The organism is Allobacillus salarius (assembly GCF_007559425.1).
GTDB lineage: Bacteria > Bacillota > Bacilli > Bacillales > Alkalibacillaceae > Allobacillus > Allobacillus salarius.
This window is the reverse complement of record NZ_VMHE01000002.1, coordinates 173,015-230,685: the sequence shown is the minus strand read 5'-3', so window position 1 is coordinate 230,685 and position 57,671 is coordinate 173,015. Positions and strand designations below refer to the sequence as shown.

At 38.3% G+C, this 57,671-nt stretch carries 56 protein-coding genes (2 of these 56 running past the window's edge); 8 read left to right on the top strand and 48 right to left on the bottom strand.

The features are described from left to right. From FPQ13_RS03100 to FPQ13_RS03085, 4 genes are all read right to left on the bottom strand, one after another. On the bottom strand, positions 1-1,976 hold the 5' portion of the coding sequence (locus FPQ13_RS03100; RefSeq protein ID WP_144087850.1) for a YhgE/Pip domain-containing protein. It extends 280 nt beyond the left edge of the window; the window shows 1,976 of its 2,256 coding nt (coding positions 1-1,976); its start codon is at positions 1,974-1,976; its stop codon lies beyond the left edge, outside the window. 170 nt (positions 1,977-2,146) lie between these two features. Then, on the bottom strand, positions 2,147-4,594 hold the full coding sequence (gene parC / locus FPQ13_RS03095) for a DNA topoisomerase IV subunit A (protein ID WP_377863220.1): 2,448 nt from the start codon (positions 4,592-4,594) through the stop codon (positions 2,147-2,149). An 11-nt stretch (positions 4,595-4,605) separates the two neighbouring features. Then, positions 4,606-6,558, bottom strand: a complete 1,953-nt coding sequence (gene parE / locus FPQ13_RS03090; RefSeq protein WP_144087849.1) for a DNA topoisomerase IV subunit B — start codon at positions 6,556-6,558, stop codon at positions 4,606-4,608. Positions 6,559-6,675: 117 nt separating this feature from the next. Then, positions 6,676-7,092 carry a CoA-binding protein gene (locus tag FPQ13_RS03085; protein ID WP_144087848.1) on the bottom strand — a complete coding sequence of 139 codons (417 nt, stop codon included), beginning with the start codon at positions 7,090-7,092 and terminating at the stop codon, positions 6,676-6,678. Positions 7,093-7,300: 208 nt separating this feature from the next. Here FPQ13_RS03085 and plsY point away from each other — a divergent pair, with 208 nt between their 5' ends. The 4 genes from plsY (at position 7,301) to yidD (ending at position 10,388) form a co-directional block, all read left to right on the top strand. After that, positions 7,301-7,882, top strand: a complete 582-nt coding sequence (plsY, locus tag FPQ13_RS03080) for a glycerol-3-phosphate 1-O-acyltransferase PlsY (protein ID WP_144087847.1) — start codon at positions 7,301-7,303, stop codon at positions 7,880-7,882. A gap of 46 nt (positions 7,883-7,928) precedes the next feature. Next, positions 7,929-9,122, top strand: a complete 1,194-nt coding sequence (locus FPQ13_RS03075; RefSeq protein WP_186279529.1) for a CapA family protein — start codon at positions 7,929-7,931, stop codon at positions 9,120-9,122. 81 nt (positions 9,123-9,203) lie between these two features. Next, the gene (folE2, locus tag FPQ13_RS03070; protein WP_144087845.1) at positions 9,204-10,124 is read left to right on the top strand and encodes a GTP cyclohydrolase FolE2; all 921 of its coding nucleotides are present in this window, start codon (positions 9,204-9,206) and stop codon (positions 10,122-10,124) included. A gap of 21 nt (positions 10,125-10,145) precedes the next feature. Beyond that, positions 10,146-10,388, top strand: a complete 243-nt coding sequence (gene yidD / locus FPQ13_RS03065) for a membrane protein insertion efficiency factor YidD (RefSeq protein WP_144087844.1) — start codon at positions 10,146-10,148, stop codon at positions 10,386-10,388. A gap of 45 nt (positions 10,389-10,433) precedes the next feature. Here yidD and FPQ13_RS03060 read toward each other — a convergent pair whose 3' ends face one another. The 7 genes from FPQ13_RS03060 to FPQ13_RS03030 form a co-directional block, all read right to left on the bottom strand. Further along, complete coding sequence (locus tag FPQ13_RS03060) at positions 10,434-10,766, bottom strand: hypothetical protein (RefSeq protein ID WP_144087843.1); 333 nt, start codon at positions 10,764-10,766, stop codon at positions 10,434-10,436. A 3-nt stretch (positions 10,767-10,769) separates the two neighbouring features. Further along, on the bottom strand, positions 10,770-11,189 hold the full coding sequence (locus FPQ13_RS03055; RefSeq protein WP_144087842.1) for an acyl-CoA thioesterase: 420 nt from the start codon (positions 11,187-11,189) through the stop codon (positions 10,770-10,772). Positions 11,190-11,400: 211 nt separating this feature from the next. After that, the gene (gene tlp, locus FPQ13_RS03050; protein WP_144087841.1) at positions 11,401-11,634 is read right to left on the bottom strand and encodes a small acid-soluble spore protein Tlp; all 234 of its coding nucleotides are present in this window, start codon (positions 11,632-11,634) and stop codon (positions 11,401-11,403) included. Between the two features lie 56 nt (positions 11,635-11,690). Continuing rightward, the gene (locus FPQ13_RS03045) at positions 11,691-11,837 is read right to left on the bottom strand and encodes an FbpB family small basic protein (protein WP_144087840.1); all 147 of its coding nucleotides are present in this window, start codon (positions 11,835-11,837) and stop codon (positions 11,691-11,693) included. 78 nt (positions 11,838-11,915) lie between these two features. Then, positions 11,916-12,494 carry a TlpA family protein disulfide reductase gene (locus FPQ13_RS03040; protein WP_144087839.1) on the bottom strand — a complete coding sequence of 193 codons (579 nt, stop codon included), beginning with the start codon at positions 12,492-12,494 and terminating at the stop codon, positions 11,916-11,918. Between the two features lie 189 nt (positions 12,495-12,683). Beyond that, the gene (gene acnA / locus FPQ13_RS03035; RefSeq protein WP_144087838.1) at positions 12,684-15,392 is read right to left on the bottom strand and encodes an aconitate hydratase AcnA; all 2,709 of its coding nucleotides are present in this window, start codon (positions 15,390-15,392) and stop codon (positions 12,684-12,686) included. A 172-nt stretch (positions 15,393-15,564) separates the two neighbouring features. Next, positions 15,565-16,617, bottom strand: coding sequence for an ATP-binding protein (locus tag FPQ13_RS03030; RefSeq protein ID WP_144087837.1), 1,053 nt, complete (start codon positions 16,615-16,617; stop codon positions 15,565-15,567). Positions 16,618-16,843: 226 nt separating this feature from the next. On the opposite strand from FPQ13_RS03030, the gene FPQ13_RS03025 reads away from it, so the two are divergent. Next, positions 16,844-17,275: a DUF2621 family protein gene (locus FPQ13_RS03025; RefSeq protein WP_377863221.1), complete on the top strand. Its 432-nt coding sequence runs from the start codon at positions 16,844-16,846 to the stop codon at positions 17,273-17,275. Positions 17,276-17,314: 39 nt separating this feature from the next. On the opposite strand, the gene FPQ13_RS03020 is transcribed toward FPQ13_RS03025, so the two are convergent. From FPQ13_RS03020 to FPQ13_RS02995, 6 genes are all read right to left on the bottom strand, one after another. Continuing rightward, positions 17,315-17,791 (bottom strand): CcdC family protein, encoded by a 477-nt coding sequence (locus tag FPQ13_RS03020; protein WP_144087835.1) that lies wholly within the window; start codon positions 17,789-17,791, stop codon positions 17,315-17,317. A gap of 4 nt (positions 17,792-17,795) precedes the next feature. Next, entirely contained in the window at positions 17,796-18,251 is a 456-nt protein-coding gene (locus FPQ13_RS03015) for a Na(+)/H(+) antiporter subunit B (RefSeq protein WP_144087834.1), read from the bottom strand. Positions 18,252-18,326: 75 nt separating this feature from the next. Continuing rightward, positions 18,327-19,034: a cytochrome c biogenesis CcdA family protein gene (locus FPQ13_RS03010; RefSeq protein ID WP_144087833.1), complete on the bottom strand. Its 708-nt coding sequence runs from the start codon at positions 19,032-19,034 to the stop codon at positions 18,327-18,329. A 152-nt stretch (positions 19,035-19,186) separates the two neighbouring features. After that, the gene (locus FPQ13_RS03005; RefSeq protein WP_144087832.1) at positions 19,187-19,429 is read right to left on the bottom strand and encodes a YneF family protein; all 243 of its coding nucleotides are present in this window, start codon (positions 19,427-19,429) and stop codon (positions 19,187-19,189) included. Positions 19,430-19,578: 149 nt separating this feature from the next. Continuing rightward, positions 19,579-21,588 (bottom strand): transketolase, encoded by a 2,010-nt coding sequence (gene tkt / locus FPQ13_RS03000; RefSeq protein WP_144087831.1) that lies wholly within the window; start codon positions 21,586-21,588, stop codon positions 19,579-19,581. Between the two features lie 158 nt (positions 21,589-21,746). Further along, a complete protein-coding gene (locus tag FPQ13_RS02995; RefSeq protein WP_144087830.1) occupies positions 21,747-21,977 on the bottom strand; it encodes a DUF896 domain-containing protein in 231 nt (76 codons plus the stop codon). 155 nt (positions 21,978-22,132) lie between these two features. Here FPQ13_RS02995 and lexA point away from each other — a divergent pair, with 155 nt between their 5' ends. Together lexA and FPQ13_RS02985 are read left to right on the top strand one after the other, a co-directional pair. Then, entirely contained in the window at positions 22,133-22,753 is a 621-nt protein-coding gene (gene lexA, locus FPQ13_RS02990) for a transcriptional repressor LexA (protein WP_144087829.1), read from the top strand. 182 nt (positions 22,754-22,935) lie between these two features. Continuing rightward, positions 22,936-23,568 (top strand): class I SAM-dependent DNA methyltransferase, encoded by a 633-nt coding sequence (locus FPQ13_RS02985; protein ID WP_144087828.1) that lies wholly within the window; start codon positions 22,936-22,938, stop codon positions 23,566-23,568. A gap of 481 nt (positions 23,569-24,049) precedes the next feature. Here FPQ13_RS02985 and FPQ13_RS02980 read toward each other — a convergent pair whose 3' ends face one another. From FPQ13_RS02980 to FPQ13_RS02950, 7 genes are all read right to left on the bottom strand, one after another. Continuing rightward, a complete protein-coding gene (locus FPQ13_RS02980) occupies positions 24,050-24,865 on the bottom strand; it encodes a DUF2268 domain-containing putative Zn-dependent protease (protein ID WP_144087827.1) in 816 nt (271 codons plus the stop codon). A gap of 337 nt (positions 24,866-25,202) precedes the next feature. Beyond that, positions 25,203-25,898 carry a class I SAM-dependent methyltransferase gene (locus FPQ13_RS02975; protein ID WP_144087826.1) on the bottom strand — a complete coding sequence of 232 codons (696 nt, stop codon included), beginning with the start codon at positions 25,896-25,898 and terminating at the stop codon, positions 25,203-25,205. Positions 25,899-25,991: 93 nt separating this feature from the next. Continuing rightward, a complete protein-coding gene (locus FPQ13_RS02970; RefSeq protein WP_246065317.1) occupies positions 25,992-27,260 on the bottom strand; it encodes a DNA polymerase IV in 1,269 nt (422 codons plus the stop codon). Between the two features lie 24 nt (positions 27,261-27,284). Beyond that, a complete protein-coding gene (locus tag FPQ13_RS02965; protein ID WP_144087825.1) occupies positions 27,285-27,608 on the bottom strand; it encodes a YolD-like family protein in 324 nt (107 codons plus the stop codon). A 3-nt stretch (positions 27,609-27,611) separates the two neighbouring features. Beyond that, on the bottom strand, positions 27,612-27,836 hold the full coding sequence (locus FPQ13_RS02960) for a hypothetical protein (protein ID WP_144087824.1): 225 nt from the start codon (positions 27,834-27,836) through the stop codon (positions 27,612-27,614). A 238-nt stretch (positions 27,837-28,074) separates the two neighbouring features. After that, positions 28,075-29,409, bottom strand: a complete 1,335-nt coding sequence (glnA, locus tag FPQ13_RS02955) for a type I glutamate--ammonia ligase (protein WP_144087823.1) — start codon at positions 29,407-29,409, stop codon at positions 28,075-28,077. An 85-nt stretch (positions 29,410-29,494) separates the two neighbouring features. Beyond that, positions 29,495-29,890 carry a MerR family transcriptional regulator gene (locus FPQ13_RS02950; RefSeq protein ID WP_144087822.1) on the bottom strand — a complete coding sequence of 132 codons (396 nt, stop codon included), beginning with the start codon at positions 29,888-29,890 and terminating at the stop codon, positions 29,495-29,497. Positions 29,891-30,101: 211 nt separating this feature from the next. On the opposite strand from FPQ13_RS02950, the gene FPQ13_RS02945 reads away from it, so the two are divergent. Next, entirely contained in the window at positions 30,102-30,419 is a 318-nt protein-coding gene (locus FPQ13_RS02945; RefSeq protein ID WP_144087821.1) for a hypothetical protein, read from the top strand. A 74-nt stretch (positions 30,420-30,493) separates the two neighbouring features. Here the strand turns inward: FPQ13_RS02945 and FPQ13_RS02940 are convergent, their stop codons facing one another. The 24 genes from FPQ13_RS02940 to FPQ13_RS02825 all read right to left on the bottom strand — a co-directional run. Beyond that, entirely contained in the window at positions 30,494-31,726 is a 1,233-nt protein-coding gene (locus FPQ13_RS02940; protein ID WP_144087820.1) for a methionine gamma-lyase family protein, read from the bottom strand. After that, positions 31,719-32,975 (bottom strand): GTPase HflX, encoded by a 1,257-nt coding sequence (gene hflX, locus FPQ13_RS02935; protein WP_144087819.1) that lies wholly within the window; start codon positions 32,973-32,975, stop codon positions 31,719-31,721. Before hflX ends, FPQ13_RS02940 begins: the two co-directional genes overlap by 8 nt. A 232-nt stretch (positions 32,976-33,207) precedes the next feature. After that, positions 33,208-33,429 (bottom strand): RNA chaperone Hfq, encoded by a 222-nt coding sequence (hfq, locus tag FPQ13_RS02930; RefSeq protein ID WP_144087818.1) that lies wholly within the window; start codon positions 33,427-33,429, stop codon positions 33,208-33,210. Between the two features lie 32 nt (positions 33,430-33,461). Next, positions 33,462-34,409, bottom strand: coding sequence for a tRNA (adenosine(37)-N6)-dimethylallyltransferase MiaA (gene miaA, locus FPQ13_RS02925; protein ID WP_144087817.1), 948 nt, complete (start codon positions 34,407-34,409; stop codon positions 33,462-33,464). A 21-nt stretch (positions 34,410-34,430) separates the two neighbouring features. Then, entirely contained in the window at positions 34,431-36,275 is a 1,845-nt protein-coding gene (gene mutL, locus FPQ13_RS02920; RefSeq protein WP_144087816.1) for a DNA mismatch repair endonuclease MutL, read from the bottom strand. Between the two features lie 13 nt (positions 36,276-36,288). After that, complete coding sequence (gene mutS / locus FPQ13_RS02915; protein WP_144087815.1) at positions 36,289-38,838, bottom strand: DNA mismatch repair protein MutS; 2,550 nt, start codon at positions 38,836-38,838, stop codon at positions 36,289-36,291. A gap of 131 nt (positions 38,839-38,969) precedes the next feature. After that, on the bottom strand, positions 38,970-39,497 hold the full coding sequence (cotE, locus tag FPQ13_RS02910; RefSeq protein ID WP_144087814.1) for an outer spore coat protein CotE: 528 nt from the start codon (positions 39,495-39,497) through the stop codon (positions 38,970-38,972). Positions 39,498-39,708: 211 nt separating this feature from the next. Continuing rightward, positions 39,709-40,551: a hypothetical protein gene (locus FPQ13_RS02905; RefSeq protein ID WP_144087813.1), complete on the bottom strand. Its 843-nt coding sequence runs from the start codon at positions 40,549-40,551 to the stop codon at positions 39,709-39,711. Positions 40,552-40,718: 167 nt separating this feature from the next. Then, the gene (locus tag FPQ13_RS02900; protein ID WP_144087812.1) at positions 40,719-41,120 is read right to left on the bottom strand and encodes a YlbF/YmcA family competence regulator; all 402 of its coding nucleotides are present in this window, start codon (positions 41,118-41,120) and stop codon (positions 40,719-40,721) included. Beyond that, positions 41,121-42,701 (bottom strand): tRNA (N6-isopentenyl adenosine(37)-C2)-methylthiotransferase MiaB, encoded by a 1,581-nt coding sequence (miaB, locus tag FPQ13_RS02895; protein ID WP_144087811.1) that lies wholly within the window; start codon positions 42,699-42,701, stop codon positions 41,121-41,123. Between the two features lie 221 nt (positions 42,702-42,922). Further along, the gene (gene spoVS / locus FPQ13_RS02890) at positions 42,923-43,183 is read right to left on the bottom strand and encodes a stage V sporulation protein SpoVS (RefSeq protein WP_101330434.1); all 261 of its coding nucleotides are present in this window, start codon (positions 43,181-43,183) and stop codon (positions 42,923-42,925) included. 107 nt (positions 43,184-43,290) lie between these two features. Continuing rightward, on the bottom strand, positions 43,291-44,088 hold the full coding sequence (locus FPQ13_RS02885; RefSeq protein ID WP_144087810.1) for a TIGR00282 family metallophosphoesterase: 798 nt from the start codon (positions 44,086-44,088) through the stop codon (positions 43,291-43,293). A gap of 172 nt (positions 44,089-44,260) precedes the next feature. Further along, positions 44,261-45,826, bottom strand: coding sequence for a ribonuclease Y (rny, locus tag FPQ13_RS02880; RefSeq protein WP_144087809.1), 1,566 nt, complete (start codon positions 45,824-45,826; stop codon positions 44,261-44,263). Positions 45,827-46,178: 352 nt separating this feature from the next. Continuing rightward, positions 46,179-47,216: a recombinase RecA gene (gene recA / locus FPQ13_RS02875; protein ID WP_144087808.1), complete on the bottom strand. Its 1,038-nt coding sequence runs from the start codon at positions 47,214-47,216 to the stop codon at positions 46,179-46,181. Positions 47,217-47,348: 132 nt separating this feature from the next. Next, entirely contained in the window at positions 47,349-48,611 is a 1,263-nt protein-coding gene (locus FPQ13_RS02870; protein WP_144087807.1) for a competence/damage-inducible protein A, read from the bottom strand. Beyond that, positions 48,608-49,186, bottom strand: a complete 579-nt coding sequence (pgsA, locus tag FPQ13_RS02865; RefSeq protein WP_144087806.1) for a CDP-diacylglycerol--glycerol-3-phosphate 3-phosphatidyltransferase — start codon at positions 49,184-49,186, stop codon at positions 48,608-48,610. The genes FPQ13_RS02870 and pgsA overlap by 4 nt, the downstream gene beginning before the upstream one ends. A gap of 97 nt (positions 49,187-49,283) precedes the next feature. Further along, positions 49,284-50,204 carry a helix-turn-helix domain-containing protein gene (locus tag FPQ13_RS02860; protein WP_144087805.1) on the bottom strand — a complete coding sequence of 307 codons (921 nt, stop codon included), beginning with the start codon at positions 50,202-50,204 and terminating at the stop codon, positions 49,284-49,286. Between the two features lie 18 nt (positions 50,205-50,222). Beyond that, positions 50,223-51,011, bottom strand: a complete 789-nt coding sequence (locus tag FPQ13_RS02855) for a YmfK family protein (RefSeq protein WP_144087804.1) — start codon at positions 51,009-51,011, stop codon at positions 50,223-50,225. Positions 51,012-51,230: 219 nt separating this feature from the next. Next, positions 51,231-51,479 carry a DUF3243 domain-containing protein gene (locus tag FPQ13_RS02850; protein ID WP_144087803.1) on the bottom strand — a complete coding sequence of 83 codons (249 nt, stop codon included), beginning with the start codon at positions 51,477-51,479 and terminating at the stop codon, positions 51,231-51,233. A 67-nt stretch (positions 51,480-51,546) separates the two neighbouring features. Beyond that, entirely contained in the window at positions 51,547-52,263 is a 717-nt protein-coding gene (gene ymfI, locus FPQ13_RS02845; protein WP_186279528.1) for an elongation factor P 5-aminopentanone reductase, read from the bottom strand. Positions 52,264-52,265: 2 nt separating this feature from the next. Continuing rightward, on the bottom strand, positions 52,266-53,555 hold the full coding sequence (gene yfmH / locus FPQ13_RS02840; RefSeq protein ID WP_144087801.1) for an EF-P 5-aminopentanol modification-associated protein YfmH: 1,290 nt from the start codon (positions 53,553-53,555) through the stop codon (positions 52,266-52,268). Next, complete coding sequence (yfmF, locus tag FPQ13_RS02835; RefSeq protein ID WP_144087800.1) at positions 53,552-54,838, bottom strand: EF-P 5-aminopentanol modification-associated protein YfmF; 1,287 nt, start codon at positions 54,836-54,838, stop codon at positions 53,552-53,554. The genes yfmH and yfmF overlap by 4 nt, the downstream gene beginning before the upstream one ends. Before the next feature lie 348 nt (positions 54,839-55,186). Beyond that, complete coding sequence (locus FPQ13_RS02830) at positions 55,187-55,915, bottom strand: MerR family transcriptional regulator (protein WP_144087799.1); 729 nt, start codon at positions 55,913-55,915, stop codon at positions 55,187-55,189. 509 nt (positions 55,916-56,424) lie between these two features. Then, positions 56,425-57,671: the 3' portion of an FtsK/SpoIIIE family DNA translocase gene (locus tag FPQ13_RS02825; RefSeq protein ID WP_144087798.1), read on the bottom strand. The gene runs 1,021 nt beyond the window's last position; only the last 1,247 of its 2,268 coding nucleotides appear in the window; its start codon lies beyond the right edge, outside the window — the gene reads right to left on this strand; it ends in the stop codon at positions 56,425-56,427.

Sequence of the window (57,671 nt, the reverse complement as noted above, 5' to 3'; positions counted from 1 at the left end):
AGAACAATAACCATTGCCTTTCCAACATCGCCAAATACCGATACTAGTGTATAGATCATTGTCATAAATACTATACTAATTAACAACCCGAATAGGACAAACCAAACCGGATGTGCCATGTACGAACCAATAAACAACCAATCACCTAAGGTTACAACAAGTGTTTGCAATAATCCGATTGTAAGGAAAGTAAACATCTTACCAAAATAACGTTCCCGGCCAGTTAGATCTTCTCTATCATGTACTTCAACGGCCAGTAATGAAATCAACAGTAAGCCACCGACCCATATCGCCAAAACAGTATAAAATGGTGTCATTCCTGAACCGTAGTTTGGTATCGGAAAAAGCTCATTTTTGACCAACTTGACCGGTTCTTCAAAGAAATTTCTTTCGGCTTCAGGGTCATTTCGTAACAATTCGATAATTTCATTAATGTCTGTTTCGCCCTGAATTTCTCTAATTCGATCCGCCAGTTCGTTAATTTTACTATTTATATATGGATATTCACCGAGAAATGCATTCAATACACCTTGCCCTTCGCCAATGTGGGTTTCAGTATTATTCAATACATTTTTCACTTCTGGAATGGTCGATTTTATATCTGCTAAAATTTGATTCGCACTTGCTAATGTTTGTTGAGAATCGCTAATTTTTTGTTTCACGACTGGTTCAATGTTCTCTTTATAATCTTCTAAAAAATTTCCTATATTATTTGCTGTGTTAGCGGATAATTGTTCTAAATCAGTGAAAATAGAGTCGACTTTTTGTCTTCGATCTTCAATAAACACAGTAATATTTTGTCCATTTTCCTGCATTTCCACAAGCGCTTCACGTAATGTGCTTATTTGTTCCAATGCTTCATCGATGACCTGATTTGTATCATTACTATTATTTTGATTATTGTTCCGCTCATTATTTTCTTGGTCTGTTGAGCCGTCCTCGTTCTGATTATTTTCTTCTTCGCTGGTATTATTCTGTTGCTCTTGATTCATCTCTTTTAGCTGCTCTAATTTAGCTTCGATTTCATTCAAACGACTCGTAGCATCCTCCAATGAATGATTAATATTTTGTTGCAGCTCTTTACCCTCACTGAAATCAATGTTTACATCTTGAGCATCTTGAAGAAGTTGATTAATATCTTGCGCTGTGTTCTGTGCTTTTTTTAAATCTTCTTCAATCTGTGGTGCCATTTCATTTAAGCGGTCTTCAGCTTTTGACATCAAACTAGCGGTTTCGTTTACTATTTGCATACCATCATTCGTTGTCCGTTCAGCCTCTGGAAGTTTATTTTTCGCTTTATTAATAATCGACTGGGCATTCTTCGTGTCTTCAAGTCCACTCGAAACTAACTCATGAATTTCCGGTAACTGTTTTTCCATCTCAAAAATATACTTTTCAAATTGTTCGATATCAGGTAACTTATCGTTCAGTTCTATGCCAATTTCATCAAATATTTCAAAAATAACACCATTTACTTCAGAAATAAAATTGCTGCTAACCTGTTGTACAATCGTACTGGCACCTTTATCCGTAATTTTCGGTGAAATGGCGTTAACCTTTTCATTCACGTAATATTCCATTTGACTCTTTATCGGTTCATCAGATATAACCGACGATAAATTATTAGAGAAGTTTTCTGGTATAACGATAACCGCGAAATAGTCACCGTATTTCAGATCTTCCATTGCCTTTTCTCTGTCCGTGAAATGCCAATCCATCGACTTACTGTTTTCCAGTGTATTGACAAGATCTTCCCCGACATTAATCTTGTTACCCCTAACTTCGCCGCCTGCATCCTCATTAACTATACCTATCGGAATCTGGTCCGTTTGGCCATACGGGTCCCAAGAAGCTTCTATATTAAACCACGCATATAATGAGGGCAATAATATAAGCCCTCCTATTAAAATAGCCGCAACCCAATTACGTGATATGTTTTTTAAATCTCGCGAGTAAATTTTCAAGCTGTTCTTCATTGATATACCTTCTTTATTGTTCTATATTTTGACTGATCTAGGGGTAATATCGTCGAGCTCTAAAATATGTGAGCAGATTCATTTTTAACCTCACTACAAATGCCCGTGATAATGAATATCACGGACACTGTATTATTTCTTCATTAAAACTTTCTCCAACATGATCAAGATTACTCATTTGTGGAAAAATACTTCCGGTATCGAGCCTCAACTTGTGAATCAATAACAGCGCCTGTTTGGTCTGTATCTACAACGAATGATCCATTACTATACCGATCTGCTGTTTTAAGGTTTAATGGCATTACTGTTTCTATTGTACCATTTTCTGTTCGCAACTGTACGGTCGTATCCTCGCCAACTAAATGAAAACCGACTAGTCGATGTGCATTGCGCTTCAGTTCTCTCAACATCGCCAACCCTCGTTTTGCTCGGGTTCCTTGCTCGAATTGAGACAAATTCATTCGCTTACATGAACCGCGATGTGTGACGACGAATAAGGAAGGATTACTTAAGTCATCAAATGTTTCACCATTAATAATGTATTCATCTTTCTTGAGTTGCATCGATTTTACACCAGCAGCTTTAATGCCGATAGAATTTACTTCAGATTCATGGAACCAAAGCCCATAGCCTTTATTATTCGCAATGAATAGTTCTTGGTTTCCATCTGTCATGTGTACATTAATCACTTCATCATCTTTTTTTAAATTCATTCCATTAATCGGTCTTGAATATCGTTGAACTTTATATAAGTCTAAAGAAGTCTTCTTAATCATACCGTTTCTCGTGATCGATAAGATATAGTGCTTATCTGTAAACTCTCGAACCGGAATCGCTTTAATTACGCGTTCATCACTTGGAATCGAAATAATGTTCGCTACATGTTGCCCCATTTCCTTCCACCTGATTTCCGGAAGCTCATGAACAGGAATGTATAAGTAATTTCCTTTATTCGTAAAGACGAGTAACGTATCGGTTGTATTAATCTCCATTAATTGAATCAGTTCATCGCCTTCTTTTCGTTGCAGGTCTTTAACACTTGAAGCACCGAATGAACGAGGACTTGTCCGTTTGATATACCCATCTCGCGTTAATGAGACAACAACATCTTCTGAAGGAACCAACACCTCTAAATTGATCGTAATGTCTTCAATTTCATCTTCAATGCGTGTACGACGATCGTCATTATGATTTTTCTTTACTTGTCTAAGTTCATCTTTGATGACTTTTTTCAGCACTTCTTCATTGCCGAGAATTTCTTGTAAACGCGCGATTGTTTCACGTAATTTACTTGCTTCTTCTTCCAAGTCGGTCACATCGGTATTTGTCAATCGATAAAGTTGAAGCATGACAATCGCTTCAGCTTGTTTTTCTGTAAAGTTATAAGCTGCAATCAACCGTTCTTTTGCATCTTTCTTATTTTGTGATGCACGAATCGTCGCAATGACATCATCTAGAATCGATATCGCATATATTAACCCTTCGACAATATGAGCTCTTGCTTGAGCTTTATTCAAATCATACTCAGACTGTCGTAAAACAACATCTCTTTGATGACTGATATAAGCATCTATTAAGCCCGGTAAACTCATCAGCGTCGGTGTCCGATTAGATATAGCAATCATATTGAAATTGTAGTTCACTTGAAGGTCAGTGTTTTTATAAAGGTAATTTAAAACCCCTTGACTATCTGCATCTTTCCTTAGCTCAATAACAATTCGTAGCCCTGTTCGATCCGTTTCATCACGAATCTCGTTGATTCCTTCGACTTTTCGATCGATGCGAAGTTCATCCATTCGTTTAACTAAGTTCGCCTTGTTTACTTCATAAGGAATCTCTGTAATGACAATTTGTTCTCGGCCGCCTCTAAGCTGTTCAATTTCAGCCAATCCGCGTACGACAACTCTTCCTCTTCCGGTTTCATACGCCTTTTTAATTCCTTCTTTACCTTGAATAATTCCACCGGTAGGAAAATCAGGTGCAGGTAATTTTTCCATTAATTTATCCAATGAGGCGCCAGGATGGTCAATTTTATAAATAACGGCATCGATGACTTCGCCTAAATTATGTGGAGGTATATCAGTGGCATAACCTGAAGAAATTCCCGTAGATCCATTGACTAATAGATTTGGAAATTTTGCAGGCAATACAACTGGTTCATAAGATGTGTCATCAAAGTTTTCGATAAATTCTACGGTATCTTTTCCAATGTCCCTTAATAATTCGGATGCTATTCCAGATAGGCGTGCTTCCGTGTAACGCATCGCCGCCGGTGGGTCTCCATCGACACTTCCGTTATTCCCGTGCATTTCTACAAGTTCTTGACGCAATTTCCACTTCTGGCTCATCCGTACTAAAGCTTCATATACAGAGCTATCACCATGTGGGTGGTAGTTACCAATCACAGTACCTACTGTTTTAGCCGATTTTCGGAAAGCTTTATCATGTGTATTTCCTTCCTCATACATAGCATATAATATTCTTCGTTGTACAGGCTTTAGCCCATCCCGTACATCAGGAAGGGCACGCTCTTGAATAATATATTTACTATAGCGTCCAAACCGGTCGCCTATAACTTCTTCTAAAGGTAAATCCATTAAATTCGCTTCTTCGGCCACTTTGTTCACTCCTAGTTAAGCAATCTATCATTTTCCAATATTGTATCATTTTCTTCCATTCCGAATTCAACATTGCTTTCAATCCATTTTCTTCTTGGTTCAACTTTATCACCCATTAACGTTGCCACACGACGTTCTGCTTTTGCAACGTCTTCAATGGTAACTCTTATAAGCGTTCTAGTTTCTGGGTTCATCGTCGTTTCCCATAACTGGTCGTCGTTCATCTCACCAAGACCTTTGTATCGCTGAATCGTATAACCGGATTTATATTTCTTCAATAGTTCATTCATCGCACGCTCATCCCAAGCATAGTCTTCTTTGTACGTCTTCCCTTTACCTTTAGATATTTTAAATAGAGGTGGAAGTGCAATATAGATTTTTCCATGCTCGATGAGTGGTCTCATATATCGATAGAAAAAAGTCAGTAAAAGCACTTGGATGTGCGCGCCGTCTGTATCAGCATCTGTCATGATGATGATCTTCTCGTAATTTGAATCTTCTATTGAAAAATCAGCCCCGACGCCTGCATTGATTGTATGAATAATCGTTGAAATCTCTTCATTCTTGAAAATGTCATCGATTTTCGCTTTTTCCGTATTAATGACTTTTCCTCGAAGCGGCAAAATGGCTTGAAAACGTCGATCTCTTCCTTGCTTTGCGGAACCACCTGCGGAATCACCCTCTACAAGAAACAACTCATTTTTGTTTGGGTTTTTCGATTGAGCAGGCGTTAGCTTACCACTAAGCAACGCGTCTTTTCGTTTTCGCTTTTTTCCATTTCGAGCGTCTTCACGAGCTTTGCGGGCTGCTTCTCTTGCTTCTCTTGCTTTAATCGCTTTTTTAATCAATAACTGTGCAATTTCTGGATTTTCTTCAAAGAAAAAGGTCAACTTTTCACCTAATACATTTTCCATTGCACTTCTTGCTTCAGGAGTTCCAAGTTTACTTTTCGTCTGACCTTCAAATTGCAATAAGTCTTCTGGAATTCGAACTGAAATAACAGCTGTTAACCCTTCACGTATATCATTTCCATCTAGGTTTTTAGCTTTTTCTTTCAATAATTGTTTATTTCTTGCATATTCATTAACTGTACGAGTGATCGCCGTCTTCGCTCCAGACTCATGCGTTCCACCGTCGATTGTCCGTACATTATTCACGAAAGACAAAATGTTCTCTGAGTAGCCGTCATTGTATTGAAAGGAAAAATCAACTTCAATTTCATTATGAGTTCCTTCAAATGAAACAATCTCATGTAATCCGTCTTTTTCTTCATTCAGATAAGCGACAAAGGCCTCAAGACCTTCTTCATATAAAAATTCATCTTTTAGATCATTGCGCTCATCAATCAATTCAATTTTGACACCTTTTAATAGAAAAGCAGTTTCTCTCAGACGTTCGGCTAACAATTCATATTGAAAGCGTACAGTTGAGAAAATGGTCGGATCCGCTTTAAAGGTAATCTTTGTACCTGTTTTATTCGTATTTCCATGTTCTTCAAGCGTGGTAACTGGCTTACCTCCATTTTCAAACCGCTGGTGAAACTTTTTACCATTACGAAAAATGTCGACTTCAAGCCATTCAGACAATGCGTTAACAACAGAAGCTCCAACACCATGTAATCCACCACTAGTTTTGTAACCACCCTGGCCAAATTTTCCACCAGCATGCAATACCGTCAGAATAACTTCCGGTGTTGGCTTGCCTGTTTGATGCATACCTGTTGGCATTCCACGTCCTGCATCAATGACTGAAATGGATTCATCTTTATGTATCTTTACAGTAATTACTTGTCCATAACCCGCTAACACTTCATCAACGGCATTATCGACAATTTCATAAACTAAATGGTGCAAACCTCTATGGTCAGTGCTGCCAATGTACATACCAGGTCTTTTGCGGACTGCATCAAGACCTTCGAGCACCTGAATCGATTCATCGGTGTATTTCTGGTTATGATCACTCAATCAAATAACTCCCTTCCAAAACAACTCATCTGTTCTTATTTTCACTAATTGTTCTCTGTACATTTCACGATAGAAACAGAAAATCCCTGCAAGAGAGCAGAGATTTCAACCAAAAGGTTAAGAATTTCCAATTTGTACAGCATGTACAACTTTAATGCATAGGTCCATTATGACGGTAAAATCATGTTCTTTCAATATATCATAAGCTTCTTCATTTTCTACACCTAATTGAGCCCAGAAGATTTTGCAATCGGTTTTGATTGCGTCTTTAGCGATATCTGGAAGAAATTCAGATCGTCTGAATACATTGATGATATCAATTGACTCTGGTACTTCAGCTAGTGTCGGATAACTTTTTTCACCGAGCACTTCATCGACTGTAGGATTCACAGGAATGATTCGATATCCATTCTCCTGCATAATTTTTGCTATTTGATACGACGTTCTTTCTGGCTTGTCAGATAGACCGACGACAGCGATGGTTTTGGAATTCTGTAAAATATCTTTTAACGTTTCATTTGAAGGATTGCGCATATCCGTTCACTCCTTTGTACTTCTTACCTATTAGAATAGCTTTTTTCGAGATTATTCTCAACTAATCAGATAGTGACATCCTTAATTGCATCTTCTTTATTGTCGTTAATTCTGATAAAATAATACTAGGTCTTAAAGACAGATAGTAATGCTATTTACTACCTAACAAGATACATGTACCAAATTTATTGGTAAAGGGAGAGTTTCAATGGACTATGTTATATTTTCTATTATTGCATATTTTTTAGGGTCAATTCCGTTCAGTTTGGTAATCGGTAAAACCTTTTATCAAACGGACATTCGTGAACACGGCAGTGGTAATCTAGGGGGCACCAATACGTTTCGTGTACTCGGATGGAAAGCTGGTTTGGCTGTAACCATTTTGGATATATTAAAGGGAACAGCTGCTGTTGTGCTTGTCTATCTCTTCGCCGCACAGTTAGAACCATTAATTGTTGGTGCGTTTGCGGTAATCGGACATTCGTTCCCATTATTCGCGAAGTTTAAAGGCGGCAAGGCTGTAGCCACTTCTGGTGGCGTGCTTCTCGGAGTTAGCCCATTATTGTTTGCTATTATTTTTGTTTCATTTTTCGTCTTCTTGAAGCTATCCAAATACGTTTCCCTGTCATCCATGCTCACAGGGGTAGTCGCAGTTATTGTTGCACTATTTATGAAACATATCGGCTTGATTATCGTAACGATGTTATTAACGATTTTTGTCATCTATCGTCACACGGATAACATCAAACGAATCAAGAATAAAACGGAACCGAAAATTACATGGCTTTAATGTTCGTAAGGAATGGGAATAAAGGACGATAAGAGGTGAATATATAGTGAAGAAAAATCAAGCATATCAGGTGTTTGTTGGTATTCTTTTAGTAGTCATTCTTGTTTTATTGTTCTTGCCTGTGCCATCCGATCAGGATGCAGAATCATCCTTTGAACCTGAAGCACATGAAGAAGTTCGTTATTCGAAACTTTCATCAAAGAACAAACCAAACTATGAAACATCCATCACTTTAAACGCAATCGGTGATATACTCGTTCATCAACCGGTTTATGATGATGCTAAAACAGCAGATGGGTATAATTTCAAGCCGATGTTCGAACCGGTAAAATCTTTAATTGAAAATGCAGATATAACGATTGCTAATCAAGAAACGATTTTAGGTGGTACTGAACTCGGACTCTCGTCATATCCTTCATTTAATTCACCGTATGAAGTAGCGGATGCACTCCAATATGTCGGTGTAGATATCGTATCCATGGCAAATAATCATACGTTAGACCGTGGTGAGCAAGCGATCATGAATGCGACAAACTATTTGAACGAAATCGGTATAGAATATGTAGGCTCTTACCGCAATGAAGAAGACCGAAACACACCCCGCATCCTAACAAAAAAGGATATATCAGTCGGCTTCCTTTCTTATACGTATGGAACGAATGGGATTCCTGTTCCGGACGGTAAGGATTACTTAGTTAATTATATTGATCAAGAAAAAATACTAACAGATATAGAAAAATTACGAGATAAGACAGATTTCATCGTCGTCAGTATGCATTTTGGCGCACAATACGAACCACTGCCTAATGATGAACAAATTTATTTAACTGACCTACTCACAAGTAATGGTGCAGATGTTATTATCGGCCATCACCCCCACGTGTTGCAACCTGTAGATTGGATTTCTAGCCAAGATGGTCATGACCGATTCGTTATGTATTCGCTAGGTAACTTTTTATCCAATCAAAAAGGTCTTGAACGAAACATTGGTGTGATTTCACAAATTAAACTCACAAAGAAAAGGTTAAACAATGAAATGAACTATCAAGTGTCTGACGCTCAAATGATTCCTACGTATAATTACTCAGGAAATAATCGGGACTTCAAAATTGTCCCCCTGTCAGAGGCTGGTCAATATGGCTTACAAAATTCCGATCAAATTTACAAAGACACCATCAATCATTTACAATCATTCACTGATCAAGTTGACTTTCCGACAGGTTTTGAAACGGTTCAATAAATTGAAACAACCCTTTCAATTCATGTATACTAGAGGTTGTGGTTACAGCATGATTGCTTTGACCAGAAAGGGGATCTAGATATGGACAACTCATACAATCTAAAACAACTTCCTACTAAAGAAGAAAGACATAAATTATTTGGTTCTGTACCACCAGGACCTCGAACAAAACCTCATGAAAAAGAAAAAATGAAAGATTTACAAAATACAAAGCAAAATTTCTTATTCGAATTAGATGCAGTTGGTATTTCGAATGTGAAACATCCAATCAAAATTGCTAGTTCAATGACACCTGAGACACAAACGACCATTGGAACGTTTTACTTTGCCTCTTCTATTTCACAAGATTCAAAGGGCACAAACATGAGTCGGTTTACTGAACAATTGCATCATTATCACAGTGAAGGGTTCACCTTAAGCATTGAATCTTTAAAGCAATTCACACGTGACTTAAAAGATCGACTTGAGCAAAAAGATGCAGAAGTAAAAGTTGAATTTCCTTGGTTCTTTGAACGTAAAGCACCGTATACTGATATGGCAGGAATGAATCATGCAGATGCATGGATTCACGTACGCTATGATGAGCAAGATCATCATCAAGTAACTGTTGGGCTCTCTGGTAAAGTAACAACTCTATGTCCTTGCTCTAAGGAAATTAGTGAGTATAGTGCCCATAACCAACGAGGAAACATGAAAATGGAAGTAGAACTTGCCGAAGATTTTGATGAAAGTCAAACAGACTGGAAAGTTTTATTACTTGAAGCGGCAGAATCTAATGCCAGTGCTAGGATACATCCTGTTTTAAAACGACCAGACGAAAAAATGGTTACGGAGCAAGCTTATGAAAATCCACGTTTTGTAGAAGATATGGTTCGTCTTGTAGCTGCGGACCTTTATGAACTTGACATGATCGAAAAGTTCTACGTTCAATGTGTCAATGAAGAATCCATCCATTTACATGACGCGGTCGCTTCAATCACTTATGATAAACGTAAGAAATAAAGATGAGAAGGTTTGTTATGCATGAAGCATCTATTGATTGGTCTTGTCAAATTGTATCGGAAGTGGATTTCTCCACTTCTTGGACCATCTTGTAGGTTTCAACCTACATGTTCTGAATTTAGCTTAACGGCGATCCAGCGTTTTGGAGCATTTAAAGGCCTTTATTTAAGTATAAAGCGGATTTTAAAATGTCATCCTTTTCATCCTGGTGGTTTCGATCCTGTACCAGATTTGAAGAAACAGGAAAAATCGAATCATTCATAAATTGTCGTATTCCAGCGTAAATGCAAATGAAATAAGCTGTTCTTTTCACCTACCATTAAGATGAAAGGAACAGCTTTTTATTATTTTAAATCGATGTAATTGTTCAAGCATACCTTCTGCTTTCAAGATATCTTTTTGAAAACTTCCGATGAGATCAAAGTGAGGATATTTTTCATGAAAATCAATCCACTCTCGCTTCAACCCATGTTTCTTTCCCCATGCCACTAGCTTTTCTACATCACAGCAACCAACCTTCGTAACTGTTTTCATTGTAGGAAACCGTTCATCCACCCAATAATGTGTTAGAAATGCAATTTTGCCGTTTTCTACGTCTTTTTTCCACTGAACAAGCTCTTCTCTCTTAATTCCAAATGCCATCTGTTACGACTCCATCGCATTTAGATAAGTCTCATGTAACTCAGGGAAATGTTTTTTTATTGAAATTGGTCTAAAATTCGATTTTTTGACGCAAACATGGGTCGATGTACCAGTAACAGACAACTGATTATCTTCTGTAAATATTTTATAAGAATAAGTTACACGAAAACCATTGTATTCCGCTATTTTCGTCTCTACTCTAGCTGTTTGACCATATCTCACCGGTGTTTTATATGAGGCTTGTATGTCTATGACTGGTGCTAGAATACCTTCTTCTTCCATTGCTATATAATCAAACCCTAATTGTTCGATTAATCGTGTTCGTCCAATTTCAAACCAGACAAAATAATTCGAATGATAAACAACACCCATTTGATCAGTTTCTTGATAACGTACTGTAACGTCTGTTTCATTGATAACCATCGTTGTTTCTCCCTTCCATTTCTCTCTTATCTTATCGTATCATATTTTTTGGTAAATCGGCATCGATGAAAGATTAGTTCTCTGATTAAGAGACATAACACAAACTAGTTTACGTAATAAACGTTATGTAAATTAAGTAGATTTAATCTTTGTCTGTAGAAAATACCCCGGACACAGAAAGTAGTTTCTCTGCCCGGGGTAAAACATCAGTTTAATCTTCTAACCGTTGTTGATACGCATGTTCTTCTCGCACTTCTTCTCTCATAGCTTCAATGGACTCTTTTCTTCGTTCGTTCTTTAGCCTAATTTGTTCCTTCTCTTCGTCAGTAGCTGTTTCCATAGATGCTTCTGCTTCTCTAAAGTTTTGAATTGTATGCTGGATATTTTCCTGTAATCTCTCTACATTATCTGAACGATCATCTGGATTTGAATGTCTATCTGACACGAAACCACTCTCCTTAATTTTATTTCATTGAGTAGGTTTGTCAGAATAGGTAATTATTATGCATTAGGGCTTGGTTGTTTGATCACTTCAAATTTTTTATCCAACCTGTCATAAATTTTATCAATTTCTTTCGGATCTTTCATAATCCGATCCTTTTCTTGTTGGATCAGTGTTTGGAAAGATAATTGGTTATTTCTTCGCATCCATCATAACTTCCTTTCTACATAGATTTTCGATTTGCATCTACTATGTAGAATTGTCCAATTATTGATTATTTATACTTAATCTAGTTGTTTTATTTTTTCTTCCATCTCTTCATAAGTCATCGGACCAATTTTTTTAGGAAGTTGAATGACACCTTCAGAATTCACAAAATAAGTGACGGGCATACTCATCGCCTGATAACGCAACGTTACTTCTCCAGATTCGTCTAATAGAATTGGAAAGGTAAGTTCTCTTTCCTCAACGAATTCACGAACTTTTTCAACGGATGTCTCGGAGTGCAACGCATTCACCGCAACGATCTCTACATTTTCATACTTGTCTTGAATTTCTTGCATATGAGGCATTTCTTTACGGCAAGGTGGGCACCATGTTGCCCAGAAATTCACGAAAACCTTTTTACCTTTAAAATCCTGCAATTGTTTTGTTTGTCCATCCAACGTTTTTAACTGGAAATTCGGCGGTACATCACCGACTTCAATATCCGTTGTGTCCACTTCCATTCCTTCTGGCTGAATGTACATCATTCCATCTTCAGGATCATTTTGATTACTCTTGTTATCTTCGAGAATATTAAATATAATTACTCCGCTCAGTGTAATGATGACGCTAAGTGCGATTAGTCTTTTGACCAACATCTAGGGGCTTCCTCCTCTATTCATGTAAACGAATATCGATCATTTTATTCCATCATATCAAAAGAAATGGTTTATCAGTAACTTGGAAGACAACAAAACTGTGAAGTATGTAGTTTCTAACGATTATCTAACGCAAAATAAAACCCGAAAGTCATCAATGTGACTTTCGGGTTTGTTTTATAGTTATCTTTACACTGTTTCTAGTTTTTTACGTAACACGAGTTGTAGGATACCACCATGACGGTAATAATCTAACTCAACGTCACTATCGAAACGTGCAACGACTTCGAATTCAGTTTTCTTGCCGTCTTCATCAGTAGCAGTTACTTTAACGAGCCCTCCTGGTTTAATGTCTTCGCGGATGTCGACATCCATTGTTTCTTTACCAGTAAGACCAAGAGATTCTACTGTGTCACCTTTTTGGAACTGAAGTGGCAATACACCCATCATCACTAAGTTTGAACGGTGAATTCTCTCAAAGCTTTCAGCAATTACCGTTTTAATACCTAGTAGATCTGTACCTTTGGCAGCCCAGTCACGTGAACTTCCCATTCCGTAGTCACTACCCGCTATTACAACTAAGCCTGTACCATCTTCTTGGTAACGCATAGCTGCATCATAAATAGGCATAACTTCTCCGGTTGGCCAGTACGTTGTATACCCGCCTTCTTTTCCGTTAGCAATCTCGTTACGAATTCGGATATTTCCGAATGTACCTCTCATCATAATTTCATGGTTACCACGACGAGAACCGTAAGAGTTAAAGTTACGTGGTGAAACACCTTTTTCCATCAAATACTGACCCGCTGGCATATCTTTTGGAATAGCACCAGCTGGTGAGATGTGGTCTGTTGTTACAGAGTCACCAAACTTACCGATGACGCGTAGTCCATTAAGTGGTTTGATACTTTCTGGATCCTTCGCCATGTTTTCAAAGAATGGTGGATTTTGAATATACGTTGAATTCTCATCAAAATCATATAACGGCTGATCCGTTGTTTCAATTTGATTCCACTTTTCGTTGGAATTGAAAACTGATTCATATTCTTTACGGAAGATTTCCGGTGTGACAACTGCATCAATTTGTTTCTGAATTTCATCAGATGCTGGCCAGATATCTTTAAAGAATACATCGTTTCCTTCGCGATCTTGACCTAATGGTTCATTCATCAAATCAATATCAACTGTACCAGCAAGTGCATATGCAACAACTAATGGTGGTGAAGCCAAGTAGTTCGCACGCACAAGTGGGTGGATACGTCCTTCAAAGTTACGGTTACCAGAAAGAACAGAAGCAACAGTTAAGTCAGAATCAGCAATTGCTTTTTCAATTTCTGGCAATAATGGACCAGAGTTTCCGATACAAGTTGTACATCCGTAACCAACCAAGTTAAATCCTAACTGGTTTAAGTATTCCATCAAACCAGAATTTTCAAGGTAGTTTGTTACAACTTTTGAACCTGGCGCCAATGAAGTTTTTACATACGCAGGAACATTTAATCCTTTTTCAACAGCATTCTTCGCAAGTAAACCAGCACCTAACATAACATGTGGGTTAGACGTGTTTGTACAAGATGTAATTGCTGCGATCGCCAATGCACCAGTTTTCATTGTTGCTTCAGTACCATCGTTAAATTTAACGACAGCTTCTTTAGCAACCTCTTCATCACTCAATCCGAACCCTTGGTTACCTTGTGGAGCAGTTAGAGATTTGTTGAATGATTGTTTCATGTCTGAAAGTCTAATCAAATCTTGAGGACGTTTTGGTCCAGATAAATTTGGCTCAATTTCAGAAAGATCGATTTCAACTAAGTCTGTGAATTTAGGATCTTCTTGATTCGGTGTATAGAATAGATCGTTTTTCTGTAAATATTCTTTTACAAGAGCGATATGCTCTTCTGAACGACCTGTCAAACGTAAATATTTAAGTGCTTCTTCATCAACTGGGAAGAAACCACATGTCGCACCATATTCAGGTGCCATGTTGGAGATCGTTGCACGGTCAGCAAGTGGCATAGACGTTAAGCCATCTCCGAAGTATTCTACGAATTTACCAACAACGTTTTTCTCACGTAGCACTTGTGTAACTTTTAGTGCTAAGTCAGTTGCAGTTGCACCTTCTGGGAATTCACCTGTTAGTTTAACACCGATTACTTCAGGTGCTGGGAAATATGAAGGCTGACCTAACATTCCTGCTTCAGCTTCAATACCACCGACACCCCAGCCTAGTACACCTAGACCGTTGATCATCGTTGTATGTGAGTCAGTACCGAATAAAGTGTCAGGGAATGCGTCATACGTACCGTCATCTTTTTCGATTTCATGAACGACGTTTGCTAGGTACTCTAAGTTTACTTGGTGAACAATACCTGTTGCTGGTGGAACAGCGCGGTAGTTGTCAAAAGCTTTCTGAGCCCAATGCAAGAATTCATAACGCTCCATGTTACGGTCAAATTCCATTTCCATGTTAACGCGAAGTGCATCAGGTGTACCGTAAGCATCTACTTGTACGGAGTGGTCAATTACTAGATCTACAGGTACTTCTGGATTAATTTGGTCAGGACTTCCACCCATATCTACCATTGCTTTACGCAAAGAAGCCAAATCTACTACAGCTGGAACACCTGTAAAGTCTTGTAAAATGACACGTGAAGGTTTAAATGGAACATCCACTTTTTCACCTTTCACCCACTGAGCTAATTTTTCAACATGCTCATCCTTGATGACGTGTCCATCATACTGTCTCAATACAGATTCAAGTAGGACACGGATTGAAAAAGGTAATTCAGAGATCTTTCCTAGACCTTTTTCTTCCAATGCTTTCATGTGATAATAATTGTACGTTTTGCCATTCAATTCAAATTGTTTCTTGGCATTAAAAGCATTATTGTCTACCATCATTTTTACCCCCTTATTATGTAGTTTGATTGTTTAAAAGATTTCTTGAAAATATAGGTACAGAATTCTCTTTGACTCTGCCGTATTACATTTTATATGAAAATAGGCTATAAGTAAAATAATTAAGAGGATTTATGACAGAATGGTTAAAATCATTGATTTATACGACGTTTCAATCTAAATCTTTGAACGAAATTCTAAAGTTGCTGCCTTTTATTTCTCTGTCTTTCACTTCCAACTTTGCTCCATGATTTTTCAAAATTTGTTTTGTTACCATCAAACCAAGGCCTGTACCATTTTGTTTTGTAGTATAAAATGGTTCTCCTAACTTCTCTTTCATCTCTTCCGGCACGCCTGGACCTTCATCCATCACTTCGATGAGAAGTTGTTCCTTTGTATGTATGTGGATTTCAATCGTACCGTTTTCTTCCATCGCTTCAATTGCATTTTTAATTAAGTTGATAAGTACCTGCTTAAATTGTGACCGGTCACAATTTAACATAAATTCTTCACAATCAAATTTCTTTTTTAACCGGATATCATGCATGCGAGCTTGAGAATTCATTAATAGACATACTTCTCCGACTAGTTCGATCAAATTTTCTCGTTTTAATTCATTTGGCGACGGCTTTGCTATAAACAATAGTTCCTTTGAAATCGCTTCAATCTTTTCGATTTCTTCTTTCATGATTTTTAAGTAAGTACCGCTATTATCCATTCCTGCTTCCATCAACTGTAAAAAGCCTTTCAAAGAAGTGAGTGGATTACGAATCTCATGCGCTACACTTGCAGCTAGTTGGCCGGCACTTGATAGCTTTTCTGATTGAATTAATAAATTTTCAGTTTCCAAAATATTCGTAATGTCCTTTGCTAAAAAAATATAAAATATATCTCCAGTTTTATCGTAAATCATCTTCCCCATAGACACTTCATGACGTCTCAGCTCATTATTTACATTAATGACTCGAAAAACATTACGTTTAATCGCATTAACTTCCAGTTGATTGATCTCTTGCAGGAATTTCTCGGAATCAACGGAATCAACAAAGGTGATAGCGGACTCTCCAATCACCTGTTCTCTTGTAAATCCTGCTTTTTCTATTGAATGCGACGCATGTTGAATGATTAACTCTTCATCACAGAGAAAAAAATAATCACTGATCTGCTCATCAATCCATTCAAAAGCTTGCTGTAGCAATTCTTCATTGTGATTATTAATAAGCATTCATTCTCCACCAACCCTCTTGTTAAAACATTAATACAAATTATGAGGAGAGATAACAGATTATTACACCTGTTTATAATAATAGCCAAAAACAAGTAAATTGTCTAAATATTTTATATTGTTTTCATGTATTTCATGAATTTGTAACGGTTAATTGATTGAGAATCGTCAAACTCCGTCGTATAATAAAAAGAGAAATGCACTGATATATTGAAGAGAGTGAAAGATATTGGATACATTGATTGCATTGGTTATTATCGGTTGGACAACTTTGTTAGTCGTTTTAATGGGAATCGGCGGATTTTTCATGTTTCGTAAGTTTTTAAAAAAACTCCCTAAAGCAGATGGTAAATCAATCATCGACTGGGAAGAATTTTATATCGATGAATCTCTACATATGTGGGACGACGATGCAAAAAAACTTCTTAATGAATTGGTAGAACCTGTTCCACAATTATTTAGAGATGTCGCTAAACAAAAAATTGCTGCAAAGATTGCTGAGCTAGCGCTAAAAAGACGTAAAGAAAAGATCACTTTAGACGTTATGATCGAGGGATATATTAAAGCTACACCAAAAAGGGACCATAAGTTTTTGGTGAAAACGCTTAAAGAAAAAAATATCGATTTTAACCGATATGAACATTTAATAGAAATATAAAAGGTAAAGAGCTGCATGCAATTTGCAACTCTTTACCTTTTATTTTGGTACTATTCGTTTTTGAAAGCTTAAAAATTTGATGAGCATGACCATCCGCCATGTGAATAACATGCCGAATGCAAGCAAGTAAAACATCCCCGCTAACTCACCTATTTCAATGTATTGGCCCATATATTGTTTTGTAACAAGTCGAACGACCAATAGTACTACTAAAATAATCGGAAACATTTTAGAAGGCTTTAAATAAATATCTCCGTCTTTATATTCGAAATTCGATGTGAAAATAAGAAATAGCGAAAATATAATCCCAACACCTATTGCTTCAGCTACTTGAATCCATTCAACCCTGAAATATGGAAAAACAAACATTAATGCTCCTGTACTCATAAACAATGGAGGCAATACGATCCGTTTCACTGATGTCGGTCTATTTGCTGCCTTCATACGAACAAAAACCATTCCAATCGCCATGAAAAAAGCAACAATGGATGCAGCAATGACAAAAAACGTTTTCATAACCTTACATCCCTGCCTGTTCTTGTGAATCTTCCTTTTGATCCGTAGCGATTGTTAAAATAATTGTCATGGTGACACCTACAACAGTTAAGTAAACCCCTAAGTCAAAAATCATTGCAGTTGCTAATTCTGTTTTACCCATTATTGGCAAGTTAAAATAGCCAAACGTTTGTGTTAGAAACGGTTCGCCGAAAATGAAAGCTCCGATACCTGACAACGTCGCAACTAACAGGCCAATCGCCAACATTGCACGAAAATTAATCGGCAATACTTTTGACATGTTTTCATATCCATAAGTAATAAACATGAGAATGAATGCCGCTGCTGTCATTAATCCGCCAATAAATCCGCCACCCGGCGCATTATGACCAGCGAAGAACAAGTACACAGAAAATCCTAATAAAATGAAGGCAATTAACTGTGTCATTGTACGTAAAATTAGATCATTATAATTTTTCATCAGTATAATACTCCCTCAGATGATATGTTCTACATCTTATTTTAATATACTTGCTTAATAAGAATCAAATTCGACTTAAAAACCAGTGAAACCAAAGAAGTTTGCTAGGTAATTTGTCAAAATGCGTAACCAATCAAAAAACAATGCGATTCCGAGGAAAATCAAGATGTATCCACCGATTCTCATGATTTTCTGTGAGTTTCGTTTCAACCAACCCATCCGATCAATAAAGAATGACAGAATGAAAAACGGTATCGCAAAGCCTAATGAATAAGCGGACATTAAAAGCACACCAGAATCAGGATTCGTGTAAGCCAAAGAAATAACTGCTGCTAAAATTGGTCCTGTACACGGTGTCCAACTCATTGAAAAAGCTGCACCAATTAAAATGGAACCCAAATAGCCTGCTGGACGATTTTTGAAAGTCACTTTCCGTTCTTTCATTAAGAAATCAAAGTTAAACACACCTAACATAACAAATCCGAAAAAGATAATTAGTAATGCTCCAACTTGGCGAATTAAATCACGATATTGAATGAGAAAATCTCCGATTACATATCCTGAAAACCCGAGCATAATGAAAATGGATGAAAAACCGATTAAGAAAAAGAGTGTATGTAGCATACTTCGTTTTCTTAACATACCCTTTTCATTTTTTAATTCTTCAAGACTCATTCCAGTAATATAGGAAAGGAATACCGGATATAGCGGTAAAACACATGGTGAAATAAACGAAAGAAAACCTGCTCCAAATGCAAGGAACATATTCACGTCCGCAACCATACTCACACGCTCCAATCAAACTAAACTTTAACCCACTTTCAGATTAACAGATCGACCGCCAAATATAGAATAAAAGGATTGACAGTTTCATGACGATCGATTAAATAGACAAAAAAGGGTAAGCATTCGATTCAACTGCTCACCCTTCATCGTTATTTTTTCTTCTTTTTGTCTTGATTTTCCATTTGTTGTGTCATGCCACGCATCATTTGATTAATTTTCTTTTGAGATGGCTTCTGACCCATTTGCATCATCATTGTACGTAACATTTGCTCATTAATTGGCGGATTTTTCTTCAAGTAATTCATCATTGTCTTTCTAGCAATGAAGAAACCTAAAATTAGCCCGATTACCAACGTTGCAAGAGCAATTAATACAACCCAAATCGTGCCCATGCTTCAACTTCCTCCTTCTTGTTGACTCGTACACATTATATTAAAACGAATAACTAAAAACAATAGCAAGATTCATATGAATAATAACAAATTTTATGATCGTTCACATAATCAAGTGAGGTTCTATAAAAGAACCTCACTTGAAATCATTATTTAGATAGAAGCTCTTTTGCTTTTTGAATAACATTTTCTACTGTAAATCCGTATTTTTCAATGACGACATCTCCTGGTGCGGATGCGCCGAATTGATCGATGCCGAGCACAGTTCCATCTAAACCGACATAGCGCTCCCAACCGAATGGCGAGGCCATTTCGACAGCTATCCGCTTAGTGACTGTTTTTGGCATGACTTTATTTTTATACTCAGTAGATTGTTTTTCGAAACGATCCCAAGATGGCATACTAACGACTTGTGCATCAATACCATCTTCTTTTAATTTTTTGCTAGCCTCATAAACGAGTTGAACTTCTGATCCTGATGCCATCAATAGTAAATCTGGCGTTTCTTTTTCTGCTTCTTTTAGAACATAGGCGCCCTTTTCTACCCCTTCACTTGCACGTTCTTGAGTTTCAGGAAGTACAGGGAGTCCTTGTCGCGTCAATACTAAAGCCGTTGGATGATCTTCTGCTTGAATGGCTTGCTCCCATGCAGCTTTTGTTTCATTCGCATCCGCCGGGCGAATTAATGATAAGTTCGGCATCGCACGCAAGGATGGAAGCTGCTCAATTGGTTCGTGTGTTGGACCATCTTCACCAACAGCGATTGAATCATGCGTGAATACGTATGTCACTGGTACACCCATTAGTGCAGATAAACGAATTGCTGGTCGCATGTAATCACTGAATACGAAGAATGTTCCGCCGTATACTCTTAAACCGCCATGAAGTGCCATACCATTCATTGCACAAGCCATCGCAAACTCTCTGACACCAAACCAAATGTTACGACCGCTATATGTTGGATATTTAAAGTCATCTTCTTCTTTTACTGCTGTTTTATTCGAACCTGCGAGGTCGGCACTACCCCCGATAAAGTTTGTGATTTTTGATGAAATTTCATTAATGATTTCACCAGAAACAGCTCTCGTTGCAACGGGCTTCGTGTTTTCGTCATAGCTAGGTAGGTCAACGTTCCAACCTTCCGCTAAATTTCCTGCCAATGCATTTTCGAATTCTTGCGCTAATTCAGGATAAGCTTCTTTATACTTTTCCATCATTTCATTCCACTGATTTTCAGCTTGCTGGCCACGCTCAGCTACTGTTTTTTCAAAGTGCTCTTTCACTTCTTCTGGAATATAAAAATCTTCCTCGAATGTCCACTTGTAATATTCTTTCGTCATTTTCGCTTCGTCAGAGCCTAACGGTGCGCCGTGCGCATCTGATTTACCGGATTTCGATGGAGAACCATAACCAATAACTGTTTTAACTTCAATCATTGTCGGTTGCTCTTTATTAGCCTTCGCGTCTTTTAACGCTTGTTCAATTGCGGCTGTGTCATTTCCATCTTCCACGCGAATGACTTGCCATCCGTAAGCTTTATAACGATCTTCAACACTTTCGGAAAATGCCCGGTCTAAATCACCGTCTAATGAAATATCGTTTGAATCATACATCACAATTAATTTTCCTAGCTTTAAGTGACCTGCAAGAGAAGCTGCCTCTTGGGACACTCCTTCCATAAGGTCGCCATCGCCGCAAATTGCGTACGTATAATGATCAACGACTTCAAAATCATCACGGTTATACTGGGAAGCCATATATCGTTCAGCCATTGCCATACCTGTAGCCATCGCAACCCCTTGCCCTAATGGTCCTGTTGTCGCTTCTACACCGTCTGTATGTCCGAACTCTGGGTGTCCTGGTGTGTTCGAACCCCACTGACGGAAGTTTTTAATATCATCAAGGGTTACTTGATAACCGGATAAATGCAACAAGGAATATAACAACATAGATCCATGACCTGCAGAAAGAACAAACCGATCACGGTCAAACCAATTTGAATTCTTTGGGTTTTGATTCATTACCTTTGTCCATAACGTATAGGCCATCGGAGCAGCCCCCATAGGCATACCTGGGTGACCCGAATTTGCTTTTTCAACTGCGTCGATCGACAATGTTCGAATCGTATTTATTGCTAATGACTCAATATTCTCGCTCATCTTATAGAAGACTCCCTTCACTTCTTTATTCCATTTTCAATGCTATAATTAATTTGTCCATTTGACAAGTTATATCAAGAGTCAATCAAATAAATTCGGAAAACCGACAAATTTGCCATTCCATTAAAAAAAGTGCAAACCAAAATGATTTACACTTTCTAGTGTTCGTTCCGTCTTTTTTCTTCTTTTAATTTTTCCGGTGTAACATCCGTACCTTCCGGATCAACTACTTTAATGGATTTCAAATGATTTTTGAATGCCCCGCGAAATTCCTGTAAATACTCTTCTCTTAGCTCGCGCTGCTCTTCTTTTTCGCTTTTAGATAATCCTTTGTTTTTACTTTTTTTCGACAGTTCACTGATGCGGTTCAATTTATCTTTAGAAAGCATGAAATAAACTCCTTTTTCAACTATTTATCAGTATCTTAAATGGTTTTTCAATTTTAAACAAGAATTCCGAACTGAAAACGAACGAACGTTTGCGTTCCGGTCGCTTTATTGGTATACTACGAATAGTAAATAAAGACGTAGGGGTGAAAGAAAGTATGAAAAAACTATCCAAACGTCAGAAGGACATATTCGACTTTTTAGTAAGCGAAGTAAAAACAAAAGGATATCCACCTTCTGTTCGTGAAATAGGAAAAGCTGTCGGACTTGCATCCAGTTCAACCGTCCATGGACATCTATCCAGGCTGGAAGACAAAGGTTTTATCCGTCGCGACCCGACAAAGCCACGCGCCATTGAAATCATCTATGTAGACGAAAATGCGGTACATGAACGGGAAGCAATCTATGCACCCTTAGTCGGAAAAGTAACAGCCGGTGAGCCAATAACAGCCGTCGAAAACATTGAAGAGTATATTCCTCTACCAGCTGGGATTGCCGCTTCCGAAGAAAACATCTTCGTCCTTACCGTTCAAGGTGATAGTATGATTGAAGCGGGTATTTTCAATGAAGATCTTGTGATCGTTCGGAAACAAGCAACCGCTGATAACGGCGATATTGTTGTCGCTATGACTGAAGAAAATGAAGCAACCGTTAAACGGTTTTTCAAAGATAAAAACAATTATCGCTTGGAGCCGGAAAACCCAACGATGGAACCGATCATCTTAGATCAGGTCACCGTTTTGGGGAAAGTGATCGGGTTGTATAGAAATATTCATTAATAACAGAAACACTTGAATCGATTAACGGTTCAGGTGTTTTTTTGTGATATAGTAAAAGGAATCATTTAGGAAAGGTTGTGTTAGAAATGAACATGTTTATTCTTTTAATGAAGGGGATTAGCGAGTAATTCTGTAATCTTTTAATGCTCGCGGTTAAAATTGAATACATTGGAGGAGCATTCATGTTAAATAAACAAGGCTTTAATTTGTGGGCTGATTACTATGATCGAACCGTACAACTAAGTGAAGAAAATGATTCCTATCCATTTGCCGGCTATAAAGAGATTTTGAATACTATCTTTAATGAGGCAATGCAAACGGAGCAATCCTCAGTTCTAGACATCGGCATTGGTACAGGAACATTAACGAGCAAGCTTTATGAATATGGTCACCAGATTGATGGGATAGATTTTTCATCGGAAATGATTGCGATAGCACAAGAGAAAATGCCTTATGCCCAACTCTATGAATGGGATATTACCGATGGTTTACCTAGACAAATTCAAGGAAAAACCTATCAAACAATCATTAGCACGTACACACTACACCACTTAACAGACGAGAAGAAGGTTCAATTTATCGCCAGCCTCCTTCCTCTTTTAAGAGATGATGGTAAACTATTGATTGGTGATGTAGCGTTTTGGTCTCGGGTAAAGCTTGAGAAGTGTCATCAACATTACCTTGATGAATGGGATCATGATGAATTTTATTTTGTTTATGAGGAATTGAAGGAAGTACTAGAGGATCTTTGTACGATTCATTTTCATCCTGTTTCTCATTGTGGTGGCATATTCGTAATTTCAAACATGAGTTAAAGCATTTTTGGTATTTGTATTAAGTTAGGACTAGATTTGTGAGGTTGGGACAAAATCTTTAAAGTTTATTCAGATATGAACATTCTAATTCAGTGCAGTGAAAAAACTCGCTTCGGAAATATACTTCGCTTTTACCCACAGGGCATAAGGCGACATCTGCGATAAATCGCAGTGTCTTCTATATCGCGGGCAGCTGTTGAGCCTCCTCGTGCTTCGCACTGTGGGGTCTCACCTAGGCTTTTGCTCCCGACGCCCAGGACGGGCTAGTGTCAACGTTGGCCACAGGACGTACTTCCACAGGATGTGGTGGTTTCCGCGTTGCACACAGGACGTGTGCGGTTTTAGCGGAAGTTCTTTTATTTTCTGACCGCAGAAGTCTCCGTATATTTCCTACGCTAAGTTAGATTGTTATTCGTGTTTCTGAGTTTATAACTTTGATTTGTCCCAGCCTCATTAATGACTTTTACCAATCCTAAATAATTTAACTAGAATTCCTCATATAGCAATCAATAAAACTAGATGCTTCTACATTAAATAAATCCCTCATATCATCAATTTTGTTTGTTGATACATATTTCGATACAAGTTTCAATGCGAATGAATAACCACTAAAAACAGGAATTTGTTTTTTCTGACTACCAAAGCATAATGGAGTTTTTATTTGATCGTCCGTTGACTTTAAGTGGTCTTTACACTCATTCCAATATCTACTCTCTATTTCAATTGGAAAGTTGTTTTTCCACCACCTTTTATCTGGATACAAAGAGAGACTAAAATACTCCGCTGTACCCTCCATCTTATACCACTCTTCTAATGTAAATGTATCTAATGATAATTGGTAGATAGGATTTTCTGGGGTTGCGTGATGAAATTCATGTGCCAATAAATATTGAAAAAATTCTATGTCTGGCTCAGGAGGTATCGCGATGATAATGTTTCCAGGACCATTCGTAAAAGCATTGGTCCAAAGAGATTGAGGCTGGTCTTTGAAAAAAGGAAAAGGTAAAGCTGGCACAACCGTAACACGAACTTTATTGAACGTAAGATATTGACTGACATGAAGGAAAGTTTCTTTTATGACTGACATTACATGTTCTGTATCCCATTGAAGCCCTTTTATATCTTTTGCAGACATTTTTTTAAATTTTAGCAACTGAAATCGTTGAGCTAACTGTATCCACTCATCCATCCATGTGTTGCTAGTTATTAAATCACTAAGTTCTTTTCTTAGAAATTCATCTAATTGACTTTTATTTGCTAAGAGTTCAAGTGGAGTAATTTGTTTTATTTCGAGCATTTCCATCCCCCCTCTTCTTCACCTTTTTAACGCGTCAATTACACTCCTCACATTTTATACTAACATTCCCTGTTAATTTTTAGTAAGTGTCTTTATAAACATACTTTGTATTTTAACACAATTTTCCATATATTTAAAATTTAAAATAATTATATTGAAACTAAAATCAACTCTTACTGACTACTTCTAAATGATTTGAGGGATTATAATAGCAACCCTTTGGAGTTATTCGTTTTTACACTAATTAAAACACATGAATTCAAATATGAACTCACGTGTTTTAGAATTTCCATTTTTATCTTTTTTCATCTCTTATTGAAGATCGCTACCTTGTTCGCTAATCATTCTCTTTTCGGACTACATAAGTTATTGCTCTGGCATACAACCACATCGATTCACCATCTCGAACGGTTTCAAAAGCCAAAGGTTCAACAAAGCGGTTGATTTTCTCCCACTCCTTATAGTGTTCATCCAACTCTGCCAACAAATCTTCAGTCGGTTTGTCGATCTCCATCGTCTTTTCTTCTTGCTCATCAGATGCTTCTGCGTTAATAATGATGCAGTTGATTCCTCCTGGCTTTGTCCCTCTTTCCATGCGTGTTAGTACTTCTCTAAATGCAGTTTCTGAGCTTGTATGTTCCAAACTGGATACAGCGATAATGAAATCAAATTGATTTTCTTTAATTTGATAGTCTCCTATATCGAACTGTACAGCTTCAACTGCCTGCTGAACGTCATATTCCTTCGCGTAATGATTCAAGTTCTCAACAGCCTCTTCGAGTAAGTCGACACAAACGATCTTACCGCCTCGGCTCTTGATATCTTTCGCGATTGGAATACTATGCCGACCAACTCCAGATCCTAAATCGAGAATGCGTAAATTTGGTTTTTCTCGAATCTTTTTAAAGGCATCCATGACGGAAGGAATCGGTTCCTCCAACCAAGTTCCTTCTTCAAATAGTTCATGTTTTTGATAAAATTGTTGATGATATTCTTTTTCTTCTTGGCGAATTTGCTTCGTTTCTTTGTCCATGGGTACCTCCGAATGTTTTTTATTTATCTATACCCCAGTCGGTTCTTGCCATAACAAAAAAAGAAGCAGCTAGATTCGCTTCTCTAGCCACTTCTATGCAAAATGCCCACCGATTTTTTTGCTTCGATCCAGGGCAATTCCACCCGTTGTATAGCTACTCGCTCGAAGAATGGCTGTTGAACCGTATTTTTCTCGAATGTGGTCCATAACTTCCCCAACACTTCTTTTTTTCACTTGATTTTCAAATAAATCGAGCTGTGTGCCCACCTCATCATTCAGGTTGGTTAATGTGACAAATGCCCGACGAATTTTACTTTCTCCATCATAAAATTTATGGAATAAATGCAGACACATCTCATAAATATCCAAGGTTTCATTGCTGGCGACATCCCGTGAAACCGAGCGACTGAATCCGCCTCCTGTTTCAGTTGAATAGCCGATTCCTAGATGTACGGTGCGTCCTTCTTTTTCATCTCTTCTCGCCCGTCTGCATGCTTCTTCACATAAATCAAGTAAGCAAGCATAAATTTCACTTTTTTCATAATCTCTTAAAAGCGTCATTCCGTGACCGTAGCCCTTTTGTTCATCTTTAGTGAAGTTTCCGGTCACCGGGCTTAAATCAACACCCCACGCATGCCAATAGAGCTGTTCTCCCATAATTCCAAAACGTTTCTTCAATGAAGTCAGTGGCGTATTAGCCAGCTGGCCAAGTGTAACGATTCCCATTCGGTTCAAGTTACGCATCATTCGCGAACCGATGCCCCAAATCTTTTCGATGGGAATTGGCCAAAGCAATCGCGAGACGTCTTCGTATCGACATTCGGCAATTCCGTCGGCTGCTTTTTTGGCATGAATGTCCATAACGACTTTCGCCAAGAACTTATTGTCACCAATACCGACAACACACTCAATGCCAAATTGATCACGGATATTTTGTTGCAGAAGTTCAGCGATTTCATAAACCGAACCATATAAACGTTCCAATCCATCGACGGTCACCCATAATTCATCCACCGAATAAACGTGAACGGATTCTTTCGGAACGAAATCGGTAATCATTTTTGTGATTTCCACAGAAACGTTTAAATAATCACCCATATGTGCTGGTGCAATTAAAATATCTGGTTCATCTGGCAATTCAAAATAACGACTGACATTGGAGATCCCGTATTTTTTCTTTAAAGCTGGTGAAGCGGCGAGCACAATGCTCCCACTTCGATTCGGATCTCCTACCACCGCAAGCAATGTCGTTTGAGGATCGAGTCCGCGCTTGATGCACTCGACACTTGCGTAAAAAGATCTCATATCAATACATAACACGTCATGTCTCGGATAGATTGAATAATCCACTGTTTCTTCCATCCTGTCTTCTCCTTCCATGCATCGTTATTCAATCTGTAAAATATTTTCGATGGAAATAGTCTTTCGATTATCTTGTTGATCAGTAAAACGAATCGATCGTGTACTTGGTTCCATATACATTACACGCAAAAGCTCTTTGTAATACGCGCCTGCGTCATAATGCGTAACTTGAATTAACGATTGATTGATATAAGCTTGTTGGAGCAACTGTTCATTCCATTCTATCTGTTGTTCATCAACAGTCGGTTTCTTTTCATAACGGTCCTCTTGCCATAACCCTTGTAAAATTTCCACATGCTCAGGCAACATGAGCGAGGACCACTTCATCGTTCCACGGTCCTTATGCATCGATTATGCCCCCATTTGTTCTTTTCTTGGTCCTACTGGTAGTGCAGCTAACATATTATCTAAATTAAACCGCCTCACTTGACGCTTATTAAAACAATAAGCAAGGATATGATCCTCAGAAATAGCAATCACGCGAACGACACGTTGAGTAGTCGTGCCATCTTTCTTTATATAAATCACTTCAAGTTTTGTTTTTTCTCGCAATGAACGATTGAATAAGTTATTCATTAGCTATCCCTCCAATAGAACGTTTGTTTTGTGAACGTCTGTTCGTATTATACCACAAAACTTCATGTTGTAATACGGAGATTTATCATTTTTTTATACTGAAAATGAATGGGTTTCTAAAAAAGGCACGCATAACAAGGGTTATCCGGCAAAAAATCCCTCCAGTTATTTTCTGGAAGGATTTCTGATGGCAAAAATATGAGCCCCGAACCACACAGGTTCAAGGGCTCATATTATATTAAAATCCGTTCAAGTATTGCTCTCTTTCCCAAGGGTGAACTTGAGTTCTGAACATATCCCATTCAATCTCTTTGGATTCAACGAAATGACTCAATAGGTGTTCACCCATCGCCTCTTTCATGACTTCATCTTCCATTAATTTTTGAAGTGCTTCATAAAGCGTTGCAGGTAAATCGAGAACACCGTTTTCTTCTCTTTCCTTTTTATTCATCGCATAAATGTTCCGGTCGACTGGTGTCGGTACATTCAGTTCATTTTCAATACCATCCAATCCTGCTGCCAACATAACTGCCATTGCCATGTATGGATTCGCTGCAGGGTCGACACTACGTACTTCAATTCGTGTGCTCAAGCCACGAGATGTTGGTACACGAACTAGCGGGCTACGGTTTTGTGTTGACCAAGCGACATAACAAGGCGCTTCGTAGCCTGGCACCAATCGTTTATAAGAGTTAACGGTTGGATTTGTCACCGCAGTAAAGTTAACAGCGTGTTTTAAAATACCTGCTGTAAAATGATAAGCTGTTTTGCTTAATTGTTCTTCACCTTGCTCGTCAAAGAATACGTTCTCACCTTCTTTGAACAATGACATATTCGCATGCATTCCGGATCCGTTTACACCAAATAATGGTTTCGGCATAAAGGTCGCATGTAAGCCATGTTTACGAGCAATTGTTTTAACAACCAGTTTAAATGTCTGAATATCATCACAGTGTCTGATCGCGTCTGAATATTTAAAGTCGATTTCATGCTGACCTGGTGCTACTTCGTGGTGGGAGGCTTCAATTTCAAAGCCCATTTCTTCAAGCTCCAACACAATATCACGTCGACAATTTTCACCTAGATCCGTCGGCGCCAGATCGAAATAACCGCCTTTATCGTTTAATTCCATCGATGGTTCACCCATCTCATCCAGTTTGAATAAGAAGAACTCTGGCTCTGTTCCAATATTGAATGCTGTAAAGCCTAGTTTTTCCATTCGTTCCAAGTTGCGCTTCAGATTGTAACGCGGACATCCTTCAAAAGGTGTTCCGTCGGGATTATAAATATCACAGATGAAGCGAGCGACTTTTCCTTTTTCGGAAGTCCAAGGAAAGACAACAAACGTATCCAAATCTGGATGCAAGCGCATATCAGATTCTTCAATACGGACAAATCCTTCAATCGAAGAACCATCAAACATCATTTCGTTATTTAATGCTTTTTCGAGTTGGCCTAATGGAATTTCAACGTTTTTGATTGTTCCTAGTAAATCGGTAAATTGAAGTCGGATAAATCGAACATTCTCCTCTTCAATCCTTTTGTACACATCTTCTTTTGTGATTTTTGACACTGTTCTTTATTCCTCCTGATATGATAAAAACTTTTATTTTTTGAGGGGATCAAAATAGTAACGATGTTAAAATTTAGTACCTGTGCTACGAATGATAAAACCTGGACAAGTCTCCACGATTGATAGAAGTATGATGAACATAACCTGATTCCATCAATTCTTTTCTTAAGAGACTGTGCAACTCGTCCTCAGTTAAATCTGTACGGTAGCTATCTCTCACTCTTTCGCTTATTCCCTGTTCCTTCATGCCTAAAACTTCTTTTATTCCTGCAATATTAACGCCTTTATCTTTTAATTGTTTGATTTCCAATAAACGATCAACGTCATTAAAAGAAAACAACCGTTGTTTTCCTTTGGAACGAGTTGGTGAAATCAATTCTTTTTCTTCATAGTAACGAATTTGCCTAGGCGATAATTCAGTGAGTGTCGTTACAATACTAATCGAGAATAACGGCAAATCTTTTCGATCCATCGCTACCATTTTCATCCCTCCATAAATAAAGTATATTTTCCGAAAATTAAGTTGTCAAGGAATGTTAAGAAAGTTAACACACATTTAACTTAGACCAATAGCTTGTAATTAGGTGTTATTTATTGAATTATTCGTTGGTGAACTGGTATTCATTTAAAATAAAAATGAGTCTTGGGCCAATAGAAACGTGTAGGTAAAAAAATGAATATTTCTTGAGAAGATGGAGCGACTAACCACAAATATCGGGCGTTTCGATTCATTTATCGGGCGGCTCGACGCGTTTATCGGGCGGCTCGACGCGTTTATCGGGCGGCTCGGCGCGTTTGTCGGGTGGCTCGGCGCGTTTGTCGGGTGGCTCGGCGCGCTCATCGGGCGGCTCGACGCATCTCGCAGAGTTTTCATCAGGAACACCGACTGCCGGTGCGTTTTGCAGCTACTCTTTTATATGGAGGAGAGATTTCAGTGGGTATCATTCGAGCAGAAAGCTGCTGGGATAAATAAGAGTTGGTTAAAGAAAAATCCGAACGGCGATTCATAATTATATGAATCGGTTCGGATTTTTTAGTGGTATAGTCTTTTTCACGGCGTTTGTTCAAATAGATTAATAGACTTTTATTTGTTTAATGCGATGACACTTTTGACAATTGCTAGTTTGACATGTTCATACGTAAGCCCACCTTGAACATAGAGCGTATATGGTTCGCGTATCGGTCCATCTGCAGTTAATTCAAGGCTTGCCCCTTGGATGAAGGTACCTCCTGCCATGATGACATCATCTTCATAGCCTGGCATACTACTCGGCTCAGGTGTCACATAAGAATCGATTGGCGACTGCTTTTGGATCATTTGAGCAAATTGTATCATTTCTTCTGCACGATGAAATGAAATGGACTGAATGAGATCTGTCCGGACATCACTCGCTGTCGGGGCTGTTTGGTAACCATAATCGCTTAACAGCTGTGAAGTAAAGTATGCCCCTTTCAACGCTTCTCCTACAACATGTGGTGCCAAGAAAAGTCCTTGGAACATTTCATGCAGGCTGTAAAGGCTTGCTCCAGTTTCTTTACCTAGCCCTGGAGCAACCAACCAGTTTGCACATTTATTGACGAGTTTTTCTTTTCCAACAATGTAACCGCCTGTCTTCGCAATACCGGCGCCTGGATTCTTGATTAACGATCCAGCCATCAAGTCTGCTCCTACTTCACTTGGCTCGTATATCTCCACGAATTCACCATAGCAATTATCAATAAATATAATTGCATCTGGTTTGATTTTCCGAACCTCGTCAATCATTTCTTTGATTTCCATTACGGTAAATGAAGGGCGGTCGGCATATCCTTTCGACCGCTGAATCGCAACTATTTTCGTACGATGATTGATTGCATTTTCAAGGTTTGAAAAATCCACCTTGCCGGATTCTGTTAACGGTAATTCATTATATAAAATGCCATAATCTCGTAAAGAGCCATCCACGTTCTCATGGATTCCGATGACGTCTTCGAGTGTATCATAGGGCCTTCCCGTCAAATAGAGTAATTCGTCCCCCGGTCTCAAAACACCGAATAGGCAGGTGGTAATTGCGTGGGTTCCTGAGACAATTTGTGGACGCACTAAGGCTTCTTCTGTACGAAAAACGGTAGCATATAATTCTTCCAACTTTTCTCGACCGATATCATCATAACCGTAACCTGTCGACGGAGTGAAGTGAGATTCACTTACTTGAACTTGTTGAAAAGCATCGAGAACTTTTTCTTGGTTGGCCGTAACGATTTCTTGAATTTGAGAAAATTGCTTTGTTAATGATTGTTCTGTTTGTTGGATCATTTGCTTCATTTGATCATTCATTTACATTCGCTCGCTTTTTCATTTCATTGTATATTGGTGAATTTGGGTCAGCATACCCATCTACCAGGTATTGTTCTTGCTCTTCATCGAAGTGTTCATCCTGTACCATTGTTTCTTGTTTTAACCGGTGAAGCAGTGTTCCCTCATCTTTTGGTACAGCTACTTTGTATTGATTCCACTCTTCTTTTAATGTGGATTCGATTTTTTGTAATAACCGTTGTAAATCCTCTGAATCCATCGCACTAATGACGATGCTCGGAGAAGAATAAGGTGTAAACTCTTCTGATAATAAATCTGCCTTATTATATACCGTCAACATCGGGATTTTCTCTGCGCCTAAGTCTTCTAGAATCGAATAAACTGTTTTCTCTTGTTCGATCGCCCGGTCATTTGAGGCATCTACTACATGTAGGATAAAATCAGCTTCCAATACTTCTTCCAAAGTAGACCGGAAAGCTGCAACTAGCGTTGTCGGTAGATCTTGAATGAATCCGACGGTGTCAGAGATTAATGCTTGAAAACCACTGGATAAATGCAATCTTCTCGTCATCGGATCCAGCGTGGCAAAGAGCTTGTCTTCTTCAAACGAAACACTGTTCGTCAGTCGATTAAATAAAGTTGATTTTCCTGCGTTCGTATAACCGACAATCGATATTTGGAAAGCAGCATTTTTCTTCCGTCGTTCACGATATTGGCTTCGCTGCTTAACCACTTGCTTCAATTGTTTCTTTATATCGTTAATCCGACTTTGTATATGTCGACGGTCCGTTTCAAGTTTCGTCTCACCAGGTCCTCTTGTACCAATTCCGCCTCCCAAACGAGAGAGCGCACGACCTTGTCCATGTAGTCGAGGAAGCAAATACTCCAATTGAGCTAGTTCAACTTGGAGTTTACCTTCTTTCGTATTCGCACGCATAGCGAATATATCTAAAATTAACTGCGTTCGATCAATGACAGAGATGTCCCAATGGTTGTTTAAATTTCTTATTTGGGACGGGGATAACTCACCATTCATAATGGCAAGCTCAATCTCATTTTCTTCTATATACTGCTTAATCTCTTCTACTTTTCCAGTTCCGATATACAAAGAGTTGTGTATTTTTTCTCGTTTTTGTGTAAAAACGTCAACGATTTCTGCATTCACCGTATCGGCTAATGCACGTAATTCATTTAATGACGTTTGAAAAGTTTCGTCTGATTCCTTTTGGGTTTGGCAGCCAATCAATATGACACGCTCTCGTTCACTCATACAAAAACTCCTTTAGCTTGTTCGTCCTTTCACTTATCCTTCCCTATTATAACCAGATTGCTCAAAGAATTCATCTTTTGCTATGATGGATGACCAAAATTTGAACAGTTGATTGCCGATCAGTTGAAGTAATTGAGAGTAAGTAATTAGTTACTTCGTGAATAGTATAACCGCCAAAACAAAAAGCCCACCAACAATTTGGTAGGCTTTCACGTTCAGCAACAAAAAGATATTATGAGTCCAATTCAACATTTTTCGATGGGGAAAAGGTAGAAATTGCATGTTTAAAAATTAACTGTTGCTTACCGTCCGTTTCAATTAAAACAGTAAAGTTATCGAATGATTTAACGACACCTCTTAATTGAAAACCGTTCATTAAGATTACGGTTAGAAAGACTTTTTCCTTTCTTAATTTGTTCAAATAAGTATCTTGTAAGTTTGTTGTATTTGCCATTATAAAATTCCTCCTCTTTCTATCTACTACTTTTAACTATTCTCTCCATTTTGAAGAAATCCTTCTAAATCAGCCAAAATTGTTTTAAAGTTTTCTTCTGCATTCTGTGGAGTAATCTCATACCAATGGATTGCAGGTAACTTATTTCGGAAATAAGTCAATTGCCGCTTCGCAAAACGCCTTGTATTCCGCTGAATAAGTTCGATGGCCTCTGCTTTACCACATTCACCCCGTAAGTAAGGAATGACTTCTTTATACCCGATTCCTTTCATCGGTTGAATGTCACTGCCATATCGATTGTATAATTGCTCGATTTCTTCAAATAAGCCTTGATCTATCATATCCAGAACACGTTGGTTAATACGTTCATAGAGTAATGAACGTTCCATCGTAAGCCCAATGATATATGGGTCATAATATGAAGTGTCTATTTGTTCTTGTTCATAGATAGATAGCGGCTTTCCTGTCGTTTCATAAACTTCCAATGCTCTGATGACTCTTCGTATATTGTGTGGATGTATTTTCTTTGCTTGCTCTGGATCGACTTCTTGCAATCGTTTATAAAAAGGTTCGATTCCATCTTTTTCGATTTGTTCAAGCAACCTGTCACTGTATTGGTGATCACGCTTCACACTGGAAAAATTAAAGTCATATAATGCTGCTTGCACATAAAAGCCTGTTCCACCAACAAGCACCGGTGTTTTTTGCTTGCCATGAATCTCTTGTACCTTTTCTTTCACATCTTGTTTAAAGTCAGAAGCCGAGTATTCGTCTTCCGGTTCCAGTAAATCGATGAGGTGATGGGGAATTCCTTCTCGTTCTTCTAAGGTTGCTTTAGCAGAACCAATGTCAAATTCTTTATAAATTTGAATGGAATCACCATTAATGACTTCTCCGCCGATATGTTTACTAATTTCGATCCCTAGTTTTGTTTTACCAACAGCAGTTGGTCCAACTACACTAATGATTTTTTGTTTCATTCAGTTTCTCTCCAGTCATTCTTACATAATGCGCTTGAACATGCGCTGAATTTCGTAATCACTGAAATGAACGATGACCGGACGGCCATGTGGGCAAGTGAACGGGTCATTACATCCGCCCAACTCTTCAAGTAAGTATTCCATCTCTTGGTGACTTAAGTAATGATTCGCTTTAATTGATCGTTTACACGACATGAGGATCGCCGCTTCTTCTCTTATTTTCACTAAATCAATTGTTTTCTCGTTGATGAGTTCATCAACCATGTCACGAAGAATTCCTTCTTCTTCACCTGCCGGGAACCAACTTGGATAGGAACGAACCAAAAAGGATTGGCTTCCGAAAGGTTCCAAATATAAGCCAATAGCTTGTAGTTGCTCCTGGTGCTGTTCAATTGTAATGGCTTCTTGGTTCGTAAATTCGAAATGTAAAGGAACAGCAAGCTGCTGTGTCTCTTGTTCAGGATTCCCTAGCTTCTCTTTGTAAAATTCATACTTGATCCGCTCCTGAGCAGCATGTTGGTCGACCATATAAAGGCCTTCCTCATTTTGTGCCAATATATACGTTCCTCTTAGCTGACCAATTGGATACAAGCGTGGTAATCGAGTGGAAACCTGTTCCTCTGTTTCGTGGATCTGTCCTTCTTCAGTCGTTGGCATTTCCACGTCTGTAATCGATGGCTCTTCTACTTGTTGAACAGGTACTTCATTACTGCTTTGTTCAAACAGCTGACTGGCGTTATTTACATTACTATTATTCGTTTCACTTGCCGGAAAGTTATTTCGTTGATCCAACACAGGTTCATTTCGTTTTACATAAGAAAAGTCTAGAGCAGTCTGTTCGGATTTCTCCTTTTCTTTCTTTGATACATCCGGAATTAATCGCTGGGCGTGCATCAGATTATAAACCGCTTGCTTCACAACATCAAAAAGCTCTTTTTCTTTACTAAAACGCACTTCTGTTTTCGCCGGATGAACGTTGACATCGATTAAATAAGGGTCCATATCGATTTTTAAAACGACAACAGGAAATCGTCCAATCGGAAGCAATGTGTGATAACCCTCTAAGATGGCTTTATTGATCGTATAATTCTTGATATAGCGACCATTCACAATTAATGTCATGTAACTACGGTTTGAACGGGTTACTTCCGGTTTCGCTACATAACCTCTAATGGTGTAATCAAGCGACTCCTCTTCCAACGAAAGCATTTGTTGTGCTACATTTTTTCCGTAAATTTGTTGAATGACTTGAAGTAATTTTTTATTTCCTGGTGAAAAAAAGATACGTTTTCCATTATGATGACATTCAAAGCGGATCTCATCATGTGCAAGCGCCATTCGATTCACTAAGTCCATAATATGCCCGATTTCAGTATGGACCGTTTTAAGATACTTTAAACGAGCGGGCGTGTTGTAAAATAGATTTTCAACTGTAATCTCTGTTCCACGCCGCTTCGTATGTTTTTGTTTCTCGATGATTTCTCCGCCATGAATCCTCATTTCCGTACCACTTTGATCACCTGTCGAAGTACGGATTGTCAAATGGCTGACTGAAGCTATACTCGCTAAGGCTTCTCCACGAAATCCTAATGTTTTCACTCGAAATAATTGTTGCTCATTTTGAATCTTGCTTGTTGCATGACGAAAAAAAGCCTTTTCGGTATCTTCTGCCGTCATTCCTTCTCCATCATCCGTCACCCGAATTAATCGTAAACCCGCTTCATCTAGTTCAATTTTTATCCAACTACTACCGGCATCAATTGAATTTTCAATGAGTTCTTTGACAACGGACGAAGGTCTTTCGACTACTTCTCCTGCAGCAATCTTGTTTGATAACTCGTCCGGTAGCTGTACAATTTTATTCATCGGCTCCTCCTTCCTACTCTAAGTTTTCTTTTAATTGATAAAGTAAATTCATCGCATCCATCGGGGTCATTTTCATTAGATCGGCTTTTTTTAAGCGCTCAATGACTTCAATGTTCGCCGTCAGTGGGAGTGTCCCCTGATCTTCTTCAAAAAGTGTCAATTGCTCTTGTGGTTCTTCTTCTCTTAAAACGGTTGTTGCTTCAAATGATTCGAGTAATTGGTAAGCACGTTGAATGATGTCTCCTGGCAAGTCAGCCAACTTGGCAACGTGGATGCCGTAACTTTTATCGGCTTTCCCTTCTTTAATATGGTGGAGGAAAACAACTTCTCCGTCCTCTTCATCGACTTCAACATGAACGTTCCTTAATTTGGGTAAACTCTTGTCCAAGCTTGTCAGCTCATGATAGTGCGTAGAAAATAACGTTTTAGCACCCACTTGTTGATGTATATATTCAACAATCGATTGGGCGAGCGCCATTCCATCGTAGGTACTTGTCCCGCGACCAATTTCATCTAGTAAAATAAAGCTTCTTTCTGTGGCATGACGAACAGCATGTTCTGCTTCCATCATTTCTACCATAAATGTACTTTGTCCTGAAACGAGATCATCAGCAGCACCGATCCGTGTAAAGATTTGATCGAATACAGGCATTTCCGCCTCGCTCGCAGGGACAAAACAACCAATTTGGTTCATGATAATCATTAATGCGATTTGACGCATATACGTACTTTTACCTGCCATGTTCGGACCTGTAATTAGAAGAATGTCTGTCGTTTCATCCATTTGAATATCATTTGGAACAAACATCTCTTTCATTACTTGCTCGACGACTGGGTGACGTCCTTCGCGAATATGCAGTTGTTGCTCATCTTTTAATACTGGTTTCGTATAATTATTTTCTTCACTGACAATCGCGAAACTTAACAGGCAATCAATTTTACTAATTTGTTCAGCCAGCGTTTGAAGTGCTGGGATATAAGATTTAATTTGGTCACGAAGTTCGAGAAATAGCTCATATTCTAACGTTGTACTTTTTTCTTCTGCCTCCAAGATCATTCGTTCTTTCTCTTTCAACTCAGGTGTCACAAATCGCTCAGCGTTCGCTAACGTTTGCTTTCGTTCATAGCGATTCTCAGCCAAATGTGGCAAGTTTGCTCTTGTCACCTCGATATAGTAACCGAATACTTTATTAAATCCTACTTTTAATGATTTAATCCCCGTTTCTTCTCTTTCTTTCGCTTCGAGCTCAGCAATCCAATTTTTACCGTTTCGGTTCACTTCACGATATTCATCTAATTGCTTATGGTAACCATCTTTAATAATATTTCCTTCTGTAATTAAAATAGGTGGATTTTCTGCTAATGCAGAATCCAAAATCTCAAAAATTTCTTGATAAGACTCTACGTCAGACAGTAATGATGATACGGAAGGGTGATCAAACAAATTCAATAATTGTTTAATTTGCGGTAATGCACCTAATGAACGCTTCAGCTGTAATAGATCACGTGCGTTGACATTACCGTATGAAATTCTTCCTGCCAATCGTTCGAGATCATAAACATTTTTTAACGATTCCCGAAGCTCGTCGCGTTCCATGAAATGCTCCATCATCGTATGGACTTGTTGATGCCGCTCCGCAATTTGATCTTTTGAAAGTAGTGGGCGATCAATCCACTTTTTTAACAATCTAGACCCCATTGCTGTTATTGTTTTATCTAAAACAGACAGCAGTGTTCCTTTTTTGCTTTGATCACGTAACGATTCAATCAGTTCTAAGTTTCGTTTTGAATACAAATCAAGCTTCATATAATCGTCTAGCTCTATGAATTGAACAGCTTGCAAATGAGCTAGAAACCGTTTTTGTGAACGATAAATATACTGAAACAAATACCCGAACCCACGAATGAAACGAGTATCATCAAGTCCTGTCACTAGCTTCTGAAATTCTTCCGGTATATGGTTCTCATGCTCGGACGATAACGTCACATCTAAATAATGCGTTAATGTCTCTTTTAAGTCCTCTGGAAAATCAGTCGGTAAAACGACTTCTTTCACTGGCCGATTATAAAGTTCTCCAATAACATCCTTAATCTTGCCATTTACTTTGCTGACAAAGGACTCTCCAGTTGAAAGATCAACATAGGAAACAATGAAGTCATCCTCAATAAAATAAAGAGAAGCGAGGTAGTTATTCTCGTTTTCCTTTAACATATTCCCTTCCATAATGGTACCAGGTGTGATGACTTGAATGACTTCTCGTTTCACTACACCTTTTGCCGTTTTCGGATCTTCCACTTGTTCGCAAATAGCTACTTTATACCCTCGGTCGACTAACGTTTTTATGTAATTTTCAGCAGAATGATAGGGAACACCGCACATCGGAATTTTATCTTCTTTCCCTCCACCGCGCTGAGTCAGTGTAATCTCGAGTTCCTTCGCTGCTTTTAATGCATCATCAAAAAATAATTCGTAAAAATCTCCTAATCGAAAAAATAAAAATTCATCTTCATACTCAGATTTAATGTTTAAATACTGTTGCATCATCGGCGTATGTGTTGTCATTCTTTACGTCCCCCAATTGCTTAACTGTCTCTTATTATAGCATAGAGGAAATCGACTCTTCAGCAATGATACAAAGAGAAAAAATAACAGACTGACCAATATGATCAGCCTGCTTGTGATAGAATCGGCCATTAATCGTTCACTTCAATATCCGCTAACTCGGATTCTAAGTCATCAAAGTCTACATTATTTTCATCAAAGCCGTTTGGTTCGATCTTTGCCCACACCTTCGTTTCTCCGATGAGATCAACGACAAATTCTCTTTCCAAATCTACTTTGATTTGATTTCCTTTTTCAGAAATCTCACATTCTAACGTATTTGGTTGCTTCGTTGCTCTGGCAATCACGTCGAATTCATCACTGATTGTATTGCGATCCTTCATTGCAATTGGTACTTTATCTACGTATTGTTTCCGCTCAGTAATGACACCCGTTTTCGTATTATTGCTGTAAGAGTACCATACGTTAATATCATATGAACCACTCACTTCTACAATATGTCCCCGTTTACGTGCTTCGTATTGATGGTTAATGATCCAGCAACCAAGAATGCTATTCGGTCTATAATTGGGTGAACACATGTGAGAGGTTTCACTGAATTTTTTTCCTTTGCCGCAAACAGCCTTCGTGATAATTTCACGATATTCACGATCACTCATCTACATTCCTCCTCCTTTAATCAAGACACTTTATCGTATGCTACCTGGGTGTTTGTTGTGATTCTTACTACGATTTAGGCTATTGTTCTTTTATAATTATGACAATGCCTATAAAAAGGTGATTTTAAAGGAAGAGAAATTTATATGAACGACGAATCCGATGATATTAATGATAAAAGGATGGCCTTAATGCAATGATTGTGTGAACCGTTTATTCGATAATCGAAAAGTTTTGAAGTTTCCAGGGTTTGTTATTCGATTTACTACCTTGTTCAAATAGTTGTCCTCTGATCGTAATTGATTCTCCACGTTCATATTTTTTGTGTTCTATCTCAAATGGGCTAGCAATCGATCTAGCTTCAATTATGAAAGGCAAGAAATCTTGATGGTCTGATTGGATCTTCTCCCAATCTTCCCCACTGTAATCTGCTCCACCATTGATCACAAATTCGGTATCGCCAGAAGTAAATAAATCCGAACCACTTTTAACGATAACACCTTCCCATTCTACTTGTTCATTATATAGAAAACGGTGGAAGGTATCCTCTTGCGTTTCCAGGTCCAGCGAATAAAATCGTTCGGTAAACACTTGAAAACTGGTCATTTCTTGATTTCTGAACGCTTCTACGAAGTTCTGTTGTTCTGCGGATAAGTAATAACCTTTATGCAATCCTTCAACGGGTCCGCGAGCTTGCAAAACTTCTTGAACACCCTCCATTTCAGAGCTAAAACCAGATACAAATACACCTATATTCCCCTTTGTGAGCGCGAATGGAATCTCATCAAACTGTTCAGCATACGTAGCATCATCAAATTCGAAGATGGTTATATCGTCTATGCGAATGGCTTCAGTGATGCCCTGATAGTTATCCGTATAGTTATTCGTCACATCTTCGTCTTCACCATCCAAAAGATTTGAGTCATCTAACCACTGGTAAACATTCTCCAAACGATATTCTTGCGTATTTTTTTCAGTCTGTGATTCGTTTTCCGCAGTACAAGCACTCATCAGAAGGAAGATTAAGATACTGAGTATGTATGATTGATATTTCATTAGTACATCCTTTCTTCAAATAATAAAACTAGCTAGAATCCACAATCATTGCAGCAAGTTGCTTCTACCGATTATGAATTGATGAAAAAAGTAGTTCAATTAGGAATAACGAGCAAACGAAATCCCTAAATTGAACTACTCTATATAGAATTATCTATCATTTATTGTTATTGATTAGTTCTAGTTTCACAAGCATGAGCATCGTCAGTCGGACCGACAATTTCATTCGTCACTTCATCTGCAATTGTCTTTGTGACACGTTGCAAAATATCGTTAACGACAACTTGAGAGTCTTTAAATTCTTGAACGATCGGAATTTCATCCAACTCTCGTTGATATCGGTCAAGTTCCGCTTCCACTTGCTCAAGCGCTCCATGTTTATCATAGTGTTGCAGATTCACTGCTTGTTTCTGTAACGCTTTGATTTTCGCAATGTGAGCTTGAACTTTTTTGTTTTCGTTTATTTTAACTTCCAATTGTCTGAATCGATCGATCTCTTCGATTTTTGAAAGCTTTTTCGCTAATTCTTGTGCTTCTTCAATTACTTGTTTTCTTGTATATTCTGCCATTTAAATCACCTCTACCTGTTCACTCGCTGCTTTTTCTACGATTTTACCATTAAGTGACCAAGTTTTTGTATTTGTTATTTTAACTTCAACAATTTCTCCAATAGCTGATTTTGGTCCCTCGAAATTAACGAGTTTCCCTCTTTCTGTATAACCTGCTAAGACTTTAGCATTCTTTTTACTAGTACCTTCAACGAGTACTTTAACTGTTTTCCCATCATACTTTTCCATCGCTTTTCGGGAGTATTCATTCACTACAGCATTCAATCGTTGAAGACGTTCTTTTTTCTCATCCATGGAAATCTTATCATCAATTCTAGCAGAAGGTGTTCCTTCACGCGGTGAATAGATAAACGTGTAAGCACCCTCAAATCCAACTTCATGATATAGAGAAATCGTTTCTTCAAATTGTTCATTTGTTTCATTAGGAAATCCGACGATAATATCTGTTGTCAAAGCCGCATTAGGGATAGCTTCTTTAATTTTTCGAACCAACTCCAAATAGCTTTCTCGCGTGTAACGACGAGCCATGACACGTAATATATCTGAGCTACCTGACTGAACTGGTAAATGGATATATGGCATTAAGTTGCCACCTTTAGCTAACACTTCGATTAAGCGATCATCAAAATCACGTGGGTGAGAAGTTGTGAACTTCACCCGTGGTATATCGATTTTACGGATTTCATCCATAAGGTCGCCTAATCCGTAATCAATATCCAAGTCTTTACCATAAGCATTAACGTTTTGGCCTAGCAAAGTAACTTCTTTGTATCCTTGTGCAGCTAAATGGCGAATCTCTTGAATAATATCTTCAGGACGTCGGCTCCGCTCTTTACCACGTGTATATGGCACAATACAGTACGTACAAAACTTATCGCACCCATACATAATGTTTACCCAAGCCTTGATTTTTCCGTGACGACGTTTTGGCATATTCTCAATAATATCGCCTTCTTTAGACCACACTTCAACAACCATTTCCTTACTTAAGTAAGCGTTTTGTACGAGTTGTGGAAGACGATGAATATTATGTGTCCCAAAAATTAGGTCAACATATTGGTATTTCTTCAGGATCTTGTTAACAACAGACTCTTCTTGTGACATACAACCACATACACCGATGATTAAGTCTGGGTTTTCCATTTTCAATGGCTTCAGGTGACCGATTTCACCAAACACCTTATTTTCAGCATTCTCACGGATGGCGCAAGTATTCAACAAAATAATGTCTGCTTCCTTTGTTTCTGTCGTTGCTTCAAAGCCCATTTCCGTCAAAATCCCTGACATGACTTCTGTGTCATGCTCATTCATTTGACAGCCATATGTACGGATTAAGAATTTACGACCTTCCCCAATAGTTGCTAATTCTTCTGGGATTTCAAAATCATCATGGTATTGGACTTCTTTTTTAAGCCGTTTCTTGGCTTTTTTCATATTTGGCGGTTCATAAGTCGCTTCAAAATATTTCATAAAATCATCTGAAGTTTTTTCTTTAATACGTGACAAATTATCCTGCTCACTCTTTTCAACAGGATCGACTGGATTCACTTGATTCAGCTCTTTCCGCTGCTTTTCATTCATAATGAATCTCCTTTCAATAAAAAATCTATCTCAACGAACTTATAAGGTCATTCGTACATGTTAACAGTATATCGACTTTATCTTATTTTAACAACACTATCATTACGGTTACAAAGGAAATGTGAGAAAATCGACACATTTACATCGCATAAATAAAACTGACATTGAAAAAAGTTTCAATGTCAGTCAATGATTCAAAATAATTTAAATGTAACACATAACTATCTAGGTTCTACAATTAGCTTGATTGCAGTTCTCTCTTCTTGGTCGATCATGATGTCTGTAAAGGCCGGTATACAAATTAAGTCAACACCACTAGGAGCAACAAACCCTCTTGCAATGGCTACTGCTTTCACAGCTTGATTCAATGCTCCGGCTCCAATTGCTTGAATTTCCGCTGTGCCACGTTCGCGAAGCACGTTTGCTAAAGCACCTGCTACAGAGTTTGGATTCGATTTTGCTGAAACTTTGAGTATTTCCATTACTAGTTCCTCCTTCATCAGCTAAAATGATTTCATCACTAATCTATTCATCATGACTAGAACCTATTACATTAATTATGAATTACTTGTCCGAAAAATTCAAATATTCAACTAAATCTTATATGGTCATCATTAATCAGTATTCGCTTTATACGTTTAGCTATACCCGTGGATTCATCCACTGAAACGACAATCCCGCTCAGGACGGTTCGATTGGTTTCCGGCACTTCAAAACGGACAGGTAGAGATGTTTTAAACCTTCGAATGACAGAATCGATCTCTGTTCCAATCACACTGTCATAGGGACCAGTCATACCTACATCCGTAATGAAAGCCGTTCCTTTTGGTAATATGCGTTCATCTGACGTTTGTACGTGAGTATGCGTACCGACTACACAGCTGACACGCCCATCAAGGTACCAACCAAAAGCTTGTTTTTCACTTGTTGCTTCTGCATGAAAATCGACAAAAATAATTGAGGTGCGTTTTTTAGCCTTTTCAATTAACGAATCAATCACTTGGAACGGATCATCCAATGGAGGTAAAAACGTACGACCTTGTATATTAATGATCGCAACTACCTTGTTATTGACATTCATAAATCGCATCCCAATTCCAGGCGTCCCTGTTGGGTAGTTTGCTGGTCGGACTAAACGATCGGCATCATCAATGAAATCAAAAATCTCTTTTTTATCAAATGTGTGATTTCCCATCGTAATCATATCCGCTCCCCATTCAAGGAAGCTATGATATATAGGTTTCGTAAGACCTTTACCGTGAGCGGCATTTTCTCCATTCACGATCGTTAGATCTGCCTTGTGTTCCTTCTTTAAATTAGGTAAATGTTCTTTTAACGCTGTTCGTCCTGGCTTACCGACAACGTCTCCGATAAATAAAATATTCATTTGATCTAATTTTCCTTTCTTCCGTTCAATATATTTATCGTTGCATAGTTCAATTAGTGAGTCAAAACATTAATTAGTCTAATGTATGTAGACCATATTCCGTTCGTACAAAACCTTCTTTAGGTTAAAAAATGCCAAAAGTACTGAACGAGTCAGTCTTTTGGCATTTTGTTTATTTTGCGTATTCAACAACGCGTGTTTCACGGATGACTGTTACTTTGATGTGACCTGGATACTCCAGACCTTCTTCGATCTGTTTACGAATCTCCCTTGCCAGTTGAATAGCTGTTGCATCATCGATATCATCTGGGCGGACCATGATTCTAACTTCACGTCCAGCCTGGATGGCAAATGATTTTTCGACACCTTCATAAGAATCTGCAATCGATTCTAATTTTTCAAGTCGTTTAATATAGTTCTCCAACGACTCACTTCTTGCTCCAGGGCGTGCAGCTGATAAAGCATCAGCAGCAGCCACTAAGACAGAAATAATACTTGTCGGTTCTTCATCACCATGGTGTGATGCAATCGCATTAATGACAACTGGATGTTCTTTATACTTCTGAGCGATTTCTTTACCGATTTCAACGTGGCTACCTTCTACTTCGTGATCGACGGCTTTTCCGATATCATGCAATAAACCTGCTCGTCTTGCAAGTTGCTCGTCTTCTCCAAGCTCTGCGGCTAGAAGTCCTGATAAATAGGCGACTTCCAATGAGTGCTTTAATACGTTTTGACCATAGCTTGTACGATAATTTAGTCGGCCAATGATCTTAATTAGATCAGGATGTATTCCATGAGCGCCAATTTCGAACGTAGCTTCTTCACCAACCTCACGGATATAATCATCAACTTCGCGACGGGATTTCTCTACCATCTCTTCGATTCGAGCTGGGTGGATTCTTCCATCCTGTACGAGATTTTCAAGCGCTATGCGCGCAATTTCTCTACGTACTGGATCGAAACCTGATAATATAACCGCTTCCGGCGTATCATCGATAATTAGGTCAATACCAGTCAATGTTTCCAAAGTACGGATATTTCGTCCTTCCCTTCCGATGATTCGTCCTTTCATCTCATCGTTAGGCAAGTTGACGACAGACACAGTCGTCTCCGATACATGCTCTGCTGCACAGCGCTGGATCGCTAAGGAGAGCAGCTCTTTTGCCTTCTTATCAGCTTGCTCCTTGGCTTTCGTTTCTTCACGTTTAATCAACAACGCCGTTTCATGCGCCATTTCTTTTTCTACTCGATCAAGAATGATTTGACGTGCTTCTTCTTCCGTAAAGCCAGAAATGCGTTCCAATTCTTTTTGCTGTTCAGCAACCATTTCTTCCACTTTGCTTTCCGCTTTATTAAGTTGTTGTTGTTTTTCTGTCAAGGATTCTTCTTTTTCTTCTAACATCAGCTCACGTTTATCCAAAGTTTCACTCTTGCGATCAAGGGTTTCTTCCTTGAGCATTAGACGATTTTCTTGTTTCTGGATTTCTGAACGTCTTTCGCGTAACTCTTGTTCTTGCTCTTGACGCAATCGATGATTTTCGTCTTTCGCTTCTAACAGCGCTTCACGTTTCGCTGATTCTGCGTTTCGCTCACCTTCTTCAACGATTTGCTTTGCAAGCTCTTCAGCACTAGAAATTTTCGCTTCTGCAATCTTTTTACGAATAAGATACCCAACAACAGTACCGACAACTAAAGCAAGCAAAATGGAGATGATAATGATCGGTAAACTATCCATACGTTCACCTCCTCTTGCTATTCATTTTTTTCAATTGATCCAATTGTTTTGTTTCAGTCGGTAATGTACAATCTTGTCATCATTTTTTGACTTAAAAAATGAAAATTATACACTTTCATTTTAAGCCTGTCCATAAATCATGTCAAGGAAACCTCCGAAATCGTACAACAATTTCGACAAAAGATTTTGTTAATTTTTTCGAACAGTAAATTTGGACATTTGAAATGGACTAAAAAAGATAAAAAAGCAGTTCAATTGAAGGGCAAAACATAGGTTTGCACACTAAAACTGAACTACTTTTTATTTAAAGAACAGCTTCTTGTCGTTTGTACTTACAATGAATGTAATATAATTAGTTTAAATCTAGTTCTTCTTGGTCCTCAGCTTGCTCCTCAGGTTCTTTTCCAGATATATTATATGCATCTCTTAACTCTTCGTACACACGTTCATAAATATCCGGATTATCCAAGAAGAATTGTTTCGCATTTTCTCTACCTTGTCCGAGTTTCTCGCCTTGATAGGAGTACCATGAACCGCTTTTCTCGACGATATCCTGATCCGCTCCTAAATCAAGGACTTCCCCTTCTTTCGAAATTCCTTTTCCATACATAATGTCAACTTCAGCTTGACGGAATGGTGGGGCTACTTTGTTTTTGACGACTTTAAGACGCGTCTTGTTACCGACCATTTCATTACCTTGTTTCAATGTTTCTGCACGTCGTACTTCTAATCGAACAGAAGAATAGAACTTCAATGCTCGTCCACCTGGCGTTGTTTCTGGGTTACCGAACATTACGCCTACTTTTTCACGAATTTGGTTAATGAAGATTGCTGTCGTTTTCGACTTATTGATTGCACCAGAAAGCTTTCTTAAAGCCTGAGACATTAAACGAGCTTGCAGACCTACGTGCGCATCGCCCATCTCTCCCTCAATTTCAGCTTTCGGCACCAAAGCAGCAACGGAGTCAATGACAACAATATCGATTGCTCCACTGCGGACTAATGCCTCAGCAATCTCAAGTGCTTGCTCACCCGTATCTGGCTGTGATAATAATAGTTCATCAATATCCACACCTAGGTTCTTTGCATAAACAGGATCAAGCGCGTGCTCTGCATCAATAAAAGCTGCTTGTCCTCCCTGCTTTTGTGCTTCTGCAATCGCATGCAAAGCGACAGTTGTTTTACCAGAAGATTCTGGACCGTAAATCTCAACAATTCTTCCACGTGGATAGCCACCAACACCTAGTGCGATATCTAAACTTAGTGAACCAGAAGATACCGTTGAAACTCTCTGTCCTTCGTTTTCACCTAATTTCATGATGGAGCCTTTACCAAATTGCTTCTCTATTTGCTTTAAAGCCATATCAAGTGCTTGTTTACGCTCACTCATTAATTTTCCCCCTTCATTTAACTAACTCTATCATACTATGATTTTAGCATTTTGCCAACAAAAAAGCGAATATCTGTTCTATCATTTTCTCTTAGAGAAAACTTTGTTATCTATAAGGGAAAATACTGTTTTCTACACGGGATAATTGTTTTTTATATAGTTTAGAAAAATTTTTAACCCTCGCTTAGTAGCTTGGTTTCTTATTTCATTCCGTTTTCCGATAAGGGTTAATTTCTCACAAATAGTTGAGCCCTCTTTGCTAGAGATGGCTACGAACACAGTCCCGCTCGAATGACCATCGATCGATTGGTCTCCAGCAACACCTGTAAAACTAATTGATAGATCTGAGTTCATTAATACTCTCGATTTCTCTGCCATCGAACGAGCACATTCTTCACTGACAGCTCCATATCGCTCTAGTATTTCTATCGGAACGTTGACGATGTTTTCTTTGATTTCATTCGTATAAGAAACGATTGAACCTTGAAAAGCATCTGATGCGCCAGGTTCGGAAACTATTTGCGATGCAAAAAGCCCACCTGTAATACTTTCACAAGCGGAGAATGTCAGATTCTTATTACGTAAACGTTCGATTATTTGTCTTTCCAATGTGTTCGGCCGGTCACCAACATAGTAAATTGAAACGCGGGATAGGATTTGTTCTTGTATGCTATCCAACAATTCATCTGCTTCTTCTTTTGAGACACTCTTTGCCGTTAACCGAATCGTCACATGGCCATCTCCTGCAAGCGGTGCAATCGTGGGATTTGATTGCTTGCGAATAAGATCGATTAATTCATGTTCAATGGTCGACTCACCAATCCCCTGAAAATTCAATTCACGACTATACAATTGATATTGGAGAAAATCGCGACTATACAAATCAGGAATTAAACGATGATCGACAATCCATTTCATTTCTGTAGGCACTCCAGGGAGAAAATACCAAACGGTTTCATCATATTGGTAGCATAAACCTGGTGCCATACCGACTTCATTTTCGAAAACGGTACCACCTGAAAAAGAAAGGGCTTGTTTTCGGTTGTTTTCAGTCATGTTCATTCCGCGATTTTCATAGTAGGCCTCTATCTTTTTCATCGTAAACAAGTCGGTTTCCAAGTTACAACCAAATAAGTCACAGGCTGCATCACGAGTTAAATCATCATCTGTCGGTCCAAGTCCTCCTGTGACGATTACAAGATCTGATCGACTTTGGGCAAGTTTAAAGGCTTCATATAAACGCTTCCGATTATCACCGATTGTTTGACGATGGTAAACGTTTAAGCCGAGTGTCGCCATCTTTTCTGATAACCAAGTTGCATTTGTATCATCAATTTGACCAAGTAATAACTCGGTGCCTACGGATATAATTTCACATGTTTTTTCGGTTCTCATTTAGAATCCCTCATCACGTGCCAGTTTTTCATGAAATATTCAACTCCAGAAAGTACTGTGACAAAAGCGGCCAGGTATAAGAGGATTGTTCCAATTGGAAAACCTAAATAAGAGAAAGGAAAATGATGAAGTAATAAAAAGGCTGTTGCACTAATTTGCAATACGGTTTTTATTTTTCCCATATTACTTGCCGCAAGGACAATTCCTTCACCAGCGGCTACTAAACGGAGACCGGTTACTGCAAATTCGCGGCTAATAATTAAGATAACGAGCCACGCTTCAGCCATTCCTAATTCGACTAAACAAATTAATGCTGCAGATACAAGCAGTTTATCAGCTAACGGATCCAAAAATTTACCTAAATTTGTGACTAGATTATATTTACGTGCATAATATCCATCGACCCAATCGGTAACAGAGGCGATAATAAACAAAATCCCAGCCAATATATGTTCTAACGGAATGGACATTTCACCTATTGAATATGTAGTCCAATTAAATGGTACAACAAGTAAAATAATGAATAATGGAATCATTAAGATACGTGAAAGCGTAATTTTATTTGGTATGTTCATTTGATTTTCCTCCAAATTTGTTCTGTCATTGATTTTTAAATCATAAAAAAGGAATCCTTTGCTTTGGGCAAAGGATCAAACGTAATTCATAGTCAATTTACGATTCTGATGGTTCCCAAAGGATGTGGATTTTTTGATGGACTTCTTCATTTGCATCAATTGGATATTCGAATTCTGTGCCACTAATTTTTAAGTTAACGACAGAGGCTCTTCCAATATTTAGTTCAACAAAATCATTTGAACCAGATGCTTCTATTGTCAGTGGGGAGTCATCGGATGTGTAAACTCGCTCATCAGCGAAACTTTCCACTACTTCTCCATCTTCTATCCCGTGAACCCATAAGTATGTTTCGCCATCAATCTCAAATTCGAGTTCCAAACTTTCCGCATCCGTCAAACGTACGGTCGTTAAAGGTGTCGCTGCATCTTCATCTACCTCTTCAACAGATAGACTAGGCTGTATTTTTTCTTCACTTTGTTCCTCATTGCCACCTTCCGATTGTTCAGATGCCTTATCACCGTCTGTCGCTTCCTCTTCTTCATTTGATTCCTCTTCATCTACGTCAGGAGCTATTATTTCTGAACCTTCTTCACTTCCTGATTGTTCATCATTTTCCGTTAAGGCTGGATGGACAAAGTTAACATACGAATACCAAATACCGAAGATGATCCCAATCACCAATAGAAATACTAATAATTTGGGTAGAAATGAAAAAAAGGCGATATTGCCGCTTCTAGACTCTTTTCTTGAAGGTGTAGAAACATAGTCATACGACACATCACTTGTTTGAGGCAATTCGTTTTTATGTTCCTCTAACAACATAGCTGCGTCCATTCCTAAGACTTCAGCATATTCACGTATAAAAGCACGCACATAAAAATTTCCCGGCATTTTACTCCAATCATTTTCTTCAACTGCAGTTAAATAACGGGTTTGAATTTTCGTTTCACTTTTTACTTCTTCGAGCGATAAACCTTGGTTTAATCGCTCTTCTCGTAATCTTTTTCCTATCTCCATAACTATCCACCGTCCACTTTAAAAGTCAAACATTGAAAATTCATCACTTTGATCAGGTTCAAGACTTTTATAAGTGATTTCTTGATCAGAATCACTTCGCAGTTCAATAAAGTAATCAAAGTCATCCAATGTGTAATCCGATTGCTGTACAAAAATGTCTGGGTGTTCGACAACTTTCACTGCAGGTATTTGCATGACCTCGCGTAATACCCGCCAATGATCTTCACCAAATTGCTTCGCTGAAACAACTCCGTCGATGATAAAAACATTATCCGTGGAGTATTCATCCTTCATCAATTTCGTGCGTACAGTTTGTTTTAACAACGTACTTGAAAGAAACAACCATCTCTTATTGGCAGAAACACTTGCTGCGACAATGGATTCCGTTTTACCAACACGTGGCATACCACGGATTCCAATAAGCACATGACCACCTTTATTAAACAGTTCAGCCATGAAATCGACAAGCACACCTAATTCATCACGAACAAAGCGAAACGTCTTTTTATCATCCGAATCACTCTTTATGTATCTGCCATGCATGACGGCTAATTTATCTCGAAGTTTAGGTCGTCTAAGCTTACGTACTTCAATCGTTTCCATAATATCGAGAATGATACGTAAACGCTTAATTTGTCGATCATCTCTGCTCAATAAGAGCATACCACGTCGAGCATCTTCTACACCATTAATCATAATAATATTAATGGAAAGCATTCCCATCAACGAAGCAATATCTCCAAGTAAACCAGGTCGGTTATGCAAAATCTCATATTCAAAATACCAATCTTTTCGATCGTCCGTCATTTCCATACACCCTTTTTTTCAAGGTATTCAAGAAGTACACTATCTACTATCATAAATTATTTTAGCAACTAGATAAAGTATATTAATAATATTCCCTCTTTATTTTCGTTAAAACTTTGAATTCCACTTCTTTCGTCCTAGATTATGTTATTTTCACATCGTACTTGACACAAAAAACCCGAAAAATGATTCAAATCACTTTCCGGGCAGGTTCGTTATTTATTGATTTTGAACTAGTTTAACCATCATGCTAGCCATCGTACGTCTTTCTTCTTCGGAAGCTACGTTCCAAAGGTCACGAAGAATTGCTTCCTCATCATTTTTCGCATCGACTTTAGACGCTAAATGTTCACCGATTTCATAAGCTAGGTTATTGATCGTGTCTTGCTGCATACCTTTATCTTGTGCTTGGTTTAGACGATCACCTAAAAAATCTTTCCACTGATCGAAATTATCCAATATGGACATGGTTCATCCTCCTTTAATGTTCTTCTTTTATATTTTCTACGGAAGATGAAACCTTATACATGATTTTTTATATACCACCACTTAATCGAAGGACTTGTCCATGGATATAATTGCTTTCATTCGAAAAGAGAAAGCGGATAAGGTTTGCAACATCACCTGGTTGACCGGCACGTCTTAACGGTACTTGATTTGTCCAAACTTCTTGGTCTTGTTCTGAAATGACTTTGTTCATTTTCGTATCGATTAACCCTGGTGTTACTGCATTTACGCGCACTCCGGAAGGGCCGACTTCTTTTGCGATGGACTTCATCCATGCAAGTTGTGCTCCTTTCATCGCAGCATAAACCGATTCATTACTAGCGCCTAATTCGCCCCAAATTGAGGAGATCACTACGATATTACCCTCTTTTCGAGCAATCATTTGTGGTAAAAAAGCTTTAGCAATCAACATCATTGATTTAAGATGAATGGTATATTGCTCATCCATCTTTTCACTAGATGATTCAGTTAAAAGTTCATGATAGCTGCGTCCTTGCGCAAATAGTATACTGTGAACTTGAAAAGGAATCGATTCGATTAATTGCTGAATCTCTGTTTGCTCGGAAAGATTCGCCCGAACACTCATAATGACTTGATCTTCATCCAGTAAAGACATCGTCTTCTCAATTGCTTCTTTATTTTCAAAGTAATGCAATATAAATTGTCTTGAAGGGCTTGCCAAGCTTTGAATGGTCTCTTGAGCCAAATCACTGCTTGCCCCGATAACAAGAACTGTTTCTTTCATCATTACTCCTCTTCTGGCAAGACCATGCAAACAGTTATTTGATCTTGATCAATCCAACCATCAATGACCTTTTTCATATCATCTCTCGTCAAGTTCTCCAATGTCTCGAAAATATTTCGGTAATCGACAGAAAGATCATGATAGTGAATGATTTGGTTAGCTGTCCCTTCTAGCTCATTAAAGTCACGAATCAATTCACCATATTTTCGTTTCTTCATTCGAGAAAACCCTTCTTCTGAAATGGTTGAATTTTTCAAGTTCAACAACATATCAATGACACGGTCACTAAATTCTTCTGGTTTAAGTGTTCTTCCACCGATCATTGTTACACCGAATGATTTTTCCATATATGATTCAAGTCGCAACGTTTCAATTACGAGTCCTTCGTTATAAAGTTCTTCGAAATACTTTCCACTTTTAGAGAAGTATAAATCCATAACGAGTTCACGAACCAATTCATTTTTCAGTAACTCACTCGTTTGTAAGTGTTCCTTCTTATCTTTAATTCCAACCATGCATTTAGGCGTTTGCACAGGCATGTGGATGACTTCTTTTTTCTTAAATACCGGATCTTTTTCTTCACCATAATCTCGTTTGATATCATCAATAGGTGCAAATTCTTTTTTAGCTTGATTGTTTCTGACTAATTCAGCCATCTCTTGTAAGGAAAAGTTCCCGATAACAAACAAGGACATATTCGACGGGTGATAAAATGTCTCATAGCATAAATATAAATCTTCACGTGTAATGGTATATATAGAATCTACCGTGCCTGCGATATCAATTCGCACCGGATGGTTTTCAAACATAGATTGAAGTGTTCCAAAAAACAGGCGCCAATCTGATTGGTCATCATACATCCGGATTTCTTGTTCAATAATTCCCTTTTCTTTCTCCACCGTCTGTTCAGTGAAATAGGGATCTTGGACAAAATCGAGCAATGTCTCAACATTTCGCTCTTCATCTTCCGTACTGGAAAATAAATAGGCTGTTTGAGTAAACGAAGTAAATGCGTTAGCTGAAGCTCCACGCTCTGAGAAATGTTGGAATACATCACCGTCTTCTTTTTCAAACATTTTATGCTCCAAGAAATGGGCAATCCCATCAGGTACTTGAGTAAATTCATCACTGTTTAACGGTGTGAATTTTTGGTCGATTGAACCATAATTGGTTGAGAAAATAGCGAATGTTTTTTCAAAGTCTTCTTTTGGATAATAAAAAACCGTTAAACCATTCGGCAATGTCTCTTGATAAATCGTTTCATTGATACGAGGTATAGTTAATTCTTTCATGCTTCTTCCCCTCCATTCTCAGCAGTCAAAAAGTAAACCGTGTCTAGTTCGATTTGTTTTGAAACAGCAATAACGTCTTCTTTCGTTACCGATTGAATGGCTTTAGCGATTGCTTGAGGATCTTCAGATTTTCCACCAATCACTTGCTGATGAAACAGATCGATGATTCCAGTTGAACGATCCAATGTTTCTTTCAGCTGATTCGTGATTGCTTTTTTCGTTTGATCAATCTCTTTGTCTGTTATTTCACCTTCACTAATTGCCTGGTGTTGTGCTTCAATAATCTCTCTCGCTTGGTCATACTTATCAGGTGCAATGCCACTGAAAACAAACAATAGCCCTTTATTGCTTTCAAAACGAGATGCAGCATAATAAGCCAATGAATGTTTTTCTCGAACATTTAAAAATAACTTAGAGTGAGGATAACCCCCAAATATCCCATTAAATACTTGAAGAGCAGGGAAATTATCGTCAGCAAATTGCACACCTGTGCGGAAGCCCATATGAAGCTTTGCTTGTTGGATCTTTTGCTTTTCAGTAATGGTTTCTACTTTTTTCGGCAAGATTGATTCTGAACGATAAATGGATGCTTGTGGATTTCTTGAAAACGAAAGGTTTTCTTCAATATCTTTTTCCATTTGGTCGTTGTCAAAATCACCGACTACATAAACATCCAAACGATCTTCAGTGATCATCTGTTGGTATGTCTCATATAAGCTTTTTCCATCTAATTGTGGTAGGTCATCCAAATAGCCATGCGCGTGGATTCCGAATGCTTCATCTTCACACATTTCATCAATCAAACGCATATTGGCGTATTGCATTTTTTCATCAATAATTGATTGGATTTTACTCTTTAAGGTGTCCTTCTCTTTCTCAACTAATGTCTCATCAAAAGCCTGATTTTTAGCTTTAGGCTTCGTAAGTACCTCACTCAAAAATTGAAGTCCTTCCTTTGTGAGCGTCTCTTCATCTTTAATGAATTTCTCATTCGGTATATCCAATATAAACGTTACGATATGGTTCTCGCCTTTTTTGCCTCCATAAATACTGAACTTCGCTCCGTATAACTCATCGAGTTGTTGTCGTAATGCTCGTTCTGTCGGATACTTCTCTGAACCTTTTTGCAAAACAAATGGGAGTAGTGCACGTTCTGTAATGTTCTCACGCTTCAGTGGACGTGTGAATTTCAATACAATCGTATTTGTTTTAAATTTTTTCGTATCAAATAAATGAAGTGAATAATCGTCTTTTTGAATGGTTTGTTCTGTTACTTGCGACATATACATCCTCCTTTATCCTTCATACCCTATAGTTTACATGAAACAATCGTTTCATACTACACGGGCGATTTACAAAGGATTTGTAAAGTATATTTCGCGGAAAGCAATTTAATGGTACGGCTAGTTGTGTTTTTTTAATCAATTATATTTTTTTGTTGAAAGTCCGTTGTTGATGATTTATTATCGTTTTCTCAACGATTTATCGGCGGGTTCTCTCCGTTTTTCGACGGCTTCACCCAGTTTTCCGACGACTTCATATAATTTATCGTCGGAAGGCTTTACTCATAGGACGTGTGTGGTTTTAGTGATATCTCTTTTATTTCTTGGCAATTAAGAATCAACACTATTCTATTTTTTATTTGTGTCTGTATAAACGCTCATCGCAGTACACATGAATTGGGCTAAACCTTCACCGAATTGATCAATGTTTTTCGTAAAGCGCTCATCATTCACATACATTTCTCCTAAGCCTTTGAATGCCTCAAGCGAATAGTTCCCTATTTTATTTAAGTATTGATACCATTCTTGGATCATTGTTTGTGCTTCTTCCGAGTCGGGTGATAAATGACGAATGTCGGCGAGACGACGAAAAATATCGTTAAATCGTTCTTGTTCAAACGTAGTCATATTTTTTGTTTTTTCATTTGCTTGATCAACTGCTTTGTCACCCCATTTTTCTCTTGCCTCTTTTTCGTATGGGTTTTGATTAAAGTCAAAGCCTTCAAATTTTTCCTCACTTGACATTGAGATCTCTCCTTGCGAATGTTTTATGGTCTTTTCAATCGTTGCTATCATCTTGTTGAGTCGTTTTCTTTTTTCTAAAAGCATCTGATGTTGCATGTGTAATGCCTCTTGTCGATCGAAAATTGGACTATCCATGATTTCTTTAATTTTTTTCAAGTTGAAACCGAGCTCTTTAAAAAATAAAATCTGCTGTAGATCTTCAAGATTCTTCTCAGAATATACTCGATAACCCGCTTCAGTCGTATCTTCAGGAATCAACAAACCAACTTCATCATAATGATGAAGGGTGCGCACACTAATGCCCACTAAATCAGCAACTTCTTTCACTTTCATTTTAAATTTCTCCCTTCATCAGTAACTATAAAGTATCCCGTAACGTGAGAGTCAATGATTATTCTGTGAAATTGGATGAAACAATAAAAAAGATTCGCATCAGTTAGTAAATGAATATAAAACAGCATCAACCGAGTAGTCTTTTAAGTTCGGTTGATGCTGTTTTTTTATGTAAGACAAGAAGCTGATGATATGATGAAGAACGTATACTGAAGATTTGCTGATTAACCCTGAAGATTCGTGAATTAACCATGAAGTCTCTAGATTAAACACTGAAGGGCTTCAAATTAACCCTGAACCCTCACTGAAAAACCCTGAAGCACCGCAAATTAACCCTGAAGCCTCTCGATTAAACACTGAAGACAGCCTGTTTAACACTGAAGCTTTAAGAACGCCTGCCACCAACGACCGTCATCGAAACCTAAGCTATGTTGTGTATTTAACCTAACAAATATTTTAAGCCACGAAAAAAACTAGTCAAGAGATTTTCTTGACTAGTTTTATAATTCTTATTGCATCGATGTTTCTTCAGGCTGTTGGCTGACCAGTACTTTCCGTGGTTTACTTCCTTCATATGGACCGACAATTCCTCTTTCTTCCATGGCATCGATCAGTCTCGCGGCTCTCGTATAGCCTACCCTGAATTTACGTTGTAGCATCGAAACACTAGCACTTTGCATTTCAATGATCAGCTGAACGGCATCGTCATACAGATCATCATCTACTTCTTCCATATCTGTTGACGTTTCTTCAGGAATCATCTCTTCCTGATATTGTGCTTTCTGTTGTGCAATACAATGGTCAACAACACGTTCGACTTCCTCATCGGACAAGAATGCCCCTTGAATTCTTGTAGGCTTGGACGCACCGACAGGCAAGAAAAGCATATCCCCTTTACCAAGCAACTTCTCAGCACCATTCCCATCTAAAATCGTACGAGAGTCTGTAGCTGAGGAGACACTAAATGCAATTCGCGATGGAATATTTGCTTTGATTACTCCTGTAATGACATCCACTGACGGGCGCTGTGTTGCGATAATTAGATGAATTCCTGCAGCCCTTGCCATTTGGGCTAATCGTGTGATCGCATCTTCTACTTCATTCGAAGCAACCATCATTAAATCCGCCAACTCATCAATTAATACAACAATATACGGCAGGTGAGGATGGTTTTCGCCTTCTTCTTCATTCACTCGGTCGACATGTTCATTGTATCCTTCAATATTTCTCGTTGCTGTCTCCGAAAACAGATCATATCTTCTTTCCATTTCAGAGACGATTTTTTTCAATGCTTTAGATGCTTTTTTAGGATCCGTTACTACAGGAGCCAATAAATGTGGAATGCCATTATACACATTCAACTCCACTTTTTTCGGATCAATCATCATCATCTTCACTTCATGTGGTTTGGCCCGTAGTAGAATGCTCGTAATAATACCATTGACACAAACACTTTTACCGCTTCCTGTTGCACCGGCGATCAGTAAGTGAGGCATTTTATTCAACTCAGAAGCAATGGATTCACCAGCAATATCTCGACCTAAGCCAAAGAGCAGCTTGGATTCAGGTTTCATTTGTGGTTGCATTACTTCACGAAGCGATACTTGAGCGACCTCTGAGTTCGGCACTTCAATACCAATCGCTGACTTCCCTGGTATCGGTGCCTCAATACGTATATCGCGCGCAGCAAGGGCAAGTGCCAAGTCATCGTGTAAATTGACAATTTTACTTACTTTCACCCCGATATCAGGATTAA

Bases quoted from the DNA above. Each gene is read 5' to 3' on its own strand.
- miaB (WP_144087811.1), bottom strand. From the start codon at position 42,701: ATGAATGAAAAGCAGCGGAAAGAGCTGAATCAAGTGAATCCAGTCGAT.
- FPQ13_RS02940 (WP_144087820.1), bottom strand. From the start codon at position 31,726: ATGAATGATCAAATGAAGCAAATGATCCAACAAACAGAACAATCATTA.
- FPQ13_RS02970 (WP_246065317.1), bottom strand. From the start codon at position 27,260: ATGGAAGAAACAGTGGATTATTCAATCTATCCGAGACATGACGTGTTA.
- FPQ13_RS02995 (WP_144087830.1), bottom strand. From the start codon at position 21,977: ATGCTTTCTAAAGATAAATTGAACCGCATCAGTGAACTGTCGAAAAAA.
- FPQ13_RS02855 (WP_144087804.1), bottom strand. From the start codon at position 51,011: ATGACGGACGATCGAAAAGATTGGTATTTTGAATATGAGATTTTGCAT.
- FPQ13_RS03055 (WP_144087842.1), bottom strand. From the start codon at position 11,189: ATGGTTATCAATGAAACAGACGTTACAGTACGTTATCAAGAAACTGAT.
- FPQ13_RS02965 (WP_144087825.1), bottom strand. From the start codon at position 27,608: ATGCATAAGGACCGTGGAACGATGAAGTGGTCCTCGCTCATGTTGCCT.
- FPQ13_RS02905 (WP_144087813.1), bottom strand. From the start codon at position 40,551: ATGAAATATCAATCATACATACTCAGTATCTTAATCTTCCTTCTGATG.
- spoVS (WP_101330434.1), bottom strand. From the start codon at position 43,183: ATGGAAATACTCAAAGTTTCAGCAAAATCGAATCCAAACTCTGTAGCA.
- FPQ13_RS02860 (WP_144087805.1), bottom strand. From the start codon at position 50,204: ATGGAGATAGGAAAAAGATTACGAGAAGAGCGATTAAACCAAGGTTTA.
- FPQ13_RS02900 (WP_144087812.1), bottom strand. From the start codon at position 41,120: ATGGCAGAATATACAAGAAAACAAGTAATTGAAGAAGCACAAGAATTA.
- FPQ13_RS03005 (WP_144087832.1), bottom strand. From the start codon at position 19,429: ATGGGCACGATTTGGGTTGTATTAATTGCTCTTGCAACGTTGGTAATC.
- FPQ13_RS02950 (WP_144087822.1), bottom strand. From the start codon at position 29,890: ATGGTAGCGATGGATCGAAAAGATTTGCCGTTATTCTCGATTAGTATT.
- rny (WP_144087809.1), bottom strand. From the start codon at position 45,826: ATGGATAGTTTACCGATCATTATCATCTCCATTTTGCTTGCTTTAGTT.
- plsY (WP_144087847.1), top strand. From the start codon at position 7,301: ATGGACTATGTTATATTTTCTATTATTGCATATTTTTTAGGGTCAATT.
- acnA (WP_144087838.1), bottom strand. From the start codon at position 15,392: ATGGTAGACAATAATGCTTTTAATGCCAAGAAACAATTTGAATTGAAT.
- FPQ13_RS03085 (WP_144087848.1), bottom strand. From the start codon at position 7,092: ATGCGCAATCCTTCAAATGAAACGTTAAAAGATATTTTACAGAATTCC.
- FPQ13_RS02945 (WP_144087821.1), top strand. From the start codon at position 30,102: ATGGAGCGACTAACCACAAATATCGGGCGTTTCGATTCATTTATCGGG.
- FPQ13_RS02870 (WP_144087807.1), bottom strand. From the start codon at position 48,611: ATGAGAACCGAAAAAACATGTGAAATTATATCCGTAGGCACCGAGTTA.
- FPQ13_RS03040 (WP_144087839.1), bottom strand. From the start codon at position 12,494: ATGTTGGTCAAAAGACTAATCGCACTTAGCGTCATCATTACACTGAGC.
- miaA (WP_144087817.1), bottom strand. From the start codon at position 34,409: ATGAAACAAAAAATCATTAGTGTAGTTGGACCAACTGCTGTTGGTAAA.
- FPQ13_RS02980 (WP_144087827.1), bottom strand. From the start codon at position 24,865: ATGCTCGAAATAAAACAAATTACTCCACTTGAACTCTTAGCAAATAAA.
- mutS (WP_144087815.1), bottom strand. From the start codon at position 38,838: ATGACAACACATACGCCGATGATGCAACAGTATTTAAACATTAAATCT.
- FPQ13_RS03015 (WP_144087834.1), bottom strand. From the start codon at position 18,251: ATGAAAAATTATAATGATCTAATTTTACGTACAATGACACAGTTAATT.
- FPQ13_RS02885 (WP_144087810.1), bottom strand. From the start codon at position 44,088: ATGAATATTTTATTTATCGGAGACGTTGTCGGTAAGCCAGGACGAACA.
- lexA (WP_144087829.1), top strand. From the start codon at position 22,133: ATGAAAAAACTATCCAAACGTCAGAAGGACATATTCGACTTTTTAGTA.
- FPQ13_RS02830 (WP_144087799.1), bottom strand. From the start codon at position 55,915: ATGAAAGTGAAAGAAGTTGCTGATTTAGTGGGCATTAGTGTGCGCACC.
- cotE (WP_144087814.1), bottom strand. From the start codon at position 39,497: ATGAGTGATCGTGAATATCGTGAAATTATCACGAAGGCTGTTTGCGGC.
- folE2 (WP_144087845.1), top strand. From the start codon at position 9,204: ATGGACAACTCATACAATCTAAAACAACTTCCTACTAAAGAAGAAAGA.
- hflX (WP_144087819.1), bottom strand. From the start codon at position 32,975: ATGAGTGAACGAGAGCGTGTCATATTGATTGGCTGCCAAACCCAAAAG.
- FPQ13_RS03030 (WP_144087837.1), bottom strand. From the start codon at position 16,617: ATGCTTATTAATAATCACAATGAAGAATTGCTACAGCAAGCTTTTGAA.
- hfq (WP_144087818.1), bottom strand. From the start codon at position 33,429: ATGGCAAATACAACAAACTTACAAGATACTTATTTGAACAAATTAAGA.
- tkt (WP_144087831.1), bottom strand. From the start codon at position 21,588: ATGAGCGAGAATATTGAGTCATTAGCAATAAATACGATTCGAACATTG.
- mutL (WP_144087816.1), bottom strand. From the start codon at position 36,275: ATGAATAAAATTGTACAGCTACCGGACGAGTTATCAAACAAGATTGCT.
- FPQ13_RS03045 (WP_144087840.1), bottom strand. From the start codon at position 11,837: ATGCGAAGAAATAACCAATTATCTTTCCAAACACTGATCCAACAAGAA.
- yfmF (WP_144087800.1), bottom strand. From the start codon at position 54,838: ATGTCGCAAGTAACAGAACAAACCATTCAAAAAGACGATTATTCACTT.
- recA (WP_144087808.1), bottom strand. From the start codon at position 47,216: ATGAGTGAGCGTAAACAAGCACTTGATATGGCTTTAAAGCAAATAGAG.
- FPQ13_RS02975 (WP_144087826.1), bottom strand. From the start codon at position 25,898: ATGGACAAAGAAACGAAGCAAATTCGCCAAGAAGAAAAAGAATATCAT.
- yfmH (WP_144087801.1), bottom strand. From the start codon at position 53,555: ATGAAAGAATTAACTATACCTCGTATCAATGAAACGATTTATCAAGAG.
- ymfI (WP_186279528.1), bottom strand. From the start codon at position 52,263: ATGAAAGAAACAGTTCTTGTTATCGGGGCAAGCAGTGATTTGGCTCAA.
- FPQ13_RS03010 (WP_144087833.1), bottom strand. From the start codon at position 19,034: ATGGTTGCGGACGTGAATATGTTCCTTGCATTTGGAGCAGGTTTTCTT.
- FPQ13_RS03060 (WP_144087843.1), bottom strand. From the start codon at position 10,766: ATGGCATTTGGAATTAAGAGAGAAGAGCTTGTTCAGTGGAAAAAAGAC.
- yidD (WP_144087844.1), top strand. From the start codon at position 10,146: ATGAAGCATCTATTGATTGGTCTTGTCAAATTGTATCGGAAGTGGATT.
- FPQ13_RS02985 (WP_144087828.1), top strand. From the start codon at position 22,936: ATGTTAAATAAACAAGGCTTTAATTTGTGGGCTGATTACTATGATCGA.
- FPQ13_RS02850 (WP_144087803.1), bottom strand. From the start codon at position 51,479: ATGTCCATATTGGATAATTTCGATCAGTGGAAAGATTTTTTAGGTGAT.
- FPQ13_RS02960 (WP_144087824.1), bottom strand. From the start codon at position 27,836: ATGAATAACTTATTCAATCGTTCATTGCGAGAAAAAACAAAACTTGAA.
- pgsA (WP_144087806.1), bottom strand. From the start codon at position 49,186: ATGAACATACCAAATAAAATTACGCTTTCACGTATCTTAATGATTCCA.
- FPQ13_RS03020 (WP_144087835.1), bottom strand. From the start codon at position 17,791: ATGAAAACGTTTTTTGTCATTGCTGCATCCATTGTTGCTTTTTTCATG.